Annotated in this window: 57 protein-coding genes (1 of these 57 cut by a window edge); 22 read left to right on the forward strand and 35 right to left on the reverse strand. The window is 72.7% G+C overall.

Annotated elements, in window-relative coordinates; translation table 11 throughout:
• Window positions 1-150: 150 nt before the first annotated feature.
• From ACZ4A5_RS09295 to ACZ4A5_RS09310, 4 genes are all read right to left on the reverse strand, one after another.
• Window positions 151-1,869 carry an ABC transporter substrate-binding protein gene (locus tag ACZ4A5_RS09295; RefSeq protein WP_467580307.1) on the reverse strand — a complete coding sequence of 573 codons (1,719 nt, stop codon included), beginning with the start codon at window positions 1,867-1,869 and terminating at the stop codon, window positions 151-153.
• Between the two features lie 162 nt (window positions 1,870-2,031).
• A complete protein-coding gene (locus tag ACZ4A5_RS09300) occupies window positions 2,032-2,124 on the reverse strand; it encodes an Ms4533A family Cys-rich leader peptide (protein WP_311775550.1) in 93 nt (30 codons plus the stop codon).
• Window positions 2,125-2,275: 151 nt separating this feature from the next.
• Entirely contained in the window at window positions 2,276-3,577 is a 1,302-nt protein-coding gene (locus ACZ4A5_RS09305; RefSeq protein ID WP_467580311.1) for a DUF3152 domain-containing protein, read from the reverse strand.
• The gene (locus ACZ4A5_RS09310) at window positions 3,570-4,556 is read right to left on the reverse strand and encodes an alpha/beta fold hydrolase (RefSeq protein WP_467580314.1); all 987 of its coding nucleotides are present in this window, start codon (window positions 4,554-4,556) and stop codon (window positions 3,570-3,572) included. Before ACZ4A5_RS09310 ends, ACZ4A5_RS09305 begins: the two co-directional genes overlap by 8 nt.
• Window positions 4,557-4,690: 134 nt before the next feature.
• Between ACZ4A5_RS09310 and ACZ4A5_RS09315 the strand changes: the two genes are divergently transcribed.
• From ACZ4A5_RS09315 to ACZ4A5_RS09330, 4 genes are all read left to right on the forward strand, one after another.
• Window positions 4,691-4,909 carry a hypothetical protein gene (locus ACZ4A5_RS09315; RefSeq protein WP_467580316.1) on the forward strand — a complete coding sequence of 73 codons (219 nt, stop codon included), beginning with the start codon at window positions 4,691-4,693 and terminating at the stop codon, window positions 4,907-4,909.
• Window positions 4,910-5,108: 199 nt separating this feature from the next.
• Window positions 5,109-5,744 (forward strand): TetR/AcrR family transcriptional regulator, encoded by a 636-nt coding sequence (locus ACZ4A5_RS09320; protein WP_467580320.1) that lies wholly within the window; start codon window positions 5,109-5,111, stop codon window positions 5,742-5,744.
• Between the two features lie 128 nt (window positions 5,745-5,872).
• Window positions 5,873-6,100: a DUF3107 domain-containing protein gene (locus ACZ4A5_RS09325; RefSeq protein WP_215083509.1), complete on the forward strand. Its 228-nt coding sequence runs from the start codon at window positions 5,873-5,875 to the stop codon at window positions 6,098-6,100.
• Between the two features lie 186 nt (window positions 6,101-6,286).
• Window positions 6,287-6,565, forward strand: a complete 279-nt coding sequence (locus ACZ4A5_RS09330; protein WP_467580323.1) for a hypothetical protein — start codon at window positions 6,287-6,289, stop codon at window positions 6,563-6,565.
• A 63-nt stretch (window positions 6,566-6,628) separates the two neighbouring features.
• Here ACZ4A5_RS09330 and ACZ4A5_RS09335 read toward each other — a convergent pair whose 3' ends face one another.
• Window positions 6,629-7,375 (reverse strand): ferritin-like fold-containing protein, encoded by a 747-nt coding sequence (locus ACZ4A5_RS09335; protein ID WP_467580326.1) that lies wholly within the window; start codon window positions 7,373-7,375, stop codon window positions 6,629-6,631.
• Window positions 7,376-7,891: 516 nt separating this feature from the next.
• Here ACZ4A5_RS09335 and ACZ4A5_RS09340 point away from each other — a divergent pair.
• Window positions 7,892-10,222: a DEAD/DEAH box helicase gene (locus ACZ4A5_RS09340; RefSeq protein ID WP_467580329.1), complete on the forward strand. Its 2,331-nt coding sequence runs from the start codon at window positions 7,892-7,894 to the stop codon at window positions 10,220-10,222.
• A 489-nt stretch (window positions 10,223-10,711) separates the two neighbouring features.
• The gene (locus ACZ4A5_RS09345; protein ID WP_467580332.1) at window positions 10,712-11,590 is read left to right on the forward strand and encodes an alpha/beta fold hydrolase; all 879 of its coding nucleotides are present in this window, start codon (window positions 10,712-10,714) and stop codon (window positions 11,588-11,590) included.
• On the opposite strand, the gene ACZ4A5_RS09350 is transcribed toward ACZ4A5_RS09345, so the two are convergent.
• Both ACZ4A5_RS09350 and ACZ4A5_RS09355 read right to left on the reverse strand, forming a co-directional pair.
• On the reverse strand, window positions 11,587-12,378 hold the full coding sequence (locus ACZ4A5_RS09350) for a VOC family protein (protein ID WP_467580335.1): 792 nt from the start codon (window positions 12,376-12,378) through the stop codon (window positions 11,587-11,589). The two genes, ACZ4A5_RS09345 and ACZ4A5_RS09350, sit on opposite strands and share 4 nt — an antisense overlap.
• A 170-nt stretch (window positions 12,379-12,548) precedes the next feature.
• Complete coding sequence (locus ACZ4A5_RS09355; protein ID WP_467580337.1) at window positions 12,549-13,493, reverse strand: NYN domain-containing protein; 945 nt, start codon at window positions 13,491-13,493, stop codon at window positions 12,549-12,551.
• Between the two features lie 160 nt (window positions 13,494-13,653).
• Here ACZ4A5_RS09355 and ACZ4A5_RS09360 point away from each other — a divergent pair, with 160 nt between their 5' ends.
• Complete coding sequence (locus ACZ4A5_RS09360; RefSeq protein WP_162890354.1) at window positions 13,654-13,806, forward strand: hypothetical protein; 153 nt, start codon at window positions 13,654-13,656, stop codon at window positions 13,804-13,806.
• A gap of 96 nt (window positions 13,807-13,902) precedes the next feature.
• On the opposite strand, the gene ACZ4A5_RS09365 is transcribed toward ACZ4A5_RS09360, so the two are convergent.
• From ACZ4A5_RS09365 to ACZ4A5_RS09380, 4 genes are all read right to left on the reverse strand, one after another.
• Window positions 13,903-14,508, reverse strand: coding sequence for a MarC family protein (locus ACZ4A5_RS09365; RefSeq protein ID WP_467580340.1), 606 nt, complete (start codon window positions 14,506-14,508; stop codon window positions 13,903-13,905).
• Window positions 14,509-14,715: 207 nt separating this feature from the next.
• Window positions 14,716-15,579 (reverse strand): PHP domain-containing protein, encoded by an 864-nt coding sequence (locus tag ACZ4A5_RS09370; protein WP_467580343.1) that lies wholly within the window; start codon window positions 15,577-15,579, stop codon window positions 14,716-14,718.
• 119 nt (window positions 15,580-15,698) lie between these two features.
• Entirely contained in the window at window positions 15,699-16,340 is a 642-nt protein-coding gene (locus ACZ4A5_RS09375) for a DUF6758 family protein (protein ID WP_398870348.1), read from the reverse strand.
• Window positions 16,341-16,414: 74 nt separating this feature from the next.
• Window positions 16,415-16,999 (reverse strand): suppressor of fused domain protein, encoded by a 585-nt coding sequence (locus ACZ4A5_RS09380; protein WP_467580346.1) that lies wholly within the window; start codon window positions 16,997-16,999, stop codon window positions 16,415-16,417.
• Between the two features lie 482 nt (window positions 17,000-17,481).
• On the opposite strand from ACZ4A5_RS09380, the gene ACZ4A5_RS09385 reads away from it, so the two are divergent.
• Window positions 17,482-18,588, forward strand: a complete 1,107-nt coding sequence (locus tag ACZ4A5_RS09385) for a magnesium and cobalt transport protein CorA (RefSeq protein ID WP_467580349.1) — start codon at window positions 17,482-17,484, stop codon at window positions 18,586-18,588.
• 16 nt (window positions 18,589-18,604) lie between these two features.
• Here the strand turns inward: ACZ4A5_RS09385 and ACZ4A5_RS09390 are convergent, their stop codons facing one another.
• Window positions 18,605-19,555, reverse strand: coding sequence for a DMT family transporter (locus ACZ4A5_RS09390; RefSeq protein WP_467580697.1), 951 nt, complete (start codon window positions 19,553-19,555; stop codon window positions 18,605-18,607).
• A 34-nt stretch (window positions 19,556-19,589) separates the two neighbouring features.
• On the opposite strand from ACZ4A5_RS09390, the gene ACZ4A5_RS09395 reads away from it, so the two are divergent.
• Window positions 19,590-20,096 (forward strand): hypothetical protein, encoded by a 507-nt coding sequence (locus ACZ4A5_RS09395; protein ID WP_467580352.1) that lies wholly within the window; start codon window positions 19,590-19,592, stop codon window positions 20,094-20,096.
• 14 nt (window positions 20,097-20,110) lie between these two features.
• Here ACZ4A5_RS09395 and ACZ4A5_RS09400 read toward each other — a convergent pair whose 3' ends face one another.
• Entirely contained in the window at window positions 20,111-20,905 is a 795-nt protein-coding gene (locus ACZ4A5_RS09400; RefSeq protein WP_467580355.1) for a hypothetical protein, read from the reverse strand.
• A gap of 169 nt (window positions 20,906-21,074) precedes the next feature.
• Here ACZ4A5_RS09400 and ACZ4A5_RS09405 point away from each other — a divergent pair, with 169 nt between their 5' ends.
• Genes ACZ4A5_RS09405 through ACZ4A5_RS09415 form a run of 3 tightly spaced genes read left to right on the forward strand, consistent with a single transcriptional unit; the run spans window position 21,075 to window position 24,116 of the window.
• Complete coding sequence (locus ACZ4A5_RS09405) at window positions 21,075-22,370, forward strand: magnesium transporter MgtE N-terminal domain-containing protein (RefSeq protein WP_467580358.1); 1,296 nt, start codon at window positions 21,075-21,077, stop codon at window positions 22,368-22,370.
• Entirely contained in the window at window positions 22,360-22,911 is a 552-nt protein-coding gene (locus ACZ4A5_RS09410) for a DUF1003 domain-containing protein (RefSeq protein ID WP_467580361.1), read from the forward strand. The genes ACZ4A5_RS09405 and ACZ4A5_RS09410 overlap by 11 nt, the downstream gene beginning before the upstream one ends.
• A 44-nt stretch (window positions 22,912-22,955) precedes the next feature.
• Complete coding sequence (locus ACZ4A5_RS09415) at window positions 22,956-24,116, forward strand: Mrp/NBP35 family ATP-binding protein (RefSeq protein WP_467580364.1); 1,161 nt, start codon at window positions 22,956-22,958, stop codon at window positions 24,114-24,116.
• Window positions 24,117-24,174: 58 nt separating this feature from the next.
• Here the strand turns inward: ACZ4A5_RS09415 and ACZ4A5_RS09420 are convergent, their stop codons facing one another.
• From ACZ4A5_RS09420 to sigE, 6 genes are all read right to left on the reverse strand, one after another.
• Window positions 24,175-24,366, reverse strand: a complete 192-nt coding sequence (locus ACZ4A5_RS09420; protein ID WP_467580367.1) for a YegP family protein — start codon at window positions 24,364-24,366, stop codon at window positions 24,175-24,177.
• A 91-nt stretch (window positions 24,367-24,457) separates the two neighbouring features.
• Window positions 24,458-25,147, reverse strand: a complete 690-nt coding sequence (locus ACZ4A5_RS09425) for a hypothetical protein (protein WP_467580369.1) — start codon at window positions 25,145-25,147, stop codon at window positions 24,458-24,460.
• A 116-nt stretch (window positions 25,148-25,263) separates the two neighbouring features.
• Window positions 25,264-25,719, reverse strand: coding sequence for a sec-independent translocase (locus ACZ4A5_RS09430; protein ID WP_467580372.1), 456 nt, complete (start codon window positions 25,717-25,719; stop codon window positions 25,264-25,266).
• A gap of 106 nt (window positions 25,720-25,825) precedes the next feature.
• Window positions 25,826-27,328: a S1C family serine protease gene (locus tag ACZ4A5_RS09435; protein WP_467580374.1), complete on the reverse strand. Its 1,503-nt coding sequence runs from the start codon at window positions 27,326-27,328 to the stop codon at window positions 25,826-25,828.
• Between the two features lie 177 nt (window positions 27,329-27,505).
• The gene (locus tag ACZ4A5_RS09440; protein WP_467580377.1) at window positions 27,506-28,312 is read right to left on the reverse strand and encodes an anti-sigma factor family protein; all 807 of its coding nucleotides are present in this window, start codon (window positions 28,310-28,312) and stop codon (window positions 27,506-27,508) included.
• Complete coding sequence (sigE, locus tag ACZ4A5_RS09445; protein ID WP_467580379.1) at window positions 28,309-29,124, reverse strand: RNA polymerase sigma factor SigE; 816 nt, start codon at window positions 29,122-29,124, stop codon at window positions 28,309-28,311. Before sigE ends, ACZ4A5_RS09440 begins: the two co-directional genes overlap by 4 nt.
• Before the next feature lie 163 nt (window positions 29,125-29,287).
• Between sigE and ACZ4A5_RS09450 the strand changes: the two genes are divergently transcribed.
• Window positions 29,288-29,953: an O-methyltransferase gene (locus ACZ4A5_RS09450; protein WP_361525134.1), complete on the forward strand. Its 666-nt coding sequence runs from the start codon at window positions 29,288-29,290 to the stop codon at window positions 29,951-29,953.
• 101 nt (window positions 29,954-30,054) lie between these two features.
• Here ACZ4A5_RS09450 and ACZ4A5_RS09455 read toward each other — a convergent pair whose 3' ends face one another.
• A complete protein-coding gene (locus tag ACZ4A5_RS09455) occupies window positions 30,055-30,222 on the reverse strand; it encodes a DUF3117 domain-containing protein (RefSeq protein WP_003985072.1) in 168 nt (55 codons plus the stop codon).
• 308 nt (window positions 30,223-30,530) lie between these two features.
• Here ACZ4A5_RS09455 and chcB point away from each other — a divergent pair, with 308 nt between their 5' ends.
• Complete coding sequence (chcB, locus tag ACZ4A5_RS09460; protein ID WP_467580382.1) at window positions 30,531-31,316, forward strand: 2-cyclohexenylcarbonyl CoA isomerase; 786 nt, start codon at window positions 30,531-30,533, stop codon at window positions 31,314-31,316.
• A gap of 12 nt (window positions 31,317-31,328) precedes the next feature.
• Here chcB and ACZ4A5_RS09465 read toward each other — a convergent pair whose 3' ends face one another.
• Both ACZ4A5_RS09465 and ACZ4A5_RS09470 read right to left on the reverse strand, forming a co-directional pair.
• Window positions 31,329-31,919 (reverse strand): DNA-3-methyladenine glycosylase I, encoded by a 591-nt coding sequence (locus ACZ4A5_RS09465; protein ID WP_467580385.1) that lies wholly within the window; start codon window positions 31,917-31,919, stop codon window positions 31,329-31,331.
• Window positions 31,916-32,305, reverse strand: coding sequence for a DivIVA domain-containing protein (locus tag ACZ4A5_RS09470; RefSeq protein ID WP_467580700.1), 390 nt, complete (start codon window positions 32,303-32,305; stop codon window positions 31,916-31,918). The genes ACZ4A5_RS09465 and ACZ4A5_RS09470 overlap by 4 nt, the downstream gene beginning before the upstream one ends.
• A gap of 100 nt (window positions 32,306-32,405) precedes the next feature.
• Between ACZ4A5_RS09470 and folP the strand changes: the two genes are divergently transcribed.
• The gene (gene folP, locus ACZ4A5_RS09475; protein ID WP_467580387.1) at window positions 32,406-33,266 is read left to right on the forward strand and encodes a dihydropteroate synthase; all 861 of its coding nucleotides are present in this window, start codon (window positions 32,406-32,408) and stop codon (window positions 33,264-33,266) included.
• 56 nt (window positions 33,267-33,322) lie between these two features.
• Here the strand turns inward: folP and ACZ4A5_RS09480 are convergent, their stop codons facing one another.
• Window positions 33,323-34,072 (reverse strand): LOG family protein, encoded by a 750-nt coding sequence (locus tag ACZ4A5_RS09480; protein WP_467580389.1) that lies wholly within the window; start codon window positions 34,070-34,072, stop codon window positions 33,323-33,325.
• A gap of 65 nt (window positions 34,073-34,137) precedes the next feature.
• Window positions 34,138-35,217, reverse strand: a complete 1,080-nt coding sequence (gene dapE / locus ACZ4A5_RS09485; protein ID WP_467580391.1) for a succinyl-diaminopimelate desuccinylase — start codon at window positions 35,215-35,217, stop codon at window positions 34,138-34,140.
• Window positions 35,218-35,354: 137 nt separating this feature from the next.
• On the opposite strand from dapE, the gene ACZ4A5_RS09490 reads away from it, so the two are divergent.
• Together ACZ4A5_RS09490 and ACZ4A5_RS09495 are read left to right on the forward strand one after the other, a co-directional pair.
• A complete protein-coding gene (locus ACZ4A5_RS09490; RefSeq protein WP_467580393.1) occupies window positions 35,355-36,284 on the forward strand; it encodes a VldE C-terminal domain-containing protein in 930 nt (309 codons plus the stop codon).
• A 287-nt stretch (window positions 36,285-36,571) separates the two neighbouring features.
• Window positions 36,572-36,985 carry an ATP-binding protein gene (locus ACZ4A5_RS09495; RefSeq protein ID WP_398870328.1) on the forward strand — a complete coding sequence of 138 codons (414 nt, stop codon included), beginning with the start codon at window positions 36,572-36,574 and terminating at the stop codon, window positions 36,983-36,985.
• A 77-nt stretch (window positions 36,986-37,062) separates the two neighbouring features.
• Here ACZ4A5_RS09495 and dapC read toward each other — a convergent pair whose 3' ends face one another.
• Together dapC and fdxA are read right to left on the reverse strand one after the other, a co-directional pair.
• Window positions 37,063-38,160: a succinyldiaminopimelate transaminase gene (dapC, locus tag ACZ4A5_RS09500; protein WP_467580395.1), complete on the reverse strand. Its 1,098-nt coding sequence runs from the start codon at window positions 38,158-38,160 to the stop codon at window positions 37,063-37,065.
• A gap of 99 nt (window positions 38,161-38,259) precedes the next feature.
• Window positions 38,260-38,589, reverse strand: a complete 330-nt coding sequence (fdxA, locus tag ACZ4A5_RS09505) for a ferredoxin (protein WP_030366150.1) — start codon at window positions 38,587-38,589, stop codon at window positions 38,260-38,262.
• 114 nt (window positions 38,590-38,703) lie between these two features.
• Between fdxA and ACZ4A5_RS09510 the strand changes: the two genes are divergently transcribed.
• Window positions 38,704-39,702 (forward strand): GNAT family N-acetyltransferase, encoded by a 999-nt coding sequence (locus ACZ4A5_RS09510; protein ID WP_467580399.1) that lies wholly within the window; start codon window positions 38,704-38,706, stop codon window positions 39,700-39,702.
• A 72-nt stretch (window positions 39,703-39,774) separates the two neighbouring features.
• Window positions 39,775-40,620, forward strand: coding sequence for a transglutaminase family protein (locus tag ACZ4A5_RS09515; RefSeq protein ID WP_467580402.1), 846 nt, complete (start codon window positions 39,775-39,777; stop codon window positions 40,618-40,620).
• Between the two features lie 81 nt (window positions 40,621-40,701).
• Here ACZ4A5_RS09515 and ACZ4A5_RS09520 read toward each other — a convergent pair whose 3' ends face one another.
• From ACZ4A5_RS09520 to ACZ4A5_RS09560, 9 genes are all read right to left on the reverse strand, one after another.
• Window positions 40,702-41,814, reverse strand: a complete 1,113-nt coding sequence (locus ACZ4A5_RS09520; RefSeq protein WP_467580405.1) for a PP2C family protein-serine/threonine phosphatase — start codon at window positions 41,812-41,814, stop codon at window positions 40,702-40,704.
• Between the two features lie 99 nt (window positions 41,815-41,913).
• Window positions 41,914-42,555: a response regulator gene (locus ACZ4A5_RS09525; RefSeq protein ID WP_467580408.1), complete on the reverse strand. Its 642-nt coding sequence runs from the start codon at window positions 42,553-42,555 to the stop codon at window positions 41,914-41,916.
• Window positions 42,556-42,871: 316 nt separating this feature from the next.
• Window positions 42,872-44,080: a sensor histidine kinase gene (locus ACZ4A5_RS09530; protein WP_467580411.1), complete on the reverse strand. Its 1,209-nt coding sequence runs from the start codon at window positions 44,078-44,080 to the stop codon at window positions 42,872-42,874.
• Window positions 44,081-44,116: 36 nt separating this feature from the next.
• The gene (locus tag ACZ4A5_RS09535) at window positions 44,117-44,860 is read right to left on the reverse strand and encodes an ABC transporter permease (RefSeq protein ID WP_467580414.1); all 744 of its coding nucleotides are present in this window, start codon (window positions 44,858-44,860) and stop codon (window positions 44,117-44,119) included.
• Window positions 44,857-45,810: an ABC transporter ATP-binding protein gene (locus tag ACZ4A5_RS09540; RefSeq protein ID WP_467580417.1), complete on the reverse strand. Its 954-nt coding sequence runs from the start codon at window positions 45,808-45,810 to the stop codon at window positions 44,857-44,859. Before ACZ4A5_RS09540 ends, ACZ4A5_RS09535 begins: the two co-directional genes overlap by 4 nt.
• 165 nt (window positions 45,811-45,975) lie before the next feature.
• Window positions 45,976-48,606, reverse strand: a complete 2,631-nt coding sequence (locus ACZ4A5_RS09545) for a DNA polymerase III subunit gamma/tau domain-containing protein (RefSeq protein ID WP_467580422.1) — start codon at window positions 48,604-48,606, stop codon at window positions 45,976-45,978.
• Window positions 48,607-48,912: 306 nt separating this feature from the next.
• Window positions 48,913-49,293, reverse strand: coding sequence for a DUF6113 family protein (locus ACZ4A5_RS09550; RefSeq protein WP_398870492.1), 381 nt, complete (start codon window positions 49,291-49,293; stop codon window positions 48,913-48,915).
• Between the two features lie 5 nt (window positions 49,294-49,298).
• Window positions 49,299-50,192, reverse strand: a complete 894-nt coding sequence (mshB, locus tag ACZ4A5_RS09555; RefSeq protein ID WP_467580425.1) for an N-acetyl-1-D-myo-inositol-2-amino-2-deoxy-alpha-D-glucopyranoside deacetylase — start codon at window positions 50,190-50,192, stop codon at window positions 49,299-49,301.
• 71 nt (window positions 50,193-50,263) lie between these two features.
• On the reverse strand, window positions 50,264-50,458 hold the full coding sequence (locus ACZ4A5_RS09560; RefSeq protein ID WP_116213708.1) for a hypothetical protein: 195 nt from the start codon (window positions 50,456-50,458) through the stop codon (window positions 50,264-50,266).
• Window positions 50,459-50,644: 186 nt separating this feature from the next.
• Between ACZ4A5_RS09560 and ACZ4A5_RS09565 the strand changes: the two genes are divergently transcribed.
• The 3 genes from ACZ4A5_RS09565 to ACZ4A5_RS09575 form a co-directional block, all read left to right on the forward strand.
• Entirely contained in the window at window positions 50,645-52,762 is a 2,118-nt protein-coding gene (locus ACZ4A5_RS09565) for a S9 family peptidase (RefSeq protein WP_467580430.1), read from the forward strand.
• A 315-nt stretch (window positions 52,763-53,077) separates the two neighbouring features.
• Window positions 53,078-54,055, forward strand: coding sequence for an ABC transporter permease (locus tag ACZ4A5_RS09570; RefSeq protein ID WP_467580433.1), 978 nt, complete (start codon window positions 53,078-53,080; stop codon window positions 54,053-54,055).
• A 47-nt stretch (window positions 54,056-54,102) separates the two neighbouring features.
• A protein-coding gene (locus ACZ4A5_RS09575) for an ABC transporter substrate-binding protein (RefSeq protein ID WP_467580436.1) crosses the window boundary here: on the forward strand, window positions 54,103-54,278 show its beginning. 1,630 nt of this gene lie beyond the right edge of the window; only the first 176 of its 1,806 coding nucleotides appear in the window; the start codon lies at window positions 54,103-54,105; its stop codon lies off the right edge, out of view.

Below are 54,278 nucleotides of genomic sequence, written 5' to 3' on the forward strand. Positions count from 1 at the left end.
GGGGGAGAGGAAGAAGCACCCCCCCCCCCCCCCCCCCCCCCCCCCCCCCCCCCTCCCCCCCCCCCCCCCCCCCCCACACCTGCCGGGCGCCGGAGGCGGCGGCCCCGGCGGGGGTCACCGCCTCCGGCTCCGTGGTACCGACGATGTCCGTCACTTGACCGCGACCTGCGAGATGTCGAGGACGCCGGTCCAGTCGCTGATGACGACGTTCTTGACGTCCTTGCCGAAGAGGCGCTTGTAGACGGGGTGGAAGAGCGGCACGGTCAGGGCCTGCTCACCGATCGACTTGTCGAGGGCGCCCCAGCGCTTCGCGGCCTCGCCGAGGTCGGTGATCTTGTTGATGCTGTCGATCTCGTCGTTGACCTTGGGGTCGTCGAGCTGGGCCGAGTTGTAGTTCGAGCCGTCCTTGACGATCTGCCGGCCGTCGAAGATGGGGGCGAGGAAGGGCCCGCCGGACGGCCAGTCGGCACCCCAGTGGCCGAGGAAGAGGTCCGGCTGCGTCTTGACCTGGTGGACCTTCTCGTCGTAGTCGTTGAACTCCAGGCCCTGGAGCTTGACCGTGATGCCGGCCTGCTTGAGCGCCGCCTGGATCGCGGTCGCGATCTCGGGGCTGGTCTCGAAGTCCTGCGCGGTGGAGTGCGTGAGCGTGATCTCCAGGCCGTTGTCGTAACCGGCCTCCTTCAGCAGCTCCTTGGCCTTCTCCGGGTTGCCGGTGGCGCCCGCCGGGAAGGGGTCGTAGGGCGTGTAGCCGAAGGACTTCTGGTTGGGCAGGAAGGTCGTCGCCGGCTCGGCGAGCGAGGAGCCGCCCGCCGCGTTCACCACGCTGGTGCGGTTGACGGCGTACGCGATGGCCTCGCGCACCTTGGGGTTGTCGAACGGCTTCGCCTTGGGGTTGAAGGCGAGGTAGTTGGTGTAGCCGAAGTGGCCGGTGCCGACCCGGTCGGCGAGCTTCTTGTCGCCGGTGACCTGCGCGAGCTCGGCCGGGCCGAGGTTGTTGTCGGTGGTGATGGCGGCGGCGTCCGCGCCCTGGCCGCTGGAGAGCCGCTGGTTGATCACCGCGGAGTTCAGGCCCGCCTGCACGTCGATGGTGTCGGGGTAGGCGTGGCGCTCCTTGTCGGTGTCCTCCGACCAGTTGGTGTTGCGCTCCAGCACCAGGTGCTCGCCGTCACCCGTGTTCTTGACGACCTTGTACGGGCCCGAGGAGACCGGGTGCTCGGCGTACTTCGCGCCCTTGTCCTTGGCCTTGGGCACCGGGGCGAACTGGGTCTGGGTGGCGACGAAGGGGAAGTCGCCCTCGGACTTGCGCAGGTGGAAGACGATCGTCCGGGCGTCCGGGGTCTCGATGGAGTCGAGGCCCTTGGCGTCCTTGTAGACGCCCTGGTAGTTCTCGCCGCCGGCCAGCCAGTCGCGCAGATAGGGAGCGCCGCCGGAGAGTTCGGGGGCGAAGGACCGCTCGATGCCGTACTTGATGTCGGCGGTGGTGATGGGCGAGCCGTCCTCGTACTTCAGCCCGTCCTTGAGCCGGTACGTCCAGACCTTGGCGTCGTCGCTCGGCGTGCCGGTGTCGGTGGCGAGGTCGGGGACGACCTTGGTGCCCTCGGCGCCGTTCGCGCGGTGGCGCGTGGTGAGGGTGCGGAAGACGAGCGAGGGGACGTTGCCGCCGCCGGAGGTGTAGAGCCGGGCGGGGTCGAACTGCTTCTGCGGCTGTCTGTTGAGGACGGTCAGGGTGCCGCCCTTCTGCGGCGTGCCACCGGCGCCGCCCTTGGCGTCGCCGCTCTTCTCCGGACCGCACGCCGCCGCGCCCCCGAGCAGGGCCACACTGACGGCTGCCGCGGCGACGCGGCGGGATATGGCGGGAAGTTGACGCATGACGAAAAGAGCCTTTCGCGGGACACGACGGGATGAAGGCGAGCGGAATGCACCCACGGAAGGCGGTTGAGAAGCGCGCGGACGAACGCGGGACCGCCCCCGGCGGACGCGACGCTGCTGCGCGGGGGCGCAACGCGGAAGTACGCGGGGGAAAGAGCGGTCTCAGCGACAGAGAATGTCGGCGACTGCGTGCGCGGCCACGCCGATCAGCGCCAGCTCGAAGCCGGCGTTCTCGGAGGCGTGGTGGTGCGACATGCGTAGAAGATTGAACGAATTTTCGCCCAGCGGCAAAGGTGTCTCATAAAAAGAGACAGGACGTCTCGCGGAGCGAGACAGTCGATCACGGCGTGCCGGACCTGGCGGGAGCCGGGGCGGACGGGCCGGTTCCTGGAAGCGGCCCGTCCGCTCACGCCGCGGGGAAGGGCCAGGGGTTCGGCCGGCAGGTCAGCCCGCTCTCCGACTTCAGGAACTTCGTCTGCTGCATCATCACCGGCGCCAGGGCGCCTTCCTTGGCGCAGCTCTCGTGGTCGTGCCCGAGCCGGTGGCCGACCTCGTGATTGATCAGCATCTGCCGGTACATGAGCATCTTGTCGCCGTACGTCTGGGCGCCCTGCGCCCACCGATAGGCGTTGATCATGACCCGGTCGGTGGCGGCGGAGTCGCAGGAGACGTTGTCCTCGGTGGTGTCCAGGCCCGACTTGGCGCACCAGGCCGCCGTCGTGCCAGGGCTGGCGAGGGTGATGACGAAGTCGGCGTGGCCGGAGGAGACGCGTTCGAAGGTACGGGTGCCGCCGTGGCCCCAGCTGCGGTCGTCGTTGAGCGTCCGCTGGACCGCCGTCGCGAAGAGCGCCCCGTCGAGCGGAAGACCCTTTTCCACGTCAACGCGGTACCGGAGCACTTCACCCTTACCGGGGGCCTGGTCATGACCGCCCACGGTCTCGAAATCACCCGATCCGTGGGCCTTCTCGTCGAGCGGGTACTTCTGGGCCATCTTCTCGTCGTAGCCGGCCTGGGCCACCGCGCCGCCGTTGGGCGTCGGCCTGCTGTCGGAGCGGGAGGCGGCGTCCGGGCTGCTCCGCTCCAGGTCGGCGGACCGGGCCTGCGCCTTGCTGTCCGTGCTGTCGTCCACCTGACCCGCGACGATCACCGCGAGCACGGCCGTCACCAGGGCGGCCGCGACGCCTGTGGCGGTGCGGGCCACACCCTGACCCGACTTCGCCGGCGCCGTCCGGCGCCGCGGGGCCGCAGCGGCCGCCTCGGGCCGCGGCACGGGCACGCGCGCGGGGGTGACGGAAGCGACCGGGGGCGCGGCGGCGGGCGCCGCGGGCGCGCCACCGCCTTGCCAGTAGGCCGCGGAGGCATACCCCGAGGGCCGCTGGGCAGACTCTGTCAGGGACTCGTACTCAGTGGTGTATCCCGGGCTCCAGGACGCCCCGTAGCCGGCCGGCTGACCCGTGCCCTGGCCGCGCTGCACGCCGATGACACCCCAGCCGACACCCTGCGCCCGCGTCTCGGGATGACTCCCGGCCGCGGACGGCTCCCCGGACGGGGTGCGCGCCCCGTCCGTACTGACGCCCTCCGGGGAGGGCTCCTCGGCGGCCTCGGACCCCTCGGCAGGCGGGGCCGGTCGGCGTCCCGTGCCCCCCTCGGCCCCGGCGGCCGGGGGCCGGCGAGTGGCATGGGGGGCGCGTGCGCTGTGCTTACCCACGAGGCGTAGCGCTCCGTTCAGCAGTGGCGGCGGTGTCCGTGAGGAGGTCGCGGAAGGCACGAGCCACCGCGTCCGGGTCCTCCATCATGGCGACATGTCCTGATTCCAGGAGCGTCAGCAACCGCGAGTCGCGGAAAGTCTTGCTCGCGCGGTGTGCCATGCGGAAGGAGACGAGCTGGTCGCGCTTTCCGTAGACGAGCAGCGTAGGGGCAAGCACCCGCTCCGCCTGACGCCACAGCGAATGCTGGCCACCGAGTGTGTACGAGTCGACTATGCCGCGCGCGGCCCGCGCCATAACGTCCCAGAAGTAGGGCAGCTCCAGGCGCCGCTCGAATTCCGCGACGGCGCGTTCGAACTCCTCCGGTGTCACCCGTCCGGGGTCCCCGTAACAGAGCGCGAGCACCTCGCGGGTACGCCTCTCGGGTGTCCACTCCTTGGTCGCGCGGGCGAAGAGGGAGACGACCCCCGGCACGGCGAGCAGCCCGGTGGGCACCGCCGTGCGCTGGGGGCGCAGCTCGGGGAGCGCGGGCGAGATCAGGGTGAGGGTGCGGACCAGGTCCGGGCGTACGGCGGCGACGCGCGTGGCCACCGCGCCGCCCATCGAATTGCCCAGGAGGTGCACGGGGCCGCGCCCGGCGGCATCCAGATACCGGATGACCACGCGGGCGCAGCCGGTGATGGAGAGGTCCCGGTCGTCCGGTGGCGGTGAGTCGCCGAAGCCCGGCAGGTCGAGGGCCTCGCCGTCGACGTGTCCGGCGAGCCGGTCCATGAGCCCGGACCAGTTCTGCGAGGACCCGCCGAGGCCGTGCACGTACAGTGCGGGCGGCAGCCCCTCCTGCGCGGGCTCCCGGGAGCGCACCGCCAGGGTGACGCCCGGCAGCGGCACCGTGCGGACCGCCTCACCCCGGCTGACGCACGAGGGCCGCCCGGGCGGCACCACCGGAAGGGCGCGGGCATCAGGCGACTCGGTCGAAGACATGCGGCAATGTTACGAGACGATCACGCCGGGACTTCTGTGGCGGGGGTCACAGATCACCTGGCGTCGCGGGGCCGCCTCTCCTAGGCTCGTACCACGGAGTAAGAAGGCTTCCTCCCCGAGAATGAGGTAACCGCATGACCGTCGATCCGTCCGATCCGGATACGTTCGAGGAAGCGACCGAGGCCCCGGAGGTCGATGTCGAGGCCCCGGAGGCGGACGCCGCCGAGCAGCACGCCGACATCTCCCCGCGCCGGGACGACCCGATGCGCCACATCCACCCGGACAGCGCCAACGAGGCCGACCTCGCCGAACAGGCCCGGGTGGTGGAGCTGGACGAGGACGACTACCGCTGAGACACCGCCCGGAACGGTCCCTTCCGGGCGCCACCGCGGGAGCCGGGAGTGACGTGCGCGTCAATTGTCGGGATTTTGTTGACTTCCCACAGCGTCCGGTAGATGAAATTCTCCGCTCCGACCACGCACGGCCCGGTTACCCAAAAGTACGATGGCGGGCGCGGTGCACACCGTGCAGGGAACGATCATGGGAGGCGGCGTGACAGCCATCGAGCAGACCGAGGCGCGGCCGCGTGGCACGCGTCTGCCGCGCCGAGCCCGACGCAATCAGCTCCTGGGCGCGGCCCAGGAGGTCTTTGTCGCACAGGGTTACCACGCCGCGGCGATGGACGACATCGCCGAGCGCGCCGGCGTCAGCAAGCCGGTCCTCTACCAGCACTTCCCCGGCAAGCTCGACCTCTATCTGGCCCTGCTGGACCAGCACTGCGAGGCCCTGCTGACCGCGGTCCGCACCGCGCTCGCCTCGACCACCGACAACAAGCTGCGCGTGGCGGCCACCATGGACGCCTATTTCGCGTACGTGGAGGACGAGGGCGGCGCCTTCCGGCTGGTCTTCGAGTCGGACCTCACCAACGAGCCGGCCGTGCGCGAGCGCGTCGACAAGGTGTCGCTGGAGTGCGCGCAGGAGATCAGCGACGTCATCGCCGAGGACACCGGCCTGTCGAAGGACGAGGCGATGCTGCTGGCCGTCGGCCTCGGCGGCGTCTCGCAGGTCGTGGCCCGCTACTGGCTCTCCAGCGAGAGCAGCGTCCCGCGCGACACCGCGGTGTCGCTGCTGACGTCGCTGGCCTGGCGCGGCATCGCGGGCTTCCCGAAGAACCCGGCCGACCACTAGCCGGCCTGCCCGGGGCCCCCGGGCAGGCGGTGTTCGCTGCCAGCGTGGACGCACCCGCTCGGCTCGCGCCCGTACCGGGCTAGTGTGTGGACCGTACGGGACCCCAAACCTTCGGAGGGACATAAGCCGTGGAGGTCAAGATCGGCGTGCAGCACGCGCCCCGCGAGATCGTTCTCGAGAGCGGGCAGTCTGCCGAAGAGGTCGAGCGCGCGGTTGCCGACGCGCTCGGCGGCAAGGCGCAGCTGCTGAGCCTGGTGGACGACCACGGCCGCAAGGTCCTGGTTCCGGCCGACCGCCTGGCCTATGTGGAGATCGGCGAGCCGACCGCCCGTAAGGTCGGTTTCAGCGCGCTCTGAGCGAGCGCGGACGCGCGTGACAACGGCGGGGCCCCGGTGCGGAATTCACCGGGGCCCCGCCGTTGTCATAGCTGACAGGAGCGGCCCCTCGGAGGGTTGCCGGGCCTTCCCGAGGGGTAGTACGGCTTCGACCGATTTGCACCTGCTCCTCGATCTCGCACGATCTCGGCACGGGAGGAAGTGACCATGATCCTCTGGGAAGCGCTCGGCTCGGTCCTCATCGGCCTCGCCGTCTCGTACGGCGCCCTGCGCTGGCTGCCCGCGCGGTACGGGCAGTTCCGCCCCCGGAGCCTGGCGCTGGCCACGGGTCCGGCCGCGGCGCTCTTCGGCGCCCTGATCGGCCACTCCGTGCTGGGCCCCGGTCACACGCCGGCCGTCCTCGCCGTCTCGCTCTGCGTGTCCGTCGCGCTGCTGTCCCTGCTGGTGCGGCAGGGCGAGCAGCCCCGCCGCTCAGCCACCGCCTGACCCGGGCCCGCCCGGCCCCGGGGGCGCGTCGTGCGCCGCACGCAGCCGGACGGGCGGGGCGCCTCAGGCCGCCAGGCCCAGCGCGGCCATCCGCTTGGTGTGCGCCTCGGTGATCCGGGAGAACATCTTGCCGACCTCGGCGAGGTCGAAGCCGTCGGCCACGCCGCCCACCAGCATCGTCGACAGCGCGTCACGGTCGGCCACCACGCGCTGCGCCTGCGAGAGCGCCTCGCCCATCAGCCGCCGGGCCCACAGCGCGAGCCTGCCGCCCACGCGGGGCTCCGCCTCGATCGCGGCGCGGACCTTCTCGACCGCGAAGCTCGCGTGGCCGGTGTCGTCCAGGACGGTCAGCACCAGGGCGCGGGTGTCGGAGTCCAGGCGGGCGGCGACCTCGCGGTAGAAGTCACTGGCGATCGAGTCGCCGACGTACGCCTTGACCAGGCCCTCCAGCCAGTCCGAGGGCGCTGTCTGGCGGTGGAACTCGTCCAGCGCCGCCGCGAAGGGCTGCATCGCGCCGGTCGGGTCCACATCGATGGCCGTCAGGCGGTCGCGCAGCCGCTGGAAGTGCTGGAACTCCGCCGCGGCCATCTTCGCCAGCTCGGCCTTGTCGTCCAGCGTCGGCGCCAGCTTGGCGTCCTCGGCGAGCCGCTCGAAGGCGGCCAGCTCGCCGTAGGCGAGGGCACCCAGCAGATCCACCACCGCTGCCCGGTACTGCGGGTCGGCGGCGGCCCGGGACCAGTCCTGGGCGGCGATTCCGGTGTGTGCGGCTGTGGTCTCGGCGGCGTTCTCAGCGTTGTCGGGCGTCTCCATGGAGCGCACAATAGCCCGCCCGACAGCAGGGGGAAGGCCCTGGTCAGCCAGTTCCTCCTCATCTGTCCGAAGGATTGTCCGGACACACATGCGTGTTTCCGGGGTACAGTGGTAATGCGCCTGCCGAGTATTCGGCGGGCTGTCCCATGCTGTGTCTTCCGGTGGCGTCACTCGCCCGGCCCCCGGATCCCCAGCGGATGCCCGGTCGGTGGCCCGATCGGCTTCCAAAACCGACCGCCCTCCGTGCGGCACATGCGAGACGTATGCGCCTGGAGGGATCCGCTCGCGGCACGTGTGCAAGAGCGAAGGCAGTGGTCCCGCGCGTCACCCGGCTTCCCCAGGCCGGACAGTAACCCGGCGCGGTACGTACGACCCCCTTCGCCGCCTCGCGCCGCGTCTCACAGAAGAGGCAAGATCCTGTCTACTCTCTCCACCTTCCGAGAAATCGGGATTCTTCCCGAGACCGCCGAAGCCCTTGAGGCCGTCGGCATCGTCCACCCCTTCCCCATCCAGGAGATGACGCTCCCCGTGGCCCTGTCGGGCTCGGACGTCATCGGCCAGGCCAAGACCGGCACCGGAAAGACGCTGGGCTTCGGCCTCCCCCTGCTGGAGCGCGTCGTCGTCCCCGCGGACGTCGAGGCCGGCCGGGCGAAGCCCGGGCAGCTCACCGACGCCCCGCAGGCGCTCGTGGTCGTCCCCACCCGCGAGCTGTGCCAGCAGGTCACCAACGACCTCCTCACCGCCGGCAAGGTGCGCAACGTCCGCGTGCTGGCGATCTACGGCGGCCGTGCCTACGAGCCGCAGGTCGAGGCGCTCAAGAAGGGCGTCGACGTCATCGTCGGCACCCCCGGCCGCCTGCTCGACCTGGCCGGCCAGAAGAAGCTGGACCTCTCGCACGTCAAGGCGCTCGTCCTGGACGAGGCCGACGAGATGCTCGACCTGGGCTTCCTGCCCGACGTCGAGCGGATCATGATGATGCTGCCGGCCAAGCGCCAGACGATGCTGTTCTCGGCCACCATGCCGGGCGCCGTCATCAACCTCGCGCGTCGGTACATGTCGCAGCCCACGCACATCCGCGCCACCGCGCCGGACGACGAGGGCCAGACCGTCGCCAACATCACGCAGCACGTCTTCCGCGCGCACAACATGGACAAGCCGGAGATGGTCGCCCGCATCCTCCAGGCCGAGGAGCGCGCCCTCGCGATGGTCTTCTGCCGTACGAAGCGCACGGCCGCCGACATCGCCGACCAGCTGGCCCGCCGCGGCTTCGCCTCCGGCGCGGTCCACGGCGACCTCGGCCAGGGCGCCCGCGAGCAGGCGCTGCGCGCCTTCCGCAACGGCAAGGTCGACGTGCTGGTCTGCACCGACGTCGCCGCCCGCGGCATCGACGTCGACAACGTCACGCACGTCATCAACTACCAGTCCCCCGAGGACGAGAAGACCTACCTGCACCGCATCGGCCGTACGGGCCGCGCGGGCAAGTCGGGTACGGCCGTCACCCTCGTCGACTGGGACGACATCCCGCGCTGGAAGCTGATCAACAAGGCGCTGGACCTGCCGTTCGACGAGCCGGAGGAGACGTACTCCACCTCCCCGCACCTCTATGAGCTGCTGAACATCCCCGCGGGGACCAAGGGCATACTGCCGCGCTCCGAGCGGACCCGTGCCGGGCTCGCGGCGGAGGAGATCGAGGACCTCGGCGAGACGGGCGGCCGCGGCCCCCGTGGCCGCGGCCCGAAGCAGGCCCCCGCCGCCGCGGCCGCGGAGGAGCGCCCCGCGCGCACCCGCACCCCGCGTCAGCGCCGCCGCACGCGTGGCGGCACGACGGCGGGCGCCGAGGCTCCGGCCGCCGCCGTCGCGGCGCCCGTGGCCGAGGCCGTGACGCCTCCCGCCGCGCAGCCGGTGGCCGAGGGCGCTCCCGAGACGCCCTCGAAGCCGCGCCGCCGTCGCCGTACGCGCCACAGCGCGTCGTCGGCCGCCGCACCGGTGGCCCCCGCCGCCGCCACGACGACCCAGGCCGCTCCGGCGGCTCCGGCTCCCGTCGCCGCCGCCGAGCCCGAGCAGCCGCGCCGCCGTCGCCCGCGCGTGGTGAAGCCGCTGGCCTCGGACGCGTCCGAGCCCGGTTTCCAGACCGTCGAGACGGCGGCCCGGGCGCTGGCCGCGGCCTCGTCCACCGCCACGATCCCGCCCCAGGCCACGGAGTCGGCTCCGGCCGCGCCGAAGCGCGTCCGCAAGACGGCTGCGCCGAAGGCCGCCGAGGTCACCGAAGCTGTCGAGGCCATCGGGGTCGTCGAGGCCGAGGAGAAGCCGAAGCGCACGCGCAAGGCCGCTGCCCCCAAGGCCGACGCTGTCGAGGGCGAAGAGAAGCCCAAGCGGACCCGCAAGGCTGCCGCGCCCAAGGCCGAGGCCGTCGAGACCGAGGCCGAGGTCAAGCCGAAGCGTGTCCGCAAGGCCGCCGCCCCGAAGGCCGAGGCCGACGAGACGGTCGAGGCCAAGCCGAAGCGCGTCCGCAAGACGGCTGCGCCGAAGGTCGAGGCTGTCGAAGGCGTCGAGGCCGAGGAGAAGCCGAAGCGGACCCGCAAGGCCGCCGCCCCGAAGGCTGAGGCCGTCGAGAGCGAGGAGAAGCCCAAGCGCACGCGCAAGGCCGCCGCGCCCAAGGCGGAGGCCGTCGAAGGCGAGGAGAAGCCGAAGCGGACCCGCAAGGCCGCCGCGCCGAAGGCTGAGGCTGTCGAGGGCGAGGAGAAGCCGAAGCGCACGCGCAAGGCTGCCGCGCCGAAGGCGGACGGTGTGGAGGCTCCTGTGAAGCGGACGCGTAAGGCGGCGGCGCCGAAGGTTGCCGCGGGCTGACGCTTTGCCTACGACGACGGCCGGTCCCCTGCTGCGGGGGCCGGCCGTCGCGTTTTCCCGGGGGTGGGTTGCCGACGCCTGCGGCGGGCTTTTTCCCCAGCCCGGCCCCTTCCCGGCTGCACCTGATGTGCGGCTCCGCCGCGTGGGGGGCGCGTGCCCCGGACCCCCGGCTACCGGTCCGTTGCCGCCTGCGGCGGGAGCGCCCTGCGGGCGCGTCCTCAAACGCCGGACGGGCTGCATTGTGCGGACCGTAGCCAGCACATTCAGCCCGTTGGGGGCACCTCTGGGGGCACCCCCGGACGGAGTCTGGGGGAGGTAGCTGGGGGAGTTCGAGGACAACGCGCGAAGCGTGTTGCAGGGGGCCTGGGGGCTCGCCCCCAGTTTCGGGAAGGGGCGGGGTAGGGGAACAAAGCCCGCCGCAGGCGCCGGCAACCCGCACCGCGACAACCCCCAAGCCCCCCGCCCCAACCCCACCGCTAGCCTCACCCCATGAGCCGCCCACCCTTTCTCACCCTCCCCCCGCACGCGGAAGCGCACCGCCTCCCCACCTCCCGCGGCGAGTTCGCCACGCACGACGCCACCCCCGTAACGACCACACGCCGCGGCACCGTCCTGCTCGTGCCCGGGTTCACCGGGAGCAAGGAGGACTTCATCGCGCTGCTGGAGCCGATCGCGGCGGCCGGTTACCGGGCCGTGGCCGTGGACGGGCGGGGGCAGCACGAGAGCGCGGGGCCACGCGACACGGCGGCGTACGCACAGGAAGAGCTGGCCAAGGACGTGCTCGCCCAGGCGGAGGCCCTCGGTGGCGGGGTGCACCTGCTGGGGCACTCATTCGGCGGCCTGGTCTCGCGCGCGGCTGTGCTGCTGGACGCCTCCCCCTTCCGCTCGCTCACGATCATGAGCTGCGGCCCGGGGGCGATCGCGCCGGAACAGCAGGCGCGCACCCGGCTGCTCATCGATGCCCTGGGGCAGTTGGACAAGGAAGCGGTCTGGCAGGAGATGCGGAAGCAGGATCCCCAAGAGCCCCGGGAAACGGAGCCGGCCGAGGAGCCGTCGGATCTGGACGAGTTCCTGCACCGCCGCTGGACGCGCACGGCCAAGGAGCAACTCCTCGCGGCCGGGCGACAGTTGACGGTGGAGCCGGACCGCACGGCGGAGCTGGCGGCGGTGCCGCTGCCCAAGCACGTCCTCTCCGGCCGGCTGGACTACGCCTGGCCGGTGCCGTCGATCGACGCGATGGCGAAGGAGCTGTCGGCGGTCCGTACAGTCATCGAGGGCGCGGGCCACTCCCCCAACGCGGAGCGCCCGGCGGAGACGGCCGAGGCGCTCGTGCGCTTCTGGGACCGGGCCGTCCCGCCCGCCGCCTAGTCGCCCGCCTCGCTCTCCGTCACCGTGAAGAGCCCGCCCTGGGGGTCGCGGAGCGTCGCCTCGCGGCCCATCGGGGACTGGCCCGGGTCGGCGGCGACCGTGCCGCCGACGGCGAGGGCGGTCTCGACTGCCTTCTCGACGTCGTCGACGCAGAAGTAGACGTGCCAGCGGGGGCGGATCCTCGGGTCGGGTGCCGCCTCGACCGCGCCGCCGCGCAGGCAGGCGACAGTGTGCTCACCGGAGCGGACCATCACGGCGTCGTCCTCGTAGCGGACCTCGCAGCGGTCGGGGCGGCCGGTGGCCCACTCGAAGACCTCGCCGTAGAAGATGGCGGCGGCGAAGGCGTCGCGGGTGCGCAGCTCCAGCCAGGCGGGCGCGCCCTCCCGGCCGACGCGCCACTCGCGGAGCGTCTGGCCTTCCCAGAAGCCGAAGGCGGCTCCCGCGGAGTCGGCGGCGAGGGCGGCCCGGCCGTGCCCGACGGCGATCGGCCCGACGGCGACGGTGCCGCCGCGCTCGCGGATCCGGGAGGCCACGACGTCGGCGTCCTCGACGGCGAAGTAGGAGGTCCAGGAGACGGCGACGCCCATGGCGCGGGCGACGTTGCCGATGCCGGCGACGGGCTTGCCGTCGGCGAGCGCCACGGTGAAGTTCTCGCCCAGTCTGCCGGAGCGGAAGGTCCAGCCCATCACCGGTCCGTAGAAGTCCTCGGCGGCGGCGAGGTCGTGGGTCAGCAGGGACACCCAGCACGGCGCACCCGGCACGGCACGGTCAAGGGACGACGACGCCATGACGGACCGCCTCGATTCTGTTCGGGGTCTCTTCCGGGGCTTTCGGGCTGCCGGACGCCGGCAGCCCTGGGGGTGGTCGCCCCTGGGACACGACCACCCGAAGCCAGGGTTCCACTCACGGTGCCTGCGCGCATTCCGGCGCGCGCACGCGTCACGCGGGTTCCGTACGTTCAGTACTGCGTGCCCAGGTGGTCCCAGAATCCGTCGCGCAGCGCGCGGCGCAGGTCGGCGTGGCCGCGGAGGGAAAGGCCGAGCAGGGCCTCGGCCTCCACCAGGAGCTCCTGGTCGACGGCGCCGGGGAGATAGGGGTGGCCGGGCAGCAGCTCGGCGAGCGTGTCGCGGCCGCGCGAGCCCAGCCACTGGGCGGCGACCTGGGCGCCGACGAAGCGCACGTCGTCGCGGCTGGGGGCGGGCGCCTGGGCGGCGGCCTCGCCGAAGGGCTCGGGGACGGCGCGGCGGCTGACGTAGGGCTTGCAGAAGTCGAGGTCGAAGGTGCGCTGGCTGTCGACCTCCCAGAGCAGGGGTTCGGCCTGGTTGCGGCCGGTGACGGCCTCGATGCCCCAGAGGTGGACGCGGGCACCGTAGCCCTGCGCGGCCTCGACGGCGGAGACGAGGTCCTCGTCGCCGCCGATGAGCGCGGCGTCGCTGATGGCGCGGTGCCGGGCGAGGGATTCGAGGTCGCTGCGGATGAGGGAGTCGACGCCCTTCTGCTGGTTGTTGGCGTTGAGGTTGCCCAGGCGCACCTTGACGTCGGGCAGTTCGGCGATGCTCTGCTGCTCGGCGGTGTGGATGCGGCGCCGGGCGCCGTCGTACCAGTAGACCCGCAGCAGCCTGCTGTCGGGGAAGATCATGCGGGCCTTGTCGATGAACGCCTCGATCAGCCCTTCGGCGTCGAGGTCGAAGGCCCGGCGGTCCTCGGTCCCGGCGACGAGCCGGCCCGCGGCGGCGTAGACATAGCCGGCGTCCACGAAGATCGCGTGGGTGGAGGGGGTGGTGGCGACCTCGGCGAGGACGCGGGTGAGCAGCTCATTGGTGCGCTCGATGCCCGCGGCGACCGTGGTCAGATCCGGGGTCTGCGGCGGGAGCGGGGGGTGCGCGACGGCGTGGTGGGTCATGTGCGAGCTCTCAGTAATTAGTCACGTTAAAAATTTCCTTAGCGTAGGGAATGTTTGAAGTGATCACCTCGTTGGACACGTATGTAACGGGTCGCACCGTCGCGACACCGTCACCCACTCATGGAGTTCTCCTCAGGAGGATCAGACGAAGGGAGAAGCCTTGCGCTTCGAAATCATGCGCCTGGACGACATCGACGGCTCGGCCGTCGACAGCACCGTCGTGGACGCCGCCTCCGTCAACAGGATCGTGCAGCAGGCCGCATCCACAGGCCAGCGCATCTACATCCGCCCGGCCCACACAGCGGCCCGGTAGTGCGCAAGCACTCCCACGCGCCGACGCCCCCGTACGGACCGTACGGGGGCGTCGTGCGTTCGCGGGTGAGCCGCGCCGGGCGCGGGGCCCGCGCGGTCAGCGGTCGGCGATGACCTGGGTGATGCCGTTGATGATCTGCTGGACGGCCAGCGCCGAGAGCATCATGCCCGCGAGCCGCGTCACCAGCACCACACCGCCGTCCTTGATGACCCGGATGATCAGCAGCGAATAGCGCATCACGAGCCACAGCACGACGTGCATCGCGGCGATGGCCACCCACACCGAGATCTGGGCGCTGACGGAGTCCGCGTGCTGGACGGCCAGGATCACCGAGACGATCGCACCGGGCCCGGCCAGCAGCGGCATGCCGAGCGGGACGAGCGCGACGTTGACGTCCTTGGTCTGGGTCGGCTCCTCGGACTTGCCGGTCAGCAGGTCCAGCGCGATCAGCAGCAGGAGCAGACCGCCCGCGATCATCAGCGCCGGAGTGGTGATGTGCAGGTAGTCCAGGATCTGCTGGCCGCAGATGCCGAAGACGGCGATGACGCCGAAGGCGACCGCGGCGGCCTGCCAGGCCATCCGCCGCTGCACCTTGGCCGGGCGGCCGGAGGTGAGCGCGAGGAAGATCGGGGTGATCCCGGGCGGGTCCATGATCACAAAAAGCGTGAGAAAGAGGGATCCGAAGACAGCGAAGTCGAACACAGTGTGGCCTTGCGAGAGTGGTGCGAGCAGGAGCGTGGGTGAGGCGGGGTTCGCGGGCGCGGGGCGGCGCACGGAGGTAGGAGGGGGGTGCGTACGAGCAGTACGCGCCGGTCGTACGGCCGGGTGCTCAGGGGCGTACGGATGCCCGGTCACGCGCGGGCGCACAGGGCACGCGCGTGGTCCGGATTGACCGGGAGGGGTGAGGGGTCAGCCGCCCGCGCCCGGGACGGGGAAGGCTCCCGTGGCCCGGCGGGTGATCTCGCCGTAGATCTCCGGGTCGGTGGTGTACTCACCGAGCCGGCAGGTCTTGCGGCTGCCGTGGTAGTCGCTGGAGCCGGTGGTCAGCAGGGAGAGGTCGGCGGCCAGGCCGCGCAGCCGGGCGCGCGTGGACGCGTCGTGGTCCATGTGGTCCACCTCGACGCCGTCGAGACCGGCCGAGGCGAGCTCGGCTATGCCGCTCTCGGAGACGCAGTTGCCCCGCTTGAGCGCCAGGGGGTGCGCGAGGACGGTGACCCCGCCCGCCGCCTTGACCAGGCGGATCGCGTCGAAGGGGTCGAGCTCGTGCTTCTCGACGTAGGCCCGGCCGTCACCGGCCAGCCACTCGGGGGTGAAGGCGTCGGAGACGCTGTCGATCACGCCCAGCTCGACCATGGCGCTGGCCACGTGCGGCCGGCCCACGGCGCCGCCCGCGGCGAGCTCCATGACCCGCTCCCAGGTGACGGGCACACCCAGCTCGTTGAGCTTGGCGACCATGCCGCGCGCGCGGGGCACCCGGTCGTCGCGGACGAGCTCCCGCTCGCGGGCGAGCTCCGGCTCCAGCGGGTCGAAGAGATAGGCCAGCATGTGCACGCTGAAGCCGTCGGGCCCCGCGAAGCGGCAGGAGAGCTCGGCGCCCGTGACCAGGGTGAGCCCGGCGGGCAGCGCGGCGATGGCCTCGGCGTGGCCGCCGACCCCGTCGTGGTCGGTCAGCGCGACGACGTCCAGCCCGGCTGCGGCCGCGTTGCGGACCAGCTCGGCGGGGGTGTCCGTGCCGTCCGAAGCCGTGGAGTGGGTGTGCAGGTCGATGCGCACGTCACGGCTCCTGGCGGTGGGACGGAAGGGGACCGGTTCAGGATAACCGGCGCCGCCGTCGGCACCGCCACGCACCGGCGCTCCGTCCCGGACGCCGGGTTACGGGGACAGACTCCGGGTCACGGGGACAGCAGCCGCGGGGACAGCGCGCCGCACGGCAGGAGTTCCACCTCGGCGCCCGCCTCGCGCAGATCCGTGAGCACCAGCTCGTCGTACATCAGCAGCCCCGACCGCTCCGGCCAGACGACCGCCCACAGCCACAGCCCGCGCGCCTCGCCCGCGAAGACCGCGCGGTCGTCGGGCGCGCCGTCGACGTGCCAGAGGGGGGTGGGGCGGCCCGCCGCGTGCACCTTGGCGTGGGGCGAGCGGTCGACGCACATATGGGGGCCGGGGTCGGGGCCGTCGATCCCGGCATAGCGGGCGCCGAGGCCGACGCCGAGCTCCTCGGCGACGAGCAGCAGCTCACCCGGGCCGCCGAGCGGGCTCGGGCCCGAGCAGGCGACGGTGGTGGCCCGGCCGCCGCTGCGGTCGTCGCCCGCGCACGTCACGCCCGTGAAGAGCCAGCCGACGGGCAGCGGCCAGGGCATCCACACCGGCACCCGGGCGCGGTTGACGACGACGGCCAGCGCCTCGACGCTCGGCGGGACGACCGGCTGCAAGGGGTGCACCGGCCCGTGCACGGAGCACTGCCAGGAGTCGGAGAAGAGACCGGGCGCGCGCACCCGGCCTCCGCACTTCGGGCAACTGGGTTCGCCCCTCATAAGGCCCAACGGTCCTCCGAGCCCGCCGCCGCGTCAAGGACGATCACCCGTCCGGACGCCGACACCCCGGAGCGTCACCCCAGGGGCACCCCGGGCCTCAGTGGGTCACGCAGATCGGTGCCGTGCGCGAGCCAGCGCTCCTCCAGCGCGGCCGCTCCCTGGACGCGCTTCCACGCGGCCTCGTTCGGTGTCATCGGCAGCAGCGGAAGGAAGCGGACGGGCTCCATGGGGTCGTCCAGTGCGAGGTCCTCGATCAGCCCGCCGGACTCGGCGACGAGCACGGAGGTGAACGGCGCGCCCGGCCACAGCGGCTCGCCCGTGTCCAGCGAGGCGCCGGGCGCCACGACGAGCCCCTCCACCTGCGGGGACGCGGCGAGCACGGCCAGCGGGCGGAGCACCTTGTCGGTGTCGGCGCGGCCGGCGCGTACGGAGAGGACCAGTTCGGCGCGGGGGCCTCGGAGCGGATCGGCGACCACGGCGGTGGGGTCGGCCATCGGCTGGGCGGACATGCCGAGGGTGGCGTAGCGGACGACGTCTCCGTCGAGAAAGCGGAGGACTTCGATCCGGTCGGTGCCGAGGAAGGTCACCGCGGCGCGCGCGTCCGGTTCGCCCAGGGCTGTCCGCAGCCGGGCCTCGACCAGTGCGAGAACGTCTGACATGCAGTGAGCATAGAACGCGTATCGAACGGGCAAAGGAGGGTATTGACGGGTTAAGTGGCTGCTAGCCTTGACCTCTGGTCAGGGAGTTACGCTCGTCCCTCAGCGGGGACCGGCCGGAGGAGGTGGGGCTGCGGTGGATCCTAGTCGACCGTGCAGTACCGGCAGTTCTCCCGTCCCTCCGCTCCGGGCGCGCTCCTTGTGATCTGAAAGCTTTCCCGTACCGGCCGTTTTCGCCGGATACCACCGGGATTCCTCTTGGAAGTCCTTTCGCGCCCGCAGCACTTGACGGAAGAGCGCCTTCGTCTCGCTTTGTTCCGTGTTCTCTGCGAAGTTCTTGCGCACTGCCGTCAGTCCGCCGCACCGCGCGAAGCGCCGCCCGCTTTGCGGATGTATCTCCTCCCGACCGGGGTGGTACGTCCACGTTCCGGGCAGCGTTGCGCCGCTCCACCGAGACTGACGGCCGGCCCGTGAAGGAGCCTGCCATGTCGATGATCCGCGACCTGCGTGCCGCCGTCCGCCCCGCCCTCCGCCGGGGTGTCACTCCTCATGAGTACGACTCCACCCGGGACCCCTCCGTCAGCAGCGCGGTGGTCGACTGTGCGATCTACCGCGACGGCAAGCGCCTCAGCGACCACGTCAGCCCGGCCGATGCCATGCGGCGGGTGCGGGCCGGGGGCGGCTTCGCGTGGATAGGGCTGCACGAGCCGACGGAGCGTGAGTTCTCCGGCATCGCCCAGGAGTTCGGGCTGCACCCGCTCGCCGTGGAGGACGCCGTCCACGCCCACCAGCGGCCCAAGCTGGAGCGCTACGACGACACGCTGTTCACCGTCTTCAAGACCATCCACTACGTCGAGCACACGGAACTGACCGCCACCAGCGAGGTCGTGGAGACCGGCGAGGTGATGTGCTTCACCGGGCCGGACTTCATCATCACCGTCCGGCACGGCGGCCAGGGCTCGTTGCGCGCGCTGCGCCACCGCCTCCAGGACGACCCGGAGCTGCTCGCCAAGGGCCCCTCGGCCGTCCTGCACGCCATCGCCGACCAGGTGGTCGACGGCTATATCGCGGTCGCCGACGCGGTGCAGGACGACATCGACGAGGTCGAGATCGATGTCTTCTCCGCGCCCAGCAAGGGCTCTTCGCGCGGTGGCGACGCGGGCCGGATCTATCAGCTCAAGCGCGAGGTGCTGGAGTTCAAGCGGGCGGTCTCGCCGCTGATGCGGCCGATGCAGCAGCTCAGCGAGCGGCCGATGCGGCTGGTCGACCCGGACATCCAGAAGTATTTTCGCGACGTCGCCGACCACCTCGCGCGCGTGCACGAGCAGGTGGTCTCCTTCGATGACCTGCTCAACTCCATCCTCCAGGCCAACCTCGCGCAGGCGTCGGTCGCCCAGAACGAGGACATGCGGAAGATCACGTCGTGGGCGGCGATCTGCGCGGTGCCGACGATGATCGCCGGGGTCTACGGCATGAACTTCAAGTACATGCCGGAGCTGGAGTGGAAGTACGGCTATCCGACGGTGATGGTCGTGACGGTGGCGATCTGTGTCGCCATCCACCGGGGCTTCAAGCGGAACGGCTGGCTGTAGCGGCTGGAGAAGGGGGTCAGCCCGCCGCCCGGTCGCCCCGGATCACCAGGGCCAGGCCCGCCAGGATCACCAGCAGCGCGGGACAGGCCGCGGCCGGCGGGAGCTGGTGCAGCCACAGGGCCGCGATCAGCGCGGCTCCCGGCGTCTCCAGCAGGATCGCCGTCGAGGTGACCGACGGCCCGAGGCCCTTGACCACGCGGTTGATCAGCGAGTGCCCGAGCAGCTGCGCGGTGACCGTGAGCAGGGCCAGCTTCAGCCACGTCTCCCCGCTGTAGCCGCCGAGCCGGGCGCCGGACACCAGGCAGGTGACCAGCAGCAGGACCGTCGTCGTCGCGTACAGCACATAGGTGTACGCCACGGTACCCACCGTCCGCCGCACCTCCGCCCCCAGCAGGACGTACCCGGCGGCCGCGATGCCGCCGGCGAGCGCGAGCGCGTCCCCGGCGAGCGCGCGGGCCGATACCGCGAAGTCGACGCCCGTCAGGATCACGACACCGAGGAACGCGAGAGCCGTGCCCGCCCAGACGAGCCCCGGGCGGCGGTGTCCGCCGAGGCGCAGCAGGAGCGTGGTCCAGATCGGGGTCGTCGTGACGAGCGCGGTCGAGGACGCGACCGAGGTCATCCGCAGGCTCGGCAGCCACATCGCGAAGTGCACGGCGAGCAGCACGCCCGCCGCCACGGACAGCAGCAGGGCCCGGCGCCCGATGCCGCGCAGCTCGGCGCGGTGCCGGAGGAGCGCGAGCGGGGTGAGGGCGCCGACCGCCATGGCGTTGCGCCAGAAGGCGATGGCGAGGGCGGCCGGGGTGATGGTCGCGGTGAGCGGCGCGGAGAGCGAGATCCCGGCGATGGCCACGGCGAGCAGGGCGACGTCCGTACGGACCGGGGCCGCGGCACTCGCGGGCGCCTGCGGCGGGGCGGCGGGGCCCGTACGGGCGGCACGGGCGGTCCTGGTGGTCCGGGCAGTCATCACCCGTCCAGCGTAGGCGGCATAAGGTGAGCTCATGACGCAGACGCTGGCGCTGATCGAAGAGGCCACCAAGAAGTCCGGCCTCATCTGGGTGCAGGGTCCGACGGGGCCGAGCCGCGCGCTGTGGCACGTGTGGCACGAGGGCGCCGCCCATCTCGTCGGCGGGCCCGGCGAGCAGCCCGTGGAGGAGCTCGGGCTCGCGGACGGCGCGCGGGCGGTCGTGACGGTGCGCAGCAAGGACAAGGGCGGCCGCCTGGTGACCTGGCACGCGCGCGTGAGCGAGCTCGCGGCGCGGGGCGAGGAGTGGGGCGCGGCCGTCGCCGAGCTCAAGAGCAAGCGGCTCAACGCGCCGGACGCGGAGCGGATCGAGGAGCGGTGGGCCGCGGAGTGCCGGGTGCTCCGCCTGGAGCCCGAGGGCTCCACGGTGGAGCTGCCGTCGGGGGCGCTGGCCGCGCAGCCCCTGCCGTCCCCGGCCGTCACACGGATGCCCATGCCCGCGGCCCTGCCGCGCCTGCTCCGGGGCCGGCGCCGCCGGGGCTGACCCCGAATGGGGCTTCAGGACGTGCCCGGGTCCTTGCCTGTGCCCGAGTCCTTGCCTGTGGAGGTGCCCTTGCCCGCGGACGGGTCGGCGCCGGTCGGGATGTTCTTGCCGTAGTCGACGGTGGCGCTCTTGTCCGGGACGGAGAGGGCGAAGTCCTTGCCCCAGTCGCCCAGTTCCAGCTGGCCCGCCCCGCCCGCCCGCTGCACCCGCACCGGATACGGCGTGCCCGTCAGGGAGACGTCGAGCGTGCCGCCGCTGCCCTTGGCACCGCCGGTGACGCGGATCGTGCGGACACCGGCGACCGTCCCGTGGTCGCCGCGCGTGAGCTTGCCGTGCAGCACGAGCAGGCCGTCCAGCAGGACGTTCTTGTCGGTGAAGCCCTTGAACTGCTGGTAGGACGGGTCGTTTGAGGGGACCTTCACGTATTTCTTCTCCAGCTTGCCGCCCGCCGCGCCGCCGCCGTCCCCGTGCGACCAGAACGCCGCGGGTGCCTTGAGGTAGAGCTCGTCGCCGACCCGCAGCAGCTCGAACGCGCCGGCGCCGGTCGCGACCTGGCCCGTGCCGCCGTCCTTCTTCAGCCGCATGTCGATCCTGTACGTACGGCCCTGGCTGACGACGCTGCCGGACAGGTGGACCGCGTCCGCGCCGCGGGCGGCCGCCGTGGCCTGGTCCTGGATCTTCGCGGCGTCGAGCTTGCCCACGCCGTTGGTGCCCGCGTCGGGATCGTCGCCACCGCCGCCACAGGCCGTGAGCGCGGCGGACAGGCCGGCGCACAGCGCTCCGACGAGTGCCGCCTTCGGGGTTCGCACGTCTGCTCATGCCTCCTGACACCGATGGAGTACGGCAGCGTACCCGGGCCGCGCGGAGGCGGAAGCGGGGAGTCCGTACGGCCGTCTCTCCCGCGCCGGGGAGAAGCAGGGCACGTAGCCTGAAATCTGGACATCACCCCTTCGGATTCCGGAGCAGGAGGGCGCGGCCATGGCGGGAGGCGTCCACCGGGTGTTCGTCTCGCACCTCTCCGGGGTGGCCGTCTTCGACCCGAACGGCGACCAGGTCGGCCGGGTGCAGGACCTCGTCGCGATGCTGCGCGTCGGCGGCCGTCCGCCGCGCGTGCTGGGTCTGGTCGTGGAGGTCGTCAGCCGCCGCCGGATCTTCCTGCCGATGACCCGGGTGACGGGCGTGGAGTCCGGTCAGGTCATCACCACCGGCGTGATCAATCTGCGGCGCTTCGAGCAGCGGCCCACGGAGACGCTGGTCGTCGGCGAGCTGCTGGACCGCCGGGTGCGCCTGGTCGACGGAGGCGAGGAGGTCACCGTCCTCGACGTGGCGGTCACCCAGCTGCCGGCCCGCCGCGACTGGGAGATCGACAAGGTCTTCGTCCGCAAGGGCAAGGGCGGGGCCCTGCGCCGCAAGGGCGAGACGCTGACGGTGGAGTGGTCGGCGGTGACCGGCTTCTCGCTGGAGGAGCACGGGCAGGGCGCCGCGAACCTCCTGGCCACCTTCGAACGGCTGCGCCCCGCCGACCTGGCCAGCGTGCTGCACCACCTGTCGCCGAAGCGGCGCGCGGAGGTGGCGGCCGCCCTCGACGACGACCGGCTCGCCGACGTCCTGGAGGAGCTGCCGGAGGACGACCAGATCGAGATCCTCGGCAAGCTCAAGGAGGAGCGGGCGGCCGACGTCCTGGAGGCCATGGACCCGGACGACGCCGCCGACCTGCTCTCCGAGCTGCCCGAGGACGACATGGAGCGGCTGCTGACGCTGATGCAGCCGGAGGACGCCGCCGACGTACGGCGCCTGATGGCCTACGAGGACCGGACGGCGGGCGGCCTGATGACCACGGAGCCGATCGTGCTCCGCCCGGACGCCACGGTCGCCGACGCCCTCGCGCGGGTGCGCAACCCCGACCTCTCCCCCGCGCTGGCCGCGCAGGTCTACGTGTGCCGCCCGCCGGACGAGACCCCGACGGGCAAGTATCTGGGCACGGTGCACTTCCAGCGGCTGCTGCGGGACCCGCCGTTCACGCTCGTCGGGTCGATCGTCGACACCGACCTGCGGCCGCTGCCGCCGGACACCCCGCTGCCCGCCGTCACCAGCTATCTGGCGACCTACAACATGGTCGCCGCGCCCGTGGTGGACGACAGCGGCGCGCTGCTGGGCGCGGTGACCGTCGACGACGTCCTGGACCACCTGCTGCCGGACGACTGGCGGGAGACCGAGCTGCACTCCGGCGCACTGGGCATGAGCGATCTTCCGGAGGCCGCGGATGGGCACTGAACGCAGTCGTGAGGAGCGGGCCAAGGAGCGGATCGCGCACCAGCCGCGGGTGCGGCTGGACCTCCCGCGGGTGCGGCGGCGCAGCTGGCTGCCCAGCTACGACCCGGAGGCGTTCGGGCGCACCTCGGAGCGGATCGCGCGGTTCCTGGGGACGGGCCGGTTCATCGTCTGGATGACGGTCGTCATCGTGCTGTGGGTGCTGTGGAACACCACGGTGCCGGGGCATCTGCGGTTCGACAACTATCCGTTCATCTTCCTGACCCTGGTGCTCTCGCTCCAGGCGTCCTACGCGGCGCCGCTGATCCTCCTCGCGCAGAACCGGCAGGACGACCGCGACCGGGTCAACCTGGAGCAGGACCGCACGCAGAACGAGCGGTCCATCGCGGACACGGAGTATCTGACGCGGGAGATCGCGGCGCTGCGGATGGGCCTGGGCGAGGTCGCGACGCGGGACTGGATCCGCTCGGAGTTCCAGGATCTGGTGAAGGAGCTGGAACAGCGGCGGGTATTCCCGTACGAGAGTGAGGAACGCGACCGCTGAAGGGCCTTTCCGGAGGCCCCCTCACGCGCCGTACCATCGTGCTTATGGCTACCGACACGAACGGCACGTCTGTGAGCGAGGACGCGATCCGCGCCGCGCTGGCGACGGTGAACGACCCCGAGATCCACCGTCCGATCACCGACCTCGGGATGGTCAAATCGGTGGGGATCGGTGCGGACGGCTCGGTCGCGGTAGCGGTCTATCTGACGGTCCAGGGCTGCCCGATGCGCGAGACGATCACGAGCAACGTGCGCAACGCCGTGGCCGCCGTCGAGGGCGTCACCGATGTCACCGTCGAGCTCGACGTGATGAGCGACGAGCAGCGCAAGGAGCTGGCGGCGTCGCTGCGCGGCGGCACGGCCGAGCGCGAGGTGCCCTTCGCCAAGCCGGGCTCGCTGACCCGGGTCTACGCGGTGGCGTCCGGCAAGGGCGGCGTCGGCAAGTCCTCGGTGACGGTCAACCTCGCGGCGGCGATGGCGGCCGACGGCCTGAAGGTCGGCGTCGTGGACGCGGACATCTACGGCCACTCGGTGCCCCGCATGCTGGGCGCGGGTGAGAGCCGGCCCACCCAGGTCGAGAACATGATCATGCCGCCGTCGGCGAACGGCGTGAAGGTCATCTCGATCGGGATGTTCACGCCGGGCAACGCCCCGGTGGTGTGGCGCGGCCCGATGCTGCACCGCGCGCTCCAGCAGTTCCTGGCGGATGTCTACTGGGGCGACCTGGACGTCCTCCTGCTCGACCTCCCGCCGGGCACCGGTGACATCGCGATCTCCGTCGCGCAGCTCGTCCCGAACGCCGAGATCCTGGTGGTGACGACCCCTCAGCAGGCCGCCGCCGAGGTCGCCGAGCGCGCCGGTTCGATCGCCGTGCAGACGCACCAGAAAATCGTCGGCGTCGTGGAGAACATGTCCGGGCTGCCCTGCCCGCACTGCGACGAGATGGTCGACGTCTTCGGCACGGGCGGCGGCCAGACGGTCGCCGACGGCCTGACGCGCACGACCGGCGCGAACGTGCCGGTGCTGGGCTCGATCCCGATCGACGTCCGGCTGCGCGAGGGCGGCGACGACGGCGAGCCCGTGGTCCTGTCGGACCCCGACTCCCCGGCGGGCGTCGCGCTGCGGGCGATCGCGGGCAAGCTCGGCGGCCGCCAGCGCGGCCTGTCGGGGATGTCCCTGGGGATCACCCCGCGCAACAAGTTCTGACGCCGCCCGCGCGGCAGGCACGGTAAGGGGCGGTCTCCATGGAGGCCGCCCCTTACCGCTACTGGTTCCCGGTCTCCAGGTCCTTGACCGGCGCGTCGGGGGCGTTGCTCTTCACGGACGCGATGCCCTTCTCGGCCGCGGCCTTGCTGTTGTACGCCTCGCCGACGGCGATGATCTCGCCGTTCCCGGCCTTGAGGCGGAACCGGTGCTGGCCGGCCTTGTCCTTGTAGAGCTCGAACGAACCACCCATGTCGCTTCACCTCTCCGAGTGCGTCCCCTGCCAGGCATTCAAGCCCGGCACCGGGACCCCCGCAGCTCGGGTGGCCCGATCGGTGACCGCCTCAGCCCCCGTAGGCGGCGAGGTCCTTGATCACCGAGAAGCCCATGCCGTACGCGCTCATACCCCGCCCGTACGCGCCCAGGTGGACGCCCTCGGCGGAGCCGGCGAGCACCCAGCCGTACTCGGACTCGCGGTAGCGGAAGTCGGTGGGCACCCCGTCGACCGGGAGCGACAGCGTCGACCAGGCGGGCTCCTCCAGATGGTCGGCGAGCTCCCAGGCGAGGGCCGTCTGCTGGTCCAGCCAGTCCTGCCGCAGGGCGCGCTCCATCTGCGCCGGCCAGGTGGACGACAGCAGCCCCGAGCCGGCCAGCCAGGCGGCGGAGGAGACCGAGGTGGCCTCCAGCACGCCCGTGCCGTCGGCGCTGCGCCGGACGGGGCGGCTCGCGACGGTCACCACGACGGCGAAACGCTGCTTGGCCTCAGCGGGGGCGATCTTCTCGCCCCGCAGCGAGGGCTCCTCGCCATGGCCCGTGGAACCGTGCTCCACGGTCCCGTCGGCGGCGGCGCCGACCTGCATCAGCCAGCGCGGCCCGCTGAACGCCTCGTCCAGGCCGTACCAGGGGAACGAGGCCAGCAGATAGCCGTCGACGGACCGCCGGGCACCGGGGCCGCTCTGTGCCGCATCCTGTGCGGCGGCCGCCCCGGCCTCACCGGCCGGCCCCTGCGCCCCTACCCGACTCGTCGTCTCCATCTGTGCGGCGCCTCCTCGTTGCCCGATGTCCTGGGCGAGCCCGCCCCCTAGGGAGACTTCACCCCAAACACAGGGAGGATAGCCACCCCCGTCAATGGCGCCGGGGACGCGCGAGCTCAGGTGGCGTCGGAATCGAAGGGCGGACGCTCGCCCGGATGCAGCCCCTCGCGCTTTTTGAGCAGGTCAGGACCGCTGGAGGGGGATGCGGAGCCGGGGGCGGCCGGCTCGGAGGAAGGGGCGGGGGCACTGCTGCGACCGTGGACCGCGTCGGCCACGTCGCCCATCTCCGCCTTGAAGTCGAAGCCGTTGCGGATCTCCTTCAGGCCCAGCTCGTCCTTGTCGAGCACGTGCTTGCGCACGAAGGTCTTGGGGTTCAGGTCCTCGAACTCGAAGTCCTTGAACTCCGGGCCCAGCTCGGAGCGGATGTCCTGCTTGGCGTTCTCCGAGAACTGCCGGATCTTGCGCAACGTCCGCGACACGTCCTGGATCATCTTCGGCAGCTTGTCCGGGCCGAAGATGAGCACCGCGATCACCACGAGCGCGACCAGCTCGAGGGGTCCTATGTCGAGCACGTTGCAGCTCCTTGATGCGTAAGTGGCCGGGGGTCGCGGCCACCTATCACGGTACCTGGCCCCGGGACCGCCGAGGGCGACACCCGGGCCAACATCAGGCCAAAGCTCACCGCGCGCCCGCCGAGCCCAGGGTCAGCTCCACGGTCCGCTCCCCGCCGTCGTGCTCCACGGTCAGGGAGAGCCGGTCACCCGGACGGTGGCTGCGGACCTTGACGATCAGCTCCTGGCCGCTGTGCACCGGGGCGCCGTCGACCTTCTTGATCACGTCCTGGTCCCGGATGCCGGCCTTGTCACCGGGCCCGCCCGGGGTGACGGCCGGGCCGTCGGCGCCCTTGGAGTTCACCCGGGCGCCGTCGCCCGCGTAGGTCATGTCCAGGGTCACCCCGATGACGGGGTGGGTGGCCCGGCCGGTGTTGATGAGCTCCTCGGCGACGCGCTTGGCCTGGTTGACCGGTATGGCGAAGCCGAGACCGATGCTGCCGCCCTGGCCGCCGAGCTCGGAGCTGTCGCCCGCGGACCGGATCGCGCTGTTGATCCCGATGACGCGGGCCTGGGAGTCCATCAGCGGCCCGCCGGAGTTGCCCGGGTTGATCGGGGCGTCGGTCTGGAGCGCGTCCACATAGCTGACGTCGCTGCCGTCCTGCTTCTGGCCGCCCGCGGTGATCGGGCGCTCCTTGGCGCTGATGATCCCGGTGGTGACGGTGCCCGCGAGGTCGAAGGGCGCGCCGATGGCGACCACGGAGTCGCCGACGCGGACGGAGTCGGAGTTGCCGAGGGCGAGCGGGGTCAGCCCGGTCACGCCGGAGACCTTGAGCACGGCCAGGTCGTAGCCGCTGTCCCGGCCGACGACGGTGGCCTTCGCCGTCTGGCCGCTGTTGAAGGTGACCGATATGTCGCCGCCGGAGCCCGCGGGCTCCACGACGTGGTTGTTGGTGAGGATGCGGCCCTCCTTGTCCAGGACGAAGCCGGTGCCGGTGCCCTGGTCGCTGCCGCCGCGCACATGGATCGTCACCACGCCGGGCAGGGCGCGCGCCGCGATCCCGGCGACGCTGCCGGGGGCGCGCCCGGACCGGTCCGCGGGCGCCTGCGGCAGCCGCACGTGGTGCCCGACCACGCCGTCCCGCTCCAGGAACGCGCCGACGACCCCGCCGATGCCCCCGGCGACGAGCGCCACGATCACCGCTCCGACGACGATCCGCCCGCGCCGCCGCGCGGCCGGCCCCGGGGCGGGAGCGGCCGGTGCGGTCGCGGGTGAGACGGCCCAGGGGTCGTAACCCCAGGGCGCGGGCAGGGGCGCCCCGTACGGGAACGGGGCGCCGGGCGGGGCGGGAGGCGTGCCCGGCGGCGGGAGGCGGGTGCCGTGGGCCGGGGTGCCGGGGCGCTGGACGGGCGGCGCGGGCGCCCACGGTCCGGGACGGCCGTAGGGCGGGGTGCTGTACGGATCGGGCGCGTGCCGGGGTGCCGGGGCGGCGTAGGGAGACGCGGGGGCGGCGTCCTCGCCGCCCCGGTCCTCCGGGCCGGGCGGCACCGCGTCAGGCGGTGTCGTACGCCGGGGACGGCTCCACCAGTGCGGCTTGGGGCCCATGGGCCCGGCCTTCCCCTCGTCCATCTTCTCCCCACCGTTCGCCGGAGGGCGCACGGCGTCGCCCGAGGGATCCGCGGCCCACCGGGAATTCAACCAGGTCCGCGCGGGCCTGCGCAGAGGGCCCGGGGCCGCCGCCCGGATCCGTCGGGCACGGCCATGGCGGGATCAGGGCGGGCCGCGGCGGGCCATGGCGGGAACGGATCAGTGCCGGATCCGCGCGCTGTCGGCCGCGGAGAAGCCCGGGGCGGGGAGCGCGGCGCGGATCAGCGGCGGGAACGGCGCGGCGGAGGGCCGCAGCAGCGAGACTCCCGTGGCCCCAGGCGGGGGCGCGGGCGGGGCGCCGGGCACCGCGGGCCCGTCCCGCCCGGCGAGCGTGAGGGCGAGGGAGCGACGGCTGTCCTCCGCGGTGCCCCCCTGGCTCATGGAGAGAGGCGTGGTGGCCACGCGGGGGTCCTCCGAGCGCGCGCTGGTGGTCTCGCCGACCGAGGCGAGCGGCTGGGCGCTGCCGAGCGCGAAGGCCGCGAGCGAGACCGCGCCCGCCGCCGCGAAGGCGAAGCGGCGCCCGCGCGAGGCGCCGCGGGAGGGGTCGGGCAACTCGTGGACGCGGAAGCCGCGGTCGCGCTGCCAGGGGGCGGCGGGGAAGAGGGCAAAGGTTTCAGCCCGGGTGCCGGAGCCGCCTTTTCCCTGACTCCCGGACCGCTTGCGGCCGTCCGGAGCGGGCCGCGCGCCGTCGCCGCGCAGTCCCTCGGAGCCGTCGCCGCCGGGGCCGGTGCCGGGCAGGTTCTGCAGGCGGGCGAGCAGCGCGTCGGAGAGCGGCGGGGCTGCCGCCTCGGCGAACACGCTCTTGAGCCGGCGCTGGGCGTCGGCTTCGGCTTTGCATTTCCAACAGGTCGCCAGGTGCGCGAGCACCCGCTCCCGAGAGTCGTGTCCCAACTCCCCGTCGACCAGGGCCGCGAGGCGGTCGCCGAGATGGTGCTCGGCGGGGGACTGACCGCCTGAACCGGTCACGCGATCCCTACCTCCCCACCCAGCGGAAAGCCGGGGCCCGCACCCGTGACGGCGACAGCGCGCTGCTCGGCCCGGGCGGCGGGCGAGCGGTGCTGAAGTGCCTTGCGCAGGTGGGAGCGGCCACGGTGGATGCGGCTGCGCACGGTGCCGAGCTTGACGCCGAGCGTCGCGGCGATCTCCTCGTAGGAGAGGCCCTCGATGTCGCACAGGACGACGGCGGCGCGGAACTCCGGGGCGAGGGTGTCCAGCGCCTGCTGGACGTCCGCGTCGAAGTGGGTGTCGTTGAAGTGCTGCTGGGGGGACGGCTCGCGGCTGGGGAGCCGCTCCGCGGCGTCCTCGCCGAGGGCGTCGAAGCGGATGCGCTGGCGTCGCCGGACCATGTCCAGGAAGAGGTTGGTGGTGATGCGGTGCAGCCACCCCTCGAACGTGCCCGGGGTGTACGTCGACAGCGAGCGGAAGACGCGGACGAACACCTCCTGCGTGAGGTCCTCGGCGTCGTGCTGATTGCCGGTGAGGCGATAGGCGAGGCGGTAGACCCGTGCACTGTGCGTGCTGACGATCTCCTCCCAGGAGGGAGGGGCCCACGCCTGCGAATCCGCATCGGTGGCGAAGGTCGCGGTGGGTGCGGAGTCGGCGATGGGGGCACCGCCCATGCCGTTCAGGCCATGGGGGAGCGAACGGTCAGCGGTCTTGGTCACGGATTTCGGCTCGCCGATGGACCTGCGAAAGCGCTTCAGCACGCCCCGACGGTCTCCGGCCGCAGCCGCACCTCCCCTGTCGGCTCTGGTGGTGTCCAGTGGAGCCCCTACCATATCCATCCCGCCCGTTAGCTCAGGATAAGGAATTTTGACCTTCATTTGGTCTTGGTCCCCCGTCCCCGACGTCTCCCCCCGGCTTCCTCCGCCGTAGCCTTCCGATTCTTCCCAACGCGCGGTCCCATCTGCGGGTTCCCGTGGTCAGCGGATACAGTCACGGTTGCGTCGACTACGGGGACAGGAGAGGGCCATTACCGGCAACCAGCAGACGAGCTGGGCGTTCGCCGATGCGTTCGTCGCCGAGGGAGAGGCGCTGCGGTGGGCCCGGGACCGGGCTCACGAGGCAGGTCTCCGCTCGGTGTCGTCCGGCACCGGCGCCGCGCTGCGCCTGCTCGCCGCGGCGGTGGACGCCAAGGCGGTGGCCGAGATCGGCACGGGCACGGGCGTCTCCGGCCTCCATCTCCTGCACGGCATGCGGCCCGACGGTGTGCTGACGACCGTGGACAGCGATCCGGAGTGCCAGCAGTTCGCCCGGCAGGCGTTCCGCGCCGCGGGCTTCGCGGGCAACCGGGCGCGCTTCATCCCGGGCCGCGCGCTGGAGGTCCTGCCGCGCCTCGCCGACGGCGGATACGACCTGGTGTTCTGCGACGGCGACCGGCTGGAGTGCCTCGACTATCTAGCCGAATCGTTGCGCCTGTTGCGGCCGGGCGGACTCGTCTGCTTCGAGGGCGTCTTCGCGGACGGCCGCACGGTCGACTCCGCCGCCCAGCCCGCCGAGGTGCAGCGGCTACGCGAGTTGCTGCGCGCCGTCCGCGAGTCCACGGTGCTGCTGCCCTCGCTGCTGCCGGTCGGCGACGGACTGCTGTGCGCGGCCCGGCGCGGCTGACGGCCGCCCGCCCGGGCGCGCGCGGGCGGCCGCGGATACGCCACTGCCCCGGAGCCGGGACGAGCCGGCGCCGGGGCAGCGTGAGATCCGCAGGCCGCGCGTCAGACGGTGACCTTCTCCAGGGCCTCGCCGAGAGCCTTGGCCTCGTCCGGGGTCAGCTCGACGACGAGACGACCGCCGCCCTCGAGCGGAACCCGCATGACGATGCCCCGCCCCTCCTTGGTCACCTCGAGCGGGCCATCGCCCGTCCGCGGCTTCATGGCCGCCATGCTCGTTCCCCTTCCTGAAACCAGCTCGCCGCAGCCGACAACCCAGGTGTCACCGGCATCGAACACATTGCTTCCAGGCCATTATCCCGCATCGCGTGACCCGATGACCAACATCAGTCCGCATCCGGTCGGCAACGCGCTCTCTCAAAACCACCCAATTCGGCGATCGGACTGCGATACTGCGCCGCCATCGCACCGCCTCGATGGCCGGTTTCTTTGACGCAGGTCACATATCGGCTGCCGGTGATCTCCGGCATGCTGACCCTGACGGCTGTCGACGCAGCCGCGACGAGGGAGGGAGCGGCTCCATGGCCGACACCGTGCTGTACGACGTGACGGACGGGCTCGCGACGGTGACACTCAACCGTCCCGACGCCATGAACGCGCTCGACATCGCGACGAAGGTGGCGCTGCGCGACGTGCTCCAGGAGGCCGGCGCGGATCCGGCCGTGCGCGCCGTCCTGCTGACCGCCACGGGGCGCGCCTTCTGCGTCGGACAGGACCTCAAGGAACACGTCGAGCTGCTTGCCCGGGCCGAGTCGGTGATGACCACCGTCAAGGAGCACTACAACCCGATCGTCACCGCGATCACCGGGATGCGGAAGCCGGTCGTGGCCGGGGTCAACGGTGTCGCGGCGGGCGCGGGCGCGGGCTTCGCCTTCGCCGCGGACTACCGCGTCGTCGCGGACACCGCCTCCTTCAACACCTCCTTCGCCGGGGTCGCGCTCACCGCCGACTCGGGCGTCTCATGGACCCTCCCCCGCCTGGTCGGCCACAGCCGCGCCTCGGACCTGCTGCTGTTCCCCCGCAACGTGCCCGCCCAGGAGGCGTACGAGCTGGGCATCGCCAACAAGGTCGTGCCCGCGGCGGAGCTCGCCGCGCAGGCCCGGGCGGTGGCCCGCCGTCTCGCGGAGGGCCCGACCGGGGCCTACGCCGCGCTCAAGGAGTCGCTGGCCTACGGCGCGGACCACTCGCTCGCCCAGTCGCTGGCCAAGGAGGACGAGCTCCAGGGCCGCGCGGGAGCCTCCGCGGACCACCGCATCGCGGTCGACGCCTTCCTGAAGAAGGAGAAGCCGCGCTTCGTGGGGCGCTGACCGGTCGGGCGGCTACGCGCCCTCGCGCGCGTGGCAGTTGGCCAGGTGGTCGTTGACCAGGCCGCACGCCTGCATCATGGCGTACGCCGTCGTGGGGCCGACGAAGCGGAAGCCCCGCTTCTTGAGCTCCTTCGCCAGCGCCGTGGACTCCGGGGTCGTCGCGGGCACGTCCGCCGCCGAGCGGGGCGCCTTCCGGGGGGCGTCCGGGGCGTACGACCAGATGAAGGCGTCCAGCTCGCCGGGCGCCCACTCCGCCGCCACCCGGGCGTTGCCGATCGCCGCGGTGATCTTCGCGCGGTTGCGGATGATGCCCGGGTCGGCGAACAGCCGCTCGGCGTCGGCCTCCGTGAAGGCCGCCACCTTGGCGATGGAGAAACCGGCGAAGGCCGCGCGGAACCCCTCGCGGCGGCGCAGGATCGTCAGCCACGACAGCCCGGACTGGAACGCCTCCAGGCACATCCGTTCGTAAAGGGCGTCGTCGCCGTGCACCGGGCGGGCCCACTCGGTGTCGTGATAGCGGCGGTAGTCCTCCATGGACTCCGCTTCCAGGCCCCAGGGACAGCGCGCCAGGCCGTCCGGGCCGACGACCGCTCCGGTGCTCACGCTTCCCCGCCCCCGCTCCGCTCGCCCGGCGCGGCGTCGTGCGGCGCCGGGCCGGGGCCCTCCTCGTGTCTCCTCGCCGCCTGCGCCCGCGCGTCGGCGAGGGACCGCTCCAGCTCGGCGATCCGCGCGTCCCTTTCGGCCAGTTCGGCGCCGAGCCTGTCCAGGACGTCGTCGGTCTCCGTCATGCGATAGCCGCGCAGGGCGAGCGGCAGCCGCACCGCGTCGACGTCGGCCCGGCTCGTGGGCCGGTCCGCGGGCAGCGGCCAGGCGATCCGGTCCGGCTCGGCCTCGGGCAGCGAGACACCGCTCCCGCCGCCCACGACGAAGAGCGTGACCGCGGCCACCACCACGACCAGCGCGATGAGCAAGAACCAGAACACGACCATCTCCCAGGTGCGCCCGCCACACGAATCCGTCGTCCACGATCGTGCCATGCCCCACTGACAGTTAAGGTCGCTGGCGGACCACGCGAAGAGGAGTAGGGAAATGCTGCGGCTGGGACGACGCGAGTTCGACGCCCACGAACCGGTGATCATGGCGATCGTCAACCGGACGCCTGACTCCTTCTACGACCAGGGGGCCACCTTCCACGACGAGGCCGCGCTGGCCCGCGTGGAGCAGGCGGTGGCGGAGGGTGCCGCCATCATCGACATCGGCGGCGTGAAGGCGGGCCCCGGCGCGGAGGTCACCGCCGAGGAGGAGGCGCGGCGCACCGTCGGCTTCGTGGCCGAGGTCCGCCGGCGTCACCCGGACGTGGTGATCAGCGTGGACACCTGGCGGCACGACGTCGGCGAGGCGGTCTGCGAGGCGGGCGCCGACGTGCTCAACGACGCGTGGGGCGGCTTCGACCCCAAGCTGGCCGAGGTCGCGGCGCGGTACGGCGTGGGCCTGGTGTGCACGCACGCGGGCGAGGTGGAGCCGCGCACGCGGCCGCACCGCGTCGCGTACGACGACGTGATGGCGGACATCCTGCGCGTGACGCTCGGGCTGGCCGAGCGGGCCGTCGCGCTCGGCGTCCGGCGCGACGCGATCATGATCGACCCGGGCCACGACTTCGGGAAGAACACCCGCCATTCCCTGGAGGCGACCCGGCGGCTGGGCGAGATGGCGGAGACGGGCTGGCCCGTGCTCGTCTCGCTGTCCAACAAGGACTTCGTCGGGGAGACGCTCGACAAGCCGGTGAAGGAACGGGTGCTGGGCACGCTCGCGACAACGGCCGTCTCCGCGTGGCTCGGGGCGCGGGTCTACCGCGTGCACGAGGTCGCGGAGACCAGGCAGGTGCTCGACATGGTGGCGTCGATCGCGGGGCACCGGGCCCCGGCGGTGGCGCGCCGCGGGCTCGCCTAGCGCACGCGGCAGGCGCCCCGCCGGGCCCGCGGGCGGGCCGGCGGGCGCCGCGCCGCTTACGCCCCGGCCTCCTTGGTGACCAGGCCGACCGCCTCGTCGACATCGTCCGTCACATGGAACAGGTGCAGGTCCTGCAGGCCCGCCTTGCCCTCCGCGATCAGGGTGTCGCGGAACCAGTCGACCAGGCCGCGCCAGTACGCCGTGCCGAAGAGGACGATCGGGAAGCGCGTGACCTTCTTGGTCTGCACCAGCGTCAGCGCCTCGAACAGCTCGTCCAGCGTGCCGAGTCCGCCCGGCAGCACGACGAACCCGCTCGCGTACTTCACGAACATCGTCTTGCGGACGAAGAAGTAGCGGAAGTCCACACCGAGGTTGACGTAGGAGTTGAGGCCCTGCTCGAAGGGCAGCTCGATGCCGAGGCCGACGGAGATGCCGCCCGCCTCCGTCGCGCCCCTGTTGGCGGCCTCCATCGCGCCGGGGCCGCCGCCGGTGATGACCGCGAAGCCGGCCTCGACCAGGCCGCGGCCGAGCGCCACCCCGGCCTCGTACTCCGGCGAGCCCACCGGCGTGCGGGCCGAGCCGAACACGCTGATGGCGGGCGGCAGTTCGGCTAGCGCGCCGAAGCCCTCGACGAACTCGGACTGGATGCGCATCACCCTGAAGGGATCCTCGTGCACCCAGTCCGCGGTGCCTCTGGTGTCCAGCAGATGCTGGTCGGTGGTGCCCTGCTGCATCTGGCCGTGCCTGCGCACGACCGGCCCACGGCGCTGTTCCCGCTGTGCGCGGGTTCCTTCGGGATGTGCCATTCCGCTCTCCCTCCGCTGATCGTTGCTGTTCAGCGTAGGGCCAGACGGCGCCGCGGGCGGGCCCGTCAGGAGGTCAGCCAGGCGCGCAGCCGCTCCTCGCACCGCGGGATCAGCTCGGCGCGCACCCGCTCGTCCCGCTTGTGCGCGACCATGGGATCGCCGGGACCGTAGTTGACGGCGGGCACGCCGAGCGCCGAGAAGCGCGAGACGTCCGTCCAGCCGAACTTGGGCTTCGGCGTCCCCCCGACGGCCTCGATGAACGCCGCGGCGGCCGGGTGGGACAGGCCGGGCAGCGCGCCGGGCGAGTGGTCGTCGACGACGAACTCCGCGACGCCGCAGCCCTCGAAGACCTCCCGGACGTGCGCCAGCGCCTCTTCCTGGGTGCGGTCGGGGGCGTAGCGGAAGTTGACGGTGACCGTGCAGGCGTCGGGGATGACGTTGCCGGCGACGCCGCCCTCGATCCGTACGGCGTTGAGCCCCTCGTGGAACTCCAGGCCGTCGATGACCGGCCGGCGCGGCTCGTAGGCGGCGAGCCGGGCGAGGACCGGGGCCGCCGCGTGGATCGCGTTGCTGCCCATCCAGCTGCGCGCCGAGTGGGCGCGCTCGCCCTCCGTGCGCAGCAGGACCCGCAGGGTGCCCTGGCAGCCGCCCTCGACCTGGGCGTCGGTCGGCTCCAGCAGGACGGCGAAGTCGGCGGTGAGCCAGTCCGGGTGGGCCGCGGCGACGTGGCCGAGGCCGTTGAGATGGGCGGCGACCTCTTCGTTGTCGTAGAAGACGAACGTCAGGTCGCGGTTGGGCGCGGGGACGGTCGCGGCGATGCGCAGCTGCACCGCGACGCCGGACTTCATGTCGCTGGTGCCGCAGCCCCACAGGAAGCCGTCCTCGTCCAGGCGCGAGGGGACGTTGTCGGCGATGGGGACGGTGTCGATGTGCCCGGCGAGCACCACGCGCTCGGCGCGGCCCAGGTTCGTGCGGGCGACGACGTTGTTGCCGTACCGGTCGACGGTCAGGTGCGGCAGCGCGCGCAGCGCGTTCTCCACCGCGTCGGCGAGCGTCTTCTCGTTCCCGCTCTCCGAGGGGATGTCGACGAGCCGGGCGGTGAGGGCGGCGGCGTCGAGGGACAGGTCGAGTACGGCGTCATCCATGCCCGCGACTCTAACCCGGCCCCGCGGGGCCGGGCCCCGGCCGGAAGAATCCGGCGGATCCCCGCGCGGAGGGCCCCTGAGTGCGGCCCGGGGCACGGCCCTCATGATTCTCATATCTCTCCAGTAACGTTTGCCGCATGTCCCGGATCTTCGTCACCCGCCGTGGTCGCCTGCTGCGCGTCGTGGCCGCCTGCGCCGTGCTGCTGGCGCTGATCGGTTACGGCGTGGCCCAGCTGGTGACGGGCGGCCCCGGCGCCCCCCGCTGCACCGTGCGGGCCAACGGCGCGTCGTACGCGATGGCGCCCGAGCAGGCGGTGAACGCCGCGACCATCTCGGCCGTGGGCGCCGCCCGCGGGCTGCCGGAGCGCGCGGTGACGATCGCGCTCGCGACGGCCATGCAGGAGTCGGGGCTGCGCAACATCCACCACGGCGACCGCGATTCGCTGGGCCTGTTCCAGCAGCGCCCGACGCAGGGCTGGGGCACGGCGGACCAGATCACCGACCCGGTGTACGCGGCGGGGAAGTTCTACGACCACCTCGTGCAGGTGCCCGGCTATTCGCGGCTGCCGCTGACGGTGGCCGCGCAGAAGGTGCAGCGCAGCGGCTTCCCGCAGGCGTACGCCAAGCACGAGCCGGACGCCTCGCTGCTGGCGTCGGGCCTGACGGGCCGGGCGGAGGCCGCCTTCAGCTGCACGACGAGCCCGGCGGACGGTCAGCACGGGGACCCCTCGGCGGTACGGACCAAGCTGCGGCGCGAGTTCGGCGCGACGGTGCTGCCGGCCACGGACGGCACCGGGGGCGCGGGCACCAACGGCGCGGCGGGCACGGCCGCCCGCACGGTGGCGGTGCCCGCGACGTCGACGACGGACGCGCCGGACGACGCGCCCACGCGGCGGGGCTGGCAGCTGGCGTCGTGGGCCATGGCCCACGCTTCCGAACTGCGGATCGAGCGCATCGACTTCGCCGGCCGCGAGTGGACGGCCGAGGACTCCCGTGCCGGCTGGCGCGTGACGAAGGACGCCGCGGCCTCCCCGTCGTCAGAGGTCCGGATCACCACCGTTCAGTAGTACGAGGGGCCCCTCCTGCGGGGTATCCGCCCGGCGGGCGGGCGGAAATCCGGCATGCCCCGCGGAGCCCGTCCGACCGCTCCCAAGCCCCTTGCGACTAAAGGCTTGTACGCCTTTAGGACAACGTCGCACCCTGCGCGATTTGCCCGGGAATTCCCGAAACCGATAATGCGACGCATTGCCAAGGCTTTACCTTCGGGCACCGCAACCTTCGAGGCTCTCACGCGGTAGTCACTGCGTCCGCTCGCCGGACAGCTAACGTCGTCAACTCCGCCAAAAGGAGCATCATGTCCCTCCCCCTTTCGCGTCGGATCGCCCGGGTAGCCCTGCTGGTCGCCGCCGGTGCCGCACCCGTCATCGGCGCGGCAGGAGCAGCCAACGCCGCGGACTTCAAGGCCCCTGAGCTCAGCGGCCTGAGCACCGTGGACGGCGCGAGCCTGGGCAACAACATCGCGGCCACCTCCCACAAGGCCGGAGTCGCGACGGCCGCGGTCGGCCACAAGGCCGTGGACACCGCCGCCCCGGGCGCCACGGACACGCTCGGCAAGACCGCCCAGAGCACCACCCCGGCCGCGCAGAAGGTGGCGGGCGACCTCGGCGGCTCGGCCGCGGGTGTCGTGGGCAGCACGGCGGAGACCGCGACGAAGGGCGGCCTGCCCACCGGTGGACTGCCGACCGGCGGCCTGCCGCTCGGCCACTGATCCGTCTTTCGCCACGCGAGAGGGCCCGGGAGCGATTCCCGGGCCCTCTCGCTTCGCGTGCGGGGTGCGGTCCCCGGTCAGGCGGACAGCCGCCGTACCGCCTCGGCCACCCGCTCGTCCGTGGCCGTGAACGCGACGCGGACGAACCGCTCGCCCGCCGCTCCGTAGAAGTCGCCCGGCGCGACCAGGATGCCCCGCTTGGAGAGGTCCGCCACGGTGTCCCAGCACGGCTCGTCGCGCGTGGCCCACAGATACAGCGACGCCTCGCTGTGCTCGATCCGGAAGCCCGCGCGCTCGAGCGCGGCGCGCAGGGCCGCGCGCCGGCGCGCGTAGCGCTCGCGCTGCTCGGTGACGTGCGCGGTGTCCCCCAGTGCCGCCACGGTGGCCGCCTGGACGGGGGCGGCGACCATCATGCCGCCGTGCTTGCGGATCTGGAGCAGCTCGCCGAGGACCGCGGCGTCACCGGCGAGGAACGCGGCGCGGTAGCCGGCCAGGTTGGAGCGCTTGGAGAGCGAGTGGACGGCGACGATCCCCTCGTACGAGCCGCCGCACACCTCCGGGTGCAGCACCGAGACCGGGTCGGCCTCCCAGCCCAGCTCCAGATAGCACTCGTCGCTGAAGAGCAGCACGCCGTGCTCGCGCGCCCAGGCGACCGCCCGGCGCAGCTCGTCGGCGGTGAGGACCCGGCCGGTGGGGTTCGACGGGGAATTGAGCCACAGCAGCTTCACGCCGGCCGGGTCGAGGTCCCACGGGTCGTCGTAGACGACGGGCTCGGCGCCCGCGAGCCGCGCGCCGACCTCGTAGGTGGGGTAGGCGAGCCGCGGATAGGCGACCTTGTCGCCCGCGGTGAGCCCGAGCTGCGTCGGCAGCCAGGCCACCAGCTCCTTGGAGCCGACGACGGGCAGGACGTTGGCGTGCGTCACGTCCCGGGCGCCCAGGCGGCGCTCCACCCAGCCGGTGAGCGCGTCGCGCAGCGCGGCCGTGCCCCACACCGTCGGATAGCCGGGGCTGTCGGCGGCGTCGGTCAGGGCCCGCTGGATCAGCTCGGGCACGGGGTCCACGGGGGTGCCGACCGACAGGTCGACGATGCCGTCGGGATGGGCGGCGGCCGTCGCCTTGTACGGGTCGAGCCGGTCCCACGGAAAGACGGGAAGACGGGAAGAGACTGCGCCCACGGGTGCTCGCTCGCTCTCTTGCAAAGGGGTGCTCGGATCAAATGCCGCGGCCCCGCACGGCGCGAGGGCCGTACGGGGCCGTGGTGGCTGCCGCGAGAATCAGTGCTCGGGGTTGATGTCCGCCGGCAGCGCGGCGATGAAGGGGTGGTCACGCTCGATCAGACCGAGCTTGGAGGCACCACCGGGCGAGCCGAGCTCGTCGAAGAACTCGACGTTCGCCTTGTAGTAGTCCTTCCACTCCTCAGGAGTGTCGTCCTCGTAGAAAATCGCTTCGACCGGGCAGACCGGTTCACAGGCACCACAGTCGACGCATTCGTCCGGGTGGATATACAAGGACCGGGAGCCCTCGTAGATGCAGTCGACGGGGCACTCCTCGATGCACGCCTTGTCCTTCACGTCGACACAAGGCTGCGCGATGACGTAGGTCACGCTGTCGTTCCTCCTCGGTAGGGCTCATCTCGCGCGGGAGCGCGGCGTCGTCGATGCCCACACCTAGTATCTCCGTTCCCGGGCAGTTGACGAACAAGAGGGGCGAGGAGAGCTGTGGAATTCACCACGGGCGGACGGCTGGAAGTCCGGATCAGTACCGCCGATGTGGGAAAAAGGGTATCTGTCCGACGGCTGAACGACCCCGGACGGTCCCCCGAGCGCTTCACGGACACCGTCGGGGTGCTCGACTCCTGGGACGGAGGTGTGCTGCGGATCACACGGCGGACCGGTGAGACGGTGGTGATCGAGGAGTCCTCGCTCGTCGCGGGCAAGGTGATCCCGGCCGCTCCGGCCCGCAGGCGCGGACCGGCCACGACGGTGCGGGAGCTCCAGGAGATCGCGACGCGCGGCTGGCCCGCGCGGGAGACGGCGGCGCTGGGCGGCTGGACGCTGCGGGCCGCGGGCGGTTTCACCGCCCGGGCCAATTCGGTGCTGCCCCTGGGCGATTGCGGGATGCCGCTGCCGCGGGCCGTGGAGCGCGTCGTCGCCTGGTACGGGGAGCGCGGCCTGCCCGCGGTCGTGCAGGTCACGACCGGCGACGCGGCCGAGGACGAACGGCTGGACGCGGAGCTGGCGCGGCGCGGCTGGACGGCCGAGCGGCACGCCGTGGTGCGCACGGCCGCCCTGGCCCCCCTCGCCGACACCGCGGCCGACACCGGCCGGGTGCTGCTCTCCCGGGAGCCGGACGAGGCGTGGCTGCGGGCGTACGGGCGCACCTCCGCGTCCGCCGCCGACGCGCTGGCGGTGCTGACGGGCGGTCCCTCCGTGTGGTTCGCGACCGTGCCGGGCGAAGAGCGGCCCGCGGCCATCGGGCGCTGCGTCGTCGACGGCCGGTGGGCGGGGTTCTCCGGACTGGACGTGGACCCGGCCCGGCGCCGGGAGGGCCTGGGGACCCTGGTCATGGCCGCGCTGGCCGAGCGGGCGCTGAGCGAGGGCGCCTCGGCGGCGTACCTCCAGGTGATGACGGACAACGGCGGGGCGGACGCGCTCTACGACGGGCTCGGCTTCACCACGCACCACACGTACCACTACCGTCGCGCGCCACGGGGATAGGCGGTCACAGGCGCACCATGGACACCGGCGGTGGGTGTTTTCCCCCACCGCCCCGAGCGGGTACGAGGACCTATGGATGACACCGACGACACCACTGGCCGACGGCGGCGGTTCGCGGAGGCGGCGCGGGAGGACCGCCCCGACCTCGCGTCGCTCTGCCTCCTGATCGGGGCCGAGGCGAACCCGGAGGAGGGCGAGGCCGCCATCGACGCGGCGCAGATCGAGCTGGACCGGCTGGCCGGGATGCTTCCCGCGCTGGGCCGCGCCGCCGCGCCCCGGCTGTGGGCCGCGGCCCTCGCGGAACTGCTCGGGGAGCGCTGCGGGTTCCGCGGCTCCCCCGCCGACTACCGACGGCTGGAGTCCTCGCTCCTCGGCGAGGTGCTGCGACGGCGGCGCGGGCTGCCGATCCTGCTGTCCGTGGTGTGGATGGAGGTGGCCCGGCGGGCCGGGGCCCCCGTCTACGGGGTGGCGCTGCCCGGCCACTTCGTCGTGGGCTTCGGCGACCCGGACGGGCCGCATGTGCTGGCCGACCCCTTCGACGGCGGACGGCCGCTGTCCGAGGACGAGGCCGGGCTGCTGGTGGCGGGCGCGACCGGGACGCCGCTGACGCCGTCGATGTTCTCCCCCGCCGAACCGCTGGAGATCGTGCTGCGCGTCCTCAACAACATCCGCGCCTGGGCCGCGGCCCGCCCCGAGCGGAGCGAGGTGCAGCTGTGGGCGGTCGACCTCTCGCTCCTCCTGCCGAGCCACCCGGCGCGGCTGCGGTACGAACGGGCGGAGCTGCTGGTGGAGCGCGGGGACTTCGTGGGCGGGGCGCGGGAGATGGAGGAGTACGCGGAGGTGATCGACGCCCTGGAGCCGACGGTGGCCCGGACGGTCCGCCGCGAGGCTCAGGCCGCGCGGGCCATGCTCAATTGAAGTGGTGAGGTTCGCTGTCGGGTGCGGCTCCGTTGCCGCCTGCGGCGGTGGTGCGGGAACAGGACGGCCCGCAGCAGACGTTCAAGGCCCGCCGCAGGCAGACGCGTCCCGGACTATCAGGACCGCCGCGTCGTCCTTGAGTTCGCCCTCCGTGAAGGTCTCCAGGTCCGCGCGGAGGGCGCGGGCGAGTTCCGCCGGCGGCAGCTGGGCCCAGCGGGAGAGCCGCTCGCGCAAGGGGTAGAAGCGGCCCCGCGGGTCGCGTGCCTCGGTGACGCCGTCCGTGCACAGCACCAGCCACTCCGGTGAGGACGCGTCCGTACGGCAGGCCGCCGAGTCGACGGCCCGGCGCGGTGCGCCGGTGAGCGGCCCGAGCCCCAGCGGCAGCCCGAAGTGTTCGGGGAGCCGCTCCTCGACCCGGTCGCCGCTGATGACGTAGTACGGGATGTGGCCGCAGGACAGCACCCGGGTCGTCGTGCCGGGCGGACCGACCTCCAGCAGCAGCGCGGTGACGAAGCGTTCGTCCGTGCCGGTCAGGGAGAGCGCGCTGTTGTGCCGCAGCAGCGCCCCTTCCATGTGGTCGGCGACGGCCTCCAGCGCGGCCTCGTGATAGGCCGCCTCCCGGAACGACGTGAGCACCGCGTGCCCCGCCCCGATCGCCGGCATGCCCTTGCCCTGAACGTCCCCTATGAGGATGCGCTGTCCGGCGGGGCTCTCCACCACCTCGTAGATGTCGCCGCCGACCCGGGCGCCCTCCTGCGCGGAGATGTAGAACCCGGCGATCCGCAGCGGCCCGGCGGTGAGGGGCAGCTCCCGCAGGATCGTGCGCTGCACGGCGTCCGCGACCATCCGCGTCCGGTCGTACGCCGCCTCACGCTCCAGCAGCGCCGCGCACAGGGCCACGGAGAAGCCGGCGACGAGGAGCGCGCCGAGGACCGCCACGAGCACGCCCGCCGTGTCCCAGTGCGGCATGATCACACAGTGGGTCACCGCCTGGGCCGCCGCGAAGACCACGGCGACGACGACCGTGCGGCCCAGCGAGCAGAGCCGGGCGGCGATCAGGGGCATGACGCTCGCGATCAGGGCGAGCCGCAGCCGGGTGCCGGTCAGGCAGTCGAGCACGGCCAGCACGGCGATCCCCGCGATGAGCAGCGTGGTGAGAACGCGTCCGCCGTCGGGGACGCGCTTGATGTGCACGGCGGCGTTCCCCTCCCCCTCGCGTCCTCGTCTTCCGTAGGGACCCTACGACGGCCATATGACAGCCTTGCGACAGAGTGCCCGATTCTTGACGCGCCGCTACAGCCAGCCCTTGTCCCGGGCGATGCGCACGGCCTCGGCGCGGTTGCGCGCCCCGGTCTTCTGGATGGCCGTGGAGAGGTAGTTGCGGACGGTGCCGTGGGAGAGGTGCAGGGCCGCCGCCAGCTCCGCGTTGGTCGAGCCGTCGGCGGAGGCGCGGAGCACGGCGCGTTCGCGGTCGGTCAGCGGGTTCGCGCCCTCGGCGAGCGCGGCGGCGGCGAGGGTCGGGTCGATGACCCGCTCCCCGCGCAGCACCCTGCGCAGGGCGTCGGCGAGCTGGGCCGCGGGCGCGTCCTTGACGAGGAACGCCTCCGCGCCGGACTCCATCGCGCGGCGCAGATAGCCGGGGCGGCCGAAGGTCGTGAGGATGACCACCTTGAGCGCGGGCAGCTCGCGGCGGAGCAGCGCGGCGGCGTCGAGGCCGGTCATGCCGGGCATCTCGATGTCGAGCAGGGCGACGTCCGGGGCGTGCGCCCGCGCGGCGTCGAGCACTTCGTCGCCGCGGGCGACCTGGGAGACGACCTCGATGTCACCCTCCAGTCCGAGCAGCGCGGCGAGGGCTTCACGGACCATGGACTGGTCCTCGGCGAGGAGCACCTTGATGGTGCGATCGGGTACGGCGGGGCTGGGCTGCTCGGTCACAGCGCCAGGGTAGGTGCTCGGGCAGGCCACCCCGTACGACGCCCGCCGGCCTGCCGGAGTGCTGGTCCGTGGGGGCGCCCCCACCCCCGTCGGGGGCGCCCCCACGCGTCTTCGCCGGCCGGGCCGAGCCGGATCACGGCCCGCCGGGGCGCCTCCCAGCGGTAGCCGGCCTCCCAGCAGTAGCCGAGGGGGCTTGAGCCGAGGTCGGGCCGGGCCTTACGGGATCGCATCAGCCGCCACCAGCCCGTCCGGCACCGGAGGCGGTGCGGATGGAACCGCCCGCACCCGGCCGACCAGGCCGGCCCCGGACGAACCGCTACGCGCCCACCGCCACGCTCCGCGAGAGCGGCACGCGAGCCCGCAAGCGGAAGCCGCCCTTGGGGCCCGGGCCCGTTTCGAGGCTGCCGTCCGCGAGCGCGAGCCGTTCCGTCAGGCCCGTGAGGCCGTTGCCGTACGCGCCCTGCGGGCCCCGGCCGTCGTCCGTGACGGTCAGGCACAGCTCATCGTCCACCTCCAGCAGGGAGATCTCGCAGCGGCGCGCCCCGCTGTGCCGCACCACGTTGGTCACGGCCTCCCGGAGCGCCCAGGCCAGCGCGCCCTCCTCGTCCGGCGGCAGGTCGGGGTGGCCGGTGGTGACCCGGTCGAGGTCCGCGGTGACGCCCGCGGCGGCGAGGGCCGTACGGGCTCCGGCGATCTCGGCGTCCAGGGTGGGGCGGCGAAAGCCGCTCACCGCCTCCCGTACGTCCACGAGTGCCTGGCGGCTGACCCGCTCGATGTCCGCGACCTGCTGCGCGGCCTGGTCGGGCTTGTCCGGCAGCATCCGGCCCGCCAGCTCGCTCTTGAGCGTGATGAGCGACAGCGAGTGGCCGAGGAGGTCGTGCAGATCGCGGGCGAGCCGCAGCCGCTCCTCGTTGGCGGCGAGGTGGGCGACGGTGGCCCGCGCCTCGCGCAGCGCCCTCGTCGTGCGGGCCATCTGCCGCACGCCGACCATCGCGAAGCCACCGAGCAGCGCCGGGAGGACGAGCACCGGCAGGAACGTGTCGGTGTCCGGGATGTTGAGCCCGACGGCGAACAGCACGCCCATGGCCAGCAGGATCGCGAAGCGCGACACCTTCGTCGGCAGGCCGGCGCCGCAGCCGACGCACACATAGACGAAGAGGACGAGCCAGGGGGCGCCGAGCGTCAGCGACAGCACGACGGCCATCCCGAGCAGCAGGGCGAGCACGGGAAGCACCCGTTCGTCCATCGGCCGCGAGGTCTTCTGGAAGACGAGGGCGACATAGACGAGGACGAAGGCCAGCAGGCCCAGGCCGCCGAGGATGTCGGCGGCCATCGTGTGGTGGTCGCCGAGGACGTCCTCGGCCGGTGCGGCCAGATAGGCGAACCAGATCCCGACCCAGGCCAGCTTGACCAGCGCCTGGCGGCGGGTGTCGGGCCGGGTGCCGATGCCGTTGAACTCCACCGGTTCGTCGTCGGCCGCGAGGACCCCACGCCACCACTCCCGGCAGCGTACGAGCACGCTCATCGCTCTTCCTTCCTCACGGCCGACGGCATCGGTGTGTCAGGCCTTGTGGGTGTCCTTGCGGTACAGCCAGGCGGCCGCACCGGCGAAGATCACAAGGTAGGCGAACAGGATGGAGACGTCCTTCAGGTGCGGCGCGTCGCCCTGCTCGATGGCCTGGCCGAGCGCGGCGTAGGCGTGGGTGGGCACCCACTCGGTGATGTTCTGCAGCCACTTCGGGAAGGTCGCGGTCGGCATCCACAGGCCGCCCAGCACGGACAGGCCGAAGTAGATGATCATCGTGATGGGGCGCACGGCGTCGCCGGTGGCGAGATAGCCGACCGCCACGCCGAGGGCGGCGAAGACGATGCTGCCCGCCCAGATCGCGCCGGTCAGCGCGAACCACTGCCAGGCCGCGTCCATCCGCACGTCCTTGACGAGGGCGGCGATGGCGAAGACCACCAGGATCGACGGCAGGGACACCACGGCGGCGGAGGCGACCTTCGCCGTCACATAGCCGCGGCCCGGCAGCGCGGTGAGCCGCAGCTGGCGCACCCAGCCCTTCTCGCGCTCCTTGGCTATGCGCTCGCTGTTGCCCACGAGCACGGCGGTGATCGCACCGAAGGAGGCCATGGAGACCATCATCAGCAGCGGCAGCGTCAGGTGCGTGCCCTTGACGATCTCCGTGGAGCTCGCGCCGCCCGCGATCAGCAGATACAGGCCCGCGGGGTAGACCACGGAGAAGAACATGAACTTCTTGTTGCGCAGGGTGCGCGCGATTTCCAGCTTGATCAGGGTGTTCATCGGGCCGCCTCCTCGGCGGTCGCGGCGTCGGTGATGGCGATGAAGGCCTGCTCCAGGCCGAGGCCCGCGACCTCCAGATTGCGCGGGTAGAGACCCAGGCCGTAGAGCGCGTGGACCGTGGCGTCGGCGTCGTGCGACTGGATGCGCACGGTGCGGCCGGACACCTCCAGGGAGGACAGGAACGGCAGCTCGCGCAGCGCGGCCTCGCCGATGTGCCCGTCCAGGTCGAAGACGATCCGGCGGGCGCCCGCCTTGGCCTTGATCTCGGCGGCCGAGCCGTCGGCGAGCACGCGCCCACGGTGGAGCACGATCACCCGGTCGGCGATCGCGTCGGCCTCCTCCAGATAGTGCGTGGCGAAGAGGACCGCGCGGCCCTCCCGGGCCTGCTGCCGCATGACGCTCCAGAACGCCTGCCGGGCGGAGACGTCCATGCCGGTGGTCGGCTCGTCGAGCACGACGAGCTCATTGGCCCCGGCGGTGGCGAGGGCGAAGCGCACCCGCTGCTCCTGGCCGCCGGAGAGCTTGTTGACCATGCGGTCGGCGATCTCGGTGAGGTCCGCCTTCTCCAGGACCTCCTGCACCGGATACGCCCGGGGGTGCAGGTCGCAGGCGAGCTTCACGAGCTCGCGGACCTTCACCTCCTCCATCAGGCCGCCGCTCTGGAGCATCGCGCCGACCTTGCCCTGGGCGATGGCCCCCTGCGGCGAGGTCCCGAAGAGCTCCACGCGGCCGGCGTCGGGGGTCCGCAGGCCGAGGAGGAGGTCGAGGGTCGAGGACTTGCCCGCGCCGTTGGGGCCGAGGAGGGCGACGGTCTCGCCCGGGTACAGCTGGAGGTCCAGGTCGGCGACGGCCCGGACCTCGCCGTAACTCTTGCTTACGTTCTCAAAGCTGACCACGGGGGCGCCGGTGCGGCGCCCTTCCCCCGTGAACGTGCTCGCTGTAGTGGTCATACCCACGATGGTTCCAGGCCGCGGTCCCGCCCGGCAGTGTCAGCCGTCGTGTGCTGCCGATGACAGATGTCATGGTTCGGATAACCAGCAGGTCACGAGCCCCGAACGCACGCGAGCCCCCGTGCCGGGTGGGGCACGGGGGCTCGCTCGGTCCGACGGTGTTCGTCAGCTCGGGTTGAGCGGGATGACGCCGACGCGCTCGGCGGGCGTCTTGCCCAGCAGGGCCTTGCGCAGGGCGCCCACGACGTCCTGCGGGGTCACCTCGGTCTTGCTGCCGTCACCGCGCTGGATGCGGACGCCCGCGAAGGTCGTCCCGTACAGCTCCTTGACGGCTTCGAGGTTGTAGCTGTCGACGAGCTTGCCGTCGACCTCCTTGACCGAAAGGATCTTCGGCAGCGAGTGGTCGGGGCCGAACTGGATCTTGTGTGCCGGGTCGGTCTGCACGGTGACCAGGCCGGACATGGCGGGAATCGCGAAGCTCTGCATCTCCCGGTCGACCTCGGCCTTGCTGACCTTCGGCTGCTGGTCCGCGCTGGGCAGCTCCACGGTCTTGTCCTGACCGGTGGCCGCCCGGTCACGGTACGCCTGGGCGACGGCGGCGACGGCCTTGTCGGTGTCCAGGCCCTGGTACGCCTGGCCGTAGACCGGCACGGCCTTGCCCGCCTCGAACTTGATCGTGCCTTCCTTGGCGGCGCCCGTCTCGCCGGAGGCCCGCTTCAGGGCGTCCGCGATCTTCTCCTCGTCGGCGCCGATCGAGGGCTCCGCCGTGCGGGTGCCACCGACGAGGGAGCCGATGACGGTGAGCGGGTTGTAGTCCCGCCCGGCCGCCGCCCGCACCGTGGCCTGCGTGTCGATGGTCAGGCCGGCCACGGCCGGCTTGAGCGTCGCCTGCTTGCCGCCGATCGACACCTTCAGCGGCGCCGTCGCGCGGTCGCCGAGGGCGGAGTCGAGCTTCTGCACGGCCTGCTCCTTGGAGCTGCCGCCGATGGCCACGCCCAGCACGGTGGTGCCGTTCGGCACGTCGGCGTGGTCGAGCAGCAGCCCGGCGCCGTACGCGACACCGACGATGCCGAGGAGCGCGCCACCGGCCAGGACGAGCTTGGAGCGGCCCTTCTTCTTCGGGGCGCTCTTCGCGGGCGCGCTCTTGGCCGGGGCACCCTTGGCCGGTGCGCTCTTGGTCTCGGAGGACGCCGCGCCGGGCGCGGGCACCTTCGGCTTCGGCACGGCCACGCGGGGCGCGCCGCTGTCCACGGGCGCCTTGGCGCCGGGGCCCGCGGGCGGGGGCACGACGGGCACGCCGCTGACGAGCGTCTCGCCGGCCGCCTTCTGCCCGCCGGGCGGGGGCACCTTGGCGCCGCCCTTCTTGCCGCCGCCCTTGGGGCCCTTGGGGCCGCCCTTGGCCTGCTTCGGCGCCTGGGCGCCCGCGGGGGCCTGCGGGCCCGCCTGCGCGCCGGTGGCCGGAGCCGGGACGCGCGGGAAGCCTTCGCGCGGCGTGTCCGTACGTCCGTCGGCGAAGGCGCCGCCGCCGGGCGGAGCGGGGGCGAAGGGATCCGCGAGGCCGTTCCGGCCCATGGCGGGCGCGGGGAACTGCTGCGTGGACTCCACGGCCTCGTTCCACGGCGCGGCACCGGCCGCCGGGTTCGCGCCCGGGGTGCCCGTGGCCATGGGGTCGGCGGGCCACGGCGTGCCGCCCGTCGTGGACGCGCCGGGGACGGCACCGGTCGTCGAGGAACCGCCCGGCCAGTCGTCGACCTGCGAAGCACCGACGCCGGCACCACCGGGCGCCTGCGGCTGCTGCACAGCACCGGTCGTCGAGGAGCCACCCGGCCAGTCGTCGACCTGCGGGCTCCCCGTCGTGGGCGCTCCACCGGGCCACGGCGCCGCGCCACCGGGCGCGGGCGGCTGCGGTACGGCACCGGTCGTCGAGGAACCGCCCGGCCAGTCGTCGTCCTGCGAACCGGAACGGCGCGCGGCACGCCCGGTCGAGGCGGCGTCGCCCTGCCAGGGCGTGCCGCCCGTGGCGGACGCGTCGAGCGGCCAGTCGTCGGCGGGGGCGGGCGCGCCCGTGGCCTGGGCGCCGCCCGGCCAGGGGGTCGCCGCCGTGGTGGAGGGGCTGCCCGGCCAGTCGTCGGCGGGGGCGCCGGGGGCGGCCGGGCCGCCGTTCTGCCAGGGCGTGGCGCTGGTCGTGGAGGCGTCCAGCGGCCAGTCGTCCAGGGGCGCGGCGACGGCCGGGGGTGCCTGCATCACGGGGTTCGCGCCGGTGGCCAGCGGGTCGGCGGGCCAGGGCGTGGCGGCGGTGGTCGAGGGGTCCGGGGCACCGGTCACGGGTGCCTGCCGGGGGACGCCGCCGCTCGGGGTGCCACCGGAAGCGGAACCTCCGCCGAAGCCACCGGCCACGCCGGAGCCGCCGCCTGACGCACCGCCGACAGCGCCGCCCTGCGTACCCGGACGCCGGTTGGCGCCGGTCGAGGGGCCGGGGGCGGACGGGCCGGACTTGCGCGGCGCGAACCAGTCGCTCGTCTTCTCCTTCTCGCCCTTGCCACCCCCCTGACGCTCGGCCTCCGCGCGCGCCGGGGCCGCGGACGGCTCGGGGCGGCGGGGCAGCGCGGGCTTGCGCTCGGCGGCGGGCGCGGCCGGGGCGCCGGGCGCCGCCGGGGCGTTGTCGCCCTCGGCCGCCTCGTCAGCCACGGGCGTGCGCATGATGACCGGCGGAATGGGGCGCGAACCCGGGATGTTGATGCGGATCCGCGTCGTCAGCGTGGTCTCGGTCCTGGGCTCTTCCGGCTTCGGCGGCACGGCCGGCTCCTCGCTGCCGCCACCGTCCGAGGACGCGTGACGGGTTCCGTACGGCGGGGTCCCCGACGGGTAAGCGGCGCCACCGCGCCCCTGGGGCCCGGAGGACGAACTGTCAGATTCACGGCTCAAAGCAGGTTCTCCCGGTTAGCTCCGCCGCCCGTCATGACCTCGTTCGGGCGGCTCGGCGGCGCGCACCACCATACTGGGCACCGCGGATACGCACTTGACGGCTGCCGGATACCCCCGGCGGCAGGGAGCACGGGGCGCGCCTTCGCGCCTCGCGCTCCTCAGGCAGAAATCGTCACGTCACTTGCCAAGTCGGACTGAAGGCCCGTCCGGTTGCGGCACTTTCGGGAGCGTGGCACAGATCACAGCCACGGCCATCCCGCCCAGCAGGAAGGCGTACGAGCCCAGTCCGGCGCTGAAGAGGAAGTCGCCCTCCGGTCTGCTCGCGGTCAGCAGCAGCACGGCGACGATCCAGCCGATCCCGGGCGCCATGCCGCCGCCGCGGGTGCGGGTCGCCAGCAGCCCGCCGTAGCTCAGCCCGGCGATGGCCAGCAGAGCCAGCGTCAACCCGCCGGGGAACCAGCCGCCTTGCACCAGTGATCCGGCGGCCCCGGCCAGCGCCCCGAGGACGGTGAGGCCGAGGTAGGAGCCGATGCGCGCGGCGCCGATCGGTGAGGCCATGCCGCTCACGCGTCCACCCCCGCGAACAGGTCGTCCTCGCGCTCGGCACCCGCGGTGCCCCTCGCGAGTCTGTAGTACTCGGTGGCGAGGAGCGGCTGCCCCAGGTCGTTGGAGAGCGCGAAGAAGGGGCCGTCCACGACGATCTGCGTCCCGTGGGCGCGCATCGCGGCCGCCTTGGCCTCGGCGTGGGCGGAGCCGTCGATCGCCGCCGTCACCTCGGCGTCGTCGACGACACCCGGCACGTCCGTCTCGGCGGCGATGCCCGGGAAGGGCTTGCCGACGCCCAACTCGCGCAGCCGTGCGAAGCCGTCCTCCAGGACGGAGCGCGGCACGCAGTTCCAGTAGACCTTCGCGATGTCGTGCGGGTCGCCGAGGTCGCGGCGGAAGGCGCTCTCCCCCGCGAGCTCCACGGCGCGCATCGCGACGCGGTGCGCCTGGATGTGGTCGGGGTGGCCGTAGCCGCCCTCGGGGTCGTAGGTGACCAGCACCTGGGGCCGCGTCTCGCGGATCACCTCCACGAGGGAGGTGGCCGCCTCGTCCACGTCGGCCTGCCAGAAGGACTGGGGGCGCTCGTTCTGCGGGGCGCCCAGCATGCCGGAGTCGCGATAACGCCCGGGGCCGCCGAGGAAGCGGTGGTCGGTGACGCCCAGCTCCCGCATGGCGTCGGCGAGCTCGCCCGCGCGGTACGGCCCGAGGGCGTCGTCCCGGTCGGCGGCGAGATGTGCCAGTTCGCCCGGGATCACCTCGCCCTCTTCACCGAGGGTGCAGGTCACGAGGGTGACATGGGCCCCTTCGGCGGCGTACTTGGCCATGGTCGCGCCGTTGTTGATCGATTCGTCGTCCGGGTGCGCGTGCACCAGGATCAGCCGGCGGCCCGTCGAGGGGAAGCTGTCGGTCATGGGAACAGCCTACGAGTCCGACCGGCCCCGCGGGGCGCCCGCCCGCACTGTCGCCGGCGCCCGCGGGCCGTTCAGAACTTGATGTTGCTGATGACGTCGGTTGCGCTCTTGGTCAGCTGGTTGAGCGTCGGGGCGATCGACGAGCTCGAGAGGTAGAACCCCAGCAGCACGCAGACCGCGGCGTGGCCCGCCTTCAGCCCGGACTTCCGGACCAGCAGGAAGACGATGATCGCCAGCAGCACCACCGCCGAAATCGAGAGTGCCACAGCGGTTCACCTCCATGTACGCGCGGTCGGACGGACAAGGGACGGACGGCATACGGATGCCACCCGCGAGATACCAACTATGCGTCAGTGATCATAACTTTCCGGTGCCCCAACCTCACTCGGTGCACAGGAGCAAATCCGGGGCGCACGGCGAGATCGCGCCGCCCTCGCCGTAGGCTCGCCGGCATGACCGGACAGCTCACATTCCCACGGCAGTACGCCAGAACCCAGCGCTTCTCCCTCGGCGCGCCGCGCTCATTCACCGTGTCGCCGGATGGTTCACGTGTCGTCTTCCTGCGCTCCCGCACCGGTTTCGATCGGGCAAACGTTCTGTGGGTGCTCGACCCCGCGACCGGACGGGAGCATCCGGCCGCCGATCCCGCGGTGTTGCTGGGCGGCGCGGACGAGGAGCTGTCGGCCGAGGAGCGGGCCCGGCGCGAGCGCAGCCGCGAGGGCGCGGCGGGCGTCATCGGCTATGCGGTGGACAGCGCCGTGGAGTTGGCGGCGTTCGCCCTCTCGGGGCGGTTGTTCATCGCGGAGTTGCGCGGCGACACCGCCCGTGAGCTGGTCGTTCCCGGCCCGGTGGCCGATCCGCGCCCGTCGCCCGACGGCCGCCGGATCGCCTATGCGGCGGGCGGCGCGCTGCGGGTCGTCGAGGCGGACGGCAGCGGCGACCGCGCCCTGGCCGAGCCGGAGAGCGCCACGGTGACCTGGGGGCTGGCGGAGTTCATCGCGGCCGAGGAGATGCACCGCACACGCGGCTTCTGGTGGGCGCCGGACGGGGAGTCCCTGCTGGTCGCACGTGTGGACGACGCGGCCGTACGGCGCTGGTGGATCGCCGATCCGGCCCATCCGGACCGCGAGCCCGCCGAGGTCGCCTATCCGGCGGCCGGCACACCCAACGCCGAGGTGACGCTGTCGCTGCTGGGCCTCGACGGCTCGCGCACGGACGTCGAGTGGGACCGTGCGCGTTACCCCTATCTGGCACAGGTGCACTGGTCACAGGGCAATCCGCCGCTGCTGCTCGCACAGGCGCGCGACCAGCGGAGCCAGGTGTTCCTGACCGTCGACACGGCCACCGGCGCCACCCGCGTCCTGCACACGGAGGAGGACGCAAACTGGCTGGATCTTTTCCCTGGCGCGCCCGCCTGGACCCCGGACGGCCGGCTCGTACGGATCTCCGACGAGGGCGGCGTACGGGCCCTGACGGTGGGCGGCCGGGCCCTGACCGGACCGGCGTTGCACGTCCGCGCCGTACTCGACGTCGGCCCCGGCGACCTGCTCGTCTCCGCCTCGGCCGGGCCGGAGGCGAAGGAGCCGGAGACCGGCGAGACCCATGTCTACCGCGTCGGCGAGCACGGCGTGGAGCGCGTCTCGGAGGGCCGGGGGTGGCACTCGGCGGTGCGGTCCGGCGCGGTGACCGTCCTGGTGTCGACGTCGCTGGAGCACAGCGGGGCGACGGTTCGGGTCCTGCGCGACGGCGTGCGGACCGCCACGGTCACCTCCCACGCGGAAGCGCCGGTGCTGGCCTCCCGCGCGCGGCTCACTGAGGCGGGCGCGCGGCGCATCCCGTGCGCCGTCCTGCTGCCGGCCGGCTACGCGGAGGGTGACGGGCCGCTTCCGGTGCTCATGGACCCGTACGGCGGACCCCACGGGCCGCGCGTGGTGGCCGCGCACAACGCCCATCTGACCTCGCAGTGGTTCGCCGACCAGGGCTTCGCGGTGGTGGTCGCCGACGGCCGCGGCACCCCGCACCGCTCCCCCGGGTGGGAGAAGGCGGTCCGGGACGACTTCGCGGGCGTGACCCTGGACGACCAGGTCGAGGCGGTCCGGGCGCTCGCCGAGGAGTACCCCCTGGACCTGGGCCGGGTCGCGATCCGCGGCTGGTCGTACGGCGGCTATCTCGCGGCGCTGGCCGTGCTGCGCCGCCCCGACGTCTTCCACGCGGGCATCGCGGGCGCCCCGGTCACGGACTGGCGGCTGTACGACACCCACTACACCGAGCGCTATCTCGGCGACCCGGCGGAGCGGCCCGCGGTCTACGCCCGCAATTCGCTGGTCACCGACGAGGGGCTGGGCGAGACGGCCGGGCAGGCGCGGCCGTTGATGATCATTCACGGCCTCGCCGACGACAACGTGGTCGCGGCCCACACCCTCCGGCTGTCCTCCGCCCTCCTCGCCGCGGGCCGCCCGCACGAGGTGCTGCCGCTCTCCGGGGTGACGCACATGACGCCGCAGGAGCAGGTCGCGGAGAACCTCCTGCTCCTCCAGGTCGACTTCCTCAAGCGGTCGTTGGGCATGTAGCCGGAGCTCCTCTCGCCGGACGGGATCGGATCGGCACGTCAGCCACATCAAGCCCGTCCGGCGATCGAGGACACCGGCGCGCGGCGGTGGTGCAGGAACACGACGGCCCGCAGAAGCAACTCCCCGGCCCCCACAGCCCGAAGGGCTGTCAAGCACGGCCCGCGCTCGATCCCCTCAACCTTCACCCAAGAAGCGCCGCCTCCGCGCGCAGACCCCTTGACTGCGCCGCGAATCCATTGCCAAAGTCCGCTCAACCCACCGTGCGCTCCAGGTCCGCGATGGGCCAACTGGTCTACAGTGCGGGGGATTTACGCAATGACGAGTCCTTCCCTGAGCACCCTGGCGCAACCGGAGCTGGCGGGCCGCTCACCCGGCCGGCTGATGTGGCGCCGGTTCAAGCGTGACCGCGCCGGGGTGATCTCCGCGTACGTCGTGCTGTTCTTCTTCCTCGTCGCCCTGGCCGCTCCGCTGATCTCCAAGCTCTACGGGAAGGACGCGACGACCACCTACGGGCTGAACGAGCAGGGCCTGCTCAACGAATTCGGCTATCCCGTGCAGCCCAACGGCGGCATGTCCGGCCGCTTCTGGTTCGGCATCGAGCCGACCCTCGGCCGGGACGTGCTGACCCAGCTGGTCTACGGGATCCGCACCTCCCTGCTCATCGCGACCGCCTCCACCGTCCTGTGTGTGATCACGGGCGTCCTGGTGGGGGTGACGGCCGGATATCTGGGCGGGCGGACGGACTATTTCCTGGGGCGGTTCATCGACCTGCTGCTGGCCTTTCCCTCGCAGCTGTCCTTCATCGCCTTCACGCCGGTCGTCTACTCCCTCTTCGTCAGCCCGGAGAAGGAGACACCCACCTATCTGCGGGTGGTCACCCTGATCCTCGTCCTGTGGGTGCTGGGCTGGATGGGGCTGGCGCGACTGCTGCGCGGGCAGGTACTGAGCCTGCGGGAGCGGGAGTTCGTCGAGGCGGCCAAGGTCACCGGAGCCTCCCCCTGGCGGATCATCAGCAAGGAGCTGCTGCCCAATCTCTGGACGCCGATCCTGGTGCAGTCGACGCTGATGCTGCCGTCGATCGTGACCATCGAGGCGGGCCTGTCCTTCATCGGCGTCGGCATCGTGGAACCCACCCCTGACTGGGGCCGGATGTTCGCGAACGGCGCCCATTACTACGAGAGCGACATCACCTACATCTTCTTCCCCGGCCTCGCGATGATCATTTTCGTGGTCGCCTTCAACCTGCTCGGGGACTCGGTCCGGGACGCCTTCGACCCCCGGACCGGGCGCTGACGCAGGCGCCCTACCAGTTATCGACGAACAGGCAGGTGCATCGACCCATGGACGCGTTGACGAGATATCGCAGGTCGAGAGCGCGGTGGTGCGGCGCCGCGGCCCTGGCGGCCGGGGCCCTGGTGCTCTCCGCGTGCAGCAGCGGAGGCGGCGGCGGGGACGGGGCGAAGGACCAGGGGCCCGGCGCGGACAAGAACAGGGCCTCGAACTACTCGATCGGCAC

The sequence above is a fragment of the Streptomyces sp. NPDC025618 genome (genome assembly GCF_055558795.1).

Bases quoted from the DNA above. Each gene is read 5' to 3' on its own strand.
- ACZ4A5_RS09295 (WP_467580307.1), bottom strand. From the start codon at position 1,869: ATGCGTCAACTTCCCGCCATATCCCGCCGCGTCGCCGCGGCAGCCGTC.
- ACZ4A5_RS09300 (WP_311775550.1), bottom strand. From the start codon at position 2,124: ATGTCGCACCACCACGCCTCCGAGAACGCCGGCTTCGAGCTGGCGCTG.
- ACZ4A5_RS09310 (WP_467580314.1), bottom strand. From the start codon at position 4,556: ATGTCTTCGACCGAGTCGCCTGATGCCCGCGCCCTTCCGGTGGTGCCG.
- ACZ4A5_RS09315 (WP_467580316.1), top strand. From the start codon at position 4,691: ATGACCGTCGATCCGTCCGATCCGGATACGTTCGAGGAAGCGACCGAG.
- ACZ4A5_RS09330 (WP_467580323.1), top strand. From the start codon at position 6,287: ATGATCCTCTGGGAAGCGCTCGGCTCGGTCCTCATCGGCCTCGCCGTC.
- ACZ4A5_RS09335 (WP_467580326.1), bottom strand. From the start codon at position 7,375: ATGGAGACGCCCGACAACGCTGAGAACGCCGCCGAGACCACAGCCGCA.
- ACZ4A5_RS09340 (WP_467580329.1), top strand. From the start codon at position 7,892: ATGACGCTCCCCGTGGCCCTGTCGGGCTCGGACGTCATCGGCCAGGCC.
- ACZ4A5_RS09345 (WP_467580332.1), top strand. From the start codon at position 10,712: ATGAGCCGCCCACCCTTTCTCACCCTCCCCCCGCACGCGGAAGCGCAC.
- ACZ4A5_RS09350 (WP_467580335.1), bottom strand. From the start codon at position 12,378: ATGGCGTCGTCGTCCCTTGACCGTGCCGTGCCGGGTGCGCCGTGCTGG.
- ACZ4A5_RS09355 (WP_467580337.1), bottom strand. From the start codon at position 13,493: ATGACCCACCACGCCGTCGCGCACCCCCCGCTCCCGCCGCAGACCCCG.
- ACZ4A5_RS09375 (WP_398870348.1), bottom strand. From the start codon at position 16,340: ATGAGGGGCGAACCCAGTTGCCCGAAGTGCGGAGGCCGGGTGCGCGCG.
- ACZ4A5_RS09380 (WP_467580346.1), bottom strand. From the start codon at position 16,999: ATGTCAGACGTTCTCGCACTGGTCGAGGCCCGGCTGCGGACAGCCCTG.
- ACZ4A5_RS09385 (WP_467580349.1), top strand. From the start codon at position 17,482: ATGTCGATGATCCGCGACCTGCGTGCCGCCGTCCGCCCCGCCCTCCGC.
- ACZ4A5_RS09390 (WP_467580697.1), bottom strand. From the start codon at position 19,555: ATGACTGCCCGGACCACCAGGACCGCCCGTGCCGCCCGTACGGGCCCC.
- ACZ4A5_RS09395 (WP_467580352.1), top strand. From the start codon at position 19,590: ATGACGCAGACGCTGGCGCTGATCGAAGAGGCCACCAAGAAGTCCGGC.
- ACZ4A5_RS09405 (WP_467580358.1), top strand. From the start codon at position 21,075: ATGGCGGGAGGCGTCCACCGGGTGTTCGTCTCGCACCTCTCCGGGGTG.
- ACZ4A5_RS09410 (WP_467580361.1), top strand. From the start codon at position 22,360: ATGGGCACTGAACGCAGTCGTGAGGAGCGGGCCAAGGAGCGGATCGCG.
- ACZ4A5_RS09415 (WP_467580364.1), top strand. From the start codon at position 22,956: ATGGCTACCGACACGAACGGCACGTCTGTGAGCGAGGACGCGATCCGC.
- ACZ4A5_RS09420 (WP_467580367.1), bottom strand. From the start codon at position 24,366: ATGGGTGGTTCGTTCGAGCTCTACAAGGACAAGGCCGGCCAGCACCGG.
- ACZ4A5_RS09425 (WP_467580369.1), bottom strand. From the start codon at position 25,147: ATGGAGACGACGAGTCGGGTAGGGGCGCAGGGGCCGGCCGGTGAGGCC.
- ACZ4A5_RS09435 (WP_467580374.1), bottom strand. From the start codon at position 27,328: ATGGACGAGGGGAAGGCCGGGCCCATGGGCCCCAAGCCGCACTGGTGG.
- sigE (WP_467580379.1), bottom strand. From the start codon at position 29,124: ATGGTAGGGGCTCCACTGGACACCACCAGAGCCGACAGGGGAGGTGCG.
- ACZ4A5_RS09455 (WP_003985072.1), bottom strand. From the start codon at position 30,222: ATGGCGGCCATGAAGCCGCGGACGGGCGATGGCCCGCTCGAGGTGACC.
- chcB (WP_467580382.1), top strand. From the start codon at position 30,531: ATGGCCGACACCGTGCTGTACGACGTGACGGACGGGCTCGCGACGGTG.
- ACZ4A5_RS09470 (WP_467580700.1), bottom strand. From the start codon at position 32,305: ATGGTCGTGTTCTGGTTCTTGCTCATCGCGCTGGTCGTGGTGGTGGCC.
- folP (WP_467580387.1), top strand. From the start codon at position 32,406: ATGCTGCGGCTGGGACGACGCGAGTTCGACGCCCACGAACCGGTGATC.
- ACZ4A5_RS09480 (WP_467580389.1), bottom strand. From the start codon at position 34,072: ATGGCACATCCCGAAGGAACCCGCGCACAGCGGGAACAGCGCCGTGGG.
- dapE (WP_467580391.1), bottom strand. From the start codon at position 35,217: ATGGATGACGCCGTACTCGACCTGTCCCTCGACGCCGCCGCCCTCACC.
- ACZ4A5_RS09490 (WP_467580393.1), top strand. From the start codon at position 35,355: ATGTCCCGGATCTTCGTCACCCGCCGTGGTCGCCTGCTGCGCGTCGTG.
- ACZ4A5_RS09495 (WP_398870328.1), top strand. From the start codon at position 36,572: ATGTCCCTCCCCCTTTCGCGTCGGATCGCCCGGGTAGCCCTGCTGGTC.
- ACZ4A5_RS09515 (WP_467580402.1), top strand. From the start codon at position 39,775: ATGGATGACACCGACGACACCACTGGCCGACGGCGGCGGTTCGCGGAG.
- ACZ4A5_RS09530 (WP_467580411.1), bottom strand. From the start codon at position 44,080: ATGAGCGTGCTCGTACGCTGCCGGGAGTGGTGGCGTGGGGTCCTCGCG.
- ACZ4A5_RS09535 (WP_467580414.1), bottom strand. From the start codon at position 44,860: ATGAACACCCTGATCAAGCTGGAAATCGCGCGCACCCTGCGCAACAAG.
- ACZ4A5_RS09540 (WP_467580417.1), bottom strand. From the start codon at position 45,810: ATGACCACTACAGCGAGCACGTTCACGGGGGAAGGGCGCCGCACCGGC.
- ACZ4A5_RS09550 (WP_398870492.1), bottom strand. From the start codon at position 49,293: ATGGCCTCACCGATCGGCGCCGCGCGCATCGGCTCCTACCTCGGCCTC.
- mshB (WP_467580425.1), bottom strand. From the start codon at position 50,192: ATGACCGACAGCTTCCCCTCGACGGGCCGCCGGCTGATCCTGGTGCAC.
- ACZ4A5_RS09565 (WP_467580430.1), top strand. From the start codon at position 50,645: ATGACCGGACAGCTCACATTCCCACGGCAGTACGCCAGAACCCAGCGC.
- ACZ4A5_RS09570 (WP_467580433.1), top strand. From the start codon at position 53,078: ATGACGAGTCCTTCCCTGAGCACCCTGGCGCAACCGGAGCTGGCGGGC.